Here is a 57671-nt window from a genome sequence, read left to right as displayed (position 1 = left end):
GGGCCGGGCCGACAAGGCCCAGGTCACCGGTATGGTGACGCGGCTGCTGAAGCTCGAGTCGCAGCCGAAACCCGCCGACGCCGCGGATGCGCTGGCGCTGGCCATCTGCCACCTGTGGCGCGAGCCGATGCGCAAGCGGCTGGCCGAGGCGGAGGCGCGGGCGGCGGAGCTGGCGCGCACCCACAAGGCGAAACTCGCTGCCGCGGCGAAGGACAAGACCCGCAGAGCGGCCGGCGACACTAACAGCGGAAGGGACACGCGCCGGTGATTTCCTCGGTGAAAGGTGAGGTTCTGTCGATCGGTCTCGACCACGTCGTGGTCGAGGTCGGGGGAGTGGGCCTCGCGGTACAGGCCACACCGTCGACACTGGCCACCCTCCGCCGCGGTGACGAGGCCCGGCTGGCGACCTCGCTCGTGGTGCGGGAGGACTCGCTGACCCTGTTCGGGTTCGCCGACACCGAGGCGCGTGACCTGTTCGGCCTGTTGCAGACCGTGTCGGGCATCGGCCCGCGCCTGGCGCTCGCCGCGCTGGCCGTGCTCGATCCGGATCAGCTTCGCACCGCGCTGGCCGACGGCAACATCACGACGCTCACCCAGGTGCCCGGCATCGGCCGCAAGGGAGCCGAGCGCCTCACGCTCGAATTGCGGGACAAGGTGCTCGCCGCGGATCCGGCCGACGGCGGAGCCGGCGCCGCGCCCGCCGCCGGGGCTGCGCGCGCCGAGGTCGTCGAGGCGCTCATCGGGCTCGGGTTCGCGCAGAAGCAGGCCGAGCAGGCGGTGGAGAAGGTCGCAGCCGACCACGCCGGCGCGGACACCTCCGCCCTGCTGCGCGCCGCGCTCACCACCCTCGGCACGAAACGCTGACCGGCCGCCATGCACGATGAGGACATGACCGACTTCGGCGACGCGGGCTCCGACGGCCGTGCAGGGCTCGACGGCGGCACCGGGCTCGACGGCGCTGCGGCTGGCGGCTTCGCCGATGCCGCGGCCGAGGCGGCGCTCTCGGCGTTCCCGCAGGCGGGCGACCGCGAGGTGGAAACTGCGCTGCGGCCGAAGAAGCTCGGCGACTTCGTCGGTCAGCCGCGCGTGCGTGAACAGCTCGAGCTCGTTCTCGAGAGTGCCCGCAAGCGCGGGGTGCCACCGGATCACGTGCTGTTGTCCGGCCCGCCCGGCCTGGGTAAGACGAGCCTGGCGATGATCGTCGCAGCCGAGCTGGGCGCGGCGATCCGCATCACCTCGGGTCCTGCGCTGGAGCGGGCGGGCGATCTCGCCGCGATGCTGTCGAACCTCGCCGAGGGCGATGTGCTGTTCATCGACGAGATCCACCGCATCGCCCGGCCCGCGGAGGAGATGCTGTATCTGGCGATGGAGGATTTCCGCGTCGACGTGGTCGTCGGCAAGGGGCCGGGCGCGACGAGCATTCCGCTCGAGGTCGCACCGTTCACCCTGGTCGGCGCGACCACCCGCTCGGGCGCGCTCACCGGCCCGCTGCGGGACCGGTTCGGCTTCACCGGGCAGATGGAGTTCTACACGCCCGACGAACTCGGTCACGTGATCGAACGGTCGGCTGCGCTGCTGGACATCACGATCGACGACGCGGGCCGCGCCGAGATCGCCCACCGGTCCCGTGGCACGCCGCGGATCGCGAACCGGTTGCTGCGGAGGGTGCGCGACTACGCCGAGGTGCGTGCGGACGGTCAGGCGACGCTGTCGGTGGTACGGGCGGCGCTCGAGGTGTACGACGTCGACCAGCTCGGCCTCGACCGGCTCGACCGGGAGGTGCTCGGCGCGCTCGTCCGCTCGTTCGGAGGCGGTCCGGTCGGGGTCTCGACCCTCGCGGTGGCGGTCGGCGAGGAGCCGACGACCGTGGAAGAGGTCTGTGAGCCGTATCTCGTCCGTGCCGGTATGCTCGCGCGTACCCCGCGCGGCCGGATCGCTACGGCGGCCGCCTGGGAGCACCTTGGCCTGGCGCCGCCGTCGGATGCGGCCGGGGTTGACGCCGGTGCGCCGACCCTGTTCGACTGAAACGTTGCCGGGGTGCGGTGGCAGGGGGTCGCTCGTCCGGGCGGCGTTACCTGGCACACTCGCAAGAGCACATCCAGACAAACGTGGACGTACCGCAAGGCGGAGAGACGTCCGGCGAATGGAGAACCATGGAAGGCCTTTTGCTGCCGCTCCTGCTCATGCTCGTGCTCGCGGTCCCGCTGATCATGGGTACGCGCAAGCAGAAGAAGGCGATGGCGCAGCAGCAGGAGCTGCAGAGCAGCCTTGGTCCCGGCGACCGTGTGATGACCACGTCGGGTATGTACGCGACGGTTGCGGACGCGACCGACGAGAGCACGATCGACCTCGAGATCGCCGACGGTGTCGTGACGACCTGGCTGCGTCAGGCCATCCGCGAGCGCATCGACCCGGTGGCGGCGGACGACGTCGAGGATGAGGACTCGGCCGACGAGGACGCCGCCGACGAGTCGGCGACCGTTACGTCGGACTCGGAGTCCGAGTCGGTGACGACGGCCCAGGTCGCGGAGCCGCTCGAGCACAAGAAGTAAGGCAAGGAACCTGCGACGTCCGTCGTTTCTTCACCGGATCGGCGGCATGAATTCGCGGCTTTGCACGCAGCGTTCACGCAGCGCCGAGTAGTGTCTCGGTGCTGCGTGCGTTCGCGTTGAACGGCCTTTCATCGCTGATCGATGCTCACGCTGCGCACTTTCCGGACTCATCGCAAGCCGCTGAACATCTTCGAGGAGAACCACCGACGTGGCACCACCGGCCGGGACGATCCGCCCGGGACGCTATCTGAGCATTTTCGTCCTCATCGTCGTCGCGCTCTATTCACTGGTGTTCCTCACCGGTGACCGCGAGCCGACGCCGAAACTGGGGATCGATCTTCAGGGCGGTACCCGGGTCACCTTGACCGCACGCACTCCCGACGGTCAGGAGCCGTCGCAGGACCAGCTCGACCAGGCGCGTCAGATCATCGAGACCCGTGTCAACGGGATCGGTGTCAGTGGCGCCGAGGTGGTGCTCGACGGCAGCAATGTTGTCATCACGGTTCCCGGCGAGGAGGGCGAGCAGGCCAAGAACCTCGGCCGTACCGCCAAGCTCGGCTTCCGCACGGTGATCAACGCCCAGCCGGTCCAGCAACAGGGCCAGCAGGGGCAGAACGGTCAGCAAGGCCAGAACGGCCAGCAGGACGGCCAACAAGGTCAGAACGGCCAGAACCAGCAGAACGGCCAGGGCCAGCAGGACGGCCAGTCCGGGCAGGGCGACTCCCCGGATGCAGCCGGGAGCCCACAGGGCGGTGGCGGCAGCCAGCCCCAGTCCGACGAGGACGTCGCCCGCGAGATCCGCGAGGCCAAGCAGGTCCGCCAGAACCCCGCCCTGGACCCGGGCCGCAATCCTCAGCAGGGTGCGTCCCAGCAGGCCATGCAGTTGCAGCAGCAGGCGATGGCGAGCCTGACGTGTTCGGGCAACGATCCCCTGGTCGGCAACGACGACCCGAACCAGCCACTGGTCACCTGCAACGAGGCGGGCACGGAGAAGTACGTACTGAGCCCGGTTTTCCTCGAGGGCACACAGGTCGACGACGCCTCGGCCCAGTTCGACCCACAGCAGGGAGGCTGGCTGGTCAACCTGCAGTTCAAGGGTGAGGGCCGGGAGACCTGGGCGGACTACACCGCGCAGAACACCGGCGCCAACGCCGCCTTCGTGCTCGACAGCCGAGTGGTGTCGGCCCCGACGATCAACGAGCCGATTCCCAATGGGCAGACGCAGATCAGCGGTGAGTTCACCGAGGACGAGGCGCGGAACCTCGCCGACATCCTCAAGTACGGTTCGCTGCCGCTGTCGTTCGAGTCATCGGACGCCACGACCGTGTCGCCGACACTCGGCCTGGCCTCGCTGGAAGCGGGCCTGATCGCCGGGGCGATCGGCATCGCGCTCGTGTTCGTCTACTGCCTGTTGTACTACCGCATGCTCGGTGTGCTCACGGTGCTGTCGCTGGCGCTGTCGGCGACGATCGTCTACGCCGTACTGGTGCTGCTCGGCCGCTGGATCGGGTTCACGCTCGACCTCGCAGGTGTCGCCGGGTTCATCATCGCCATCGGTGTCACCGCGGACTCGTTCGTCGTCTACTTCGAACGCATCAAGGACGAGATGCGTGATGCCAAGACGTTCAGATCGGCGGTGCCGCGAGCCTGGGTCCGTGCCCGCCGGACGATCCTCGCCTCCGACGCGATCATGTTCCTGTGTGCGGGTGTGCTGTACGCCCTGGCTGTCGGCGAGGTCCGCGGGTTCGCGTTCACGCTCGGTATGTCCACCGTGCTCGACCTGATCGTGGTGTTCCTCGTGACGCACCCGCTGGTGGCGATGGTGTCGCGGTCGAAGAAGCTGTCCAGTCCGAAGCTGTCGGGCCTCGGCACCGTGCAGCGCCTCGGCAGTCAGCGGCGCGGCGGCGTCCACATCAGCCAGGCGAAGGCCGCGACGAACACGAAGGGGGCCTGACGTGTCCGAGGGCAACAGCGCCAACACCGCGCCGGCCGCCGAGCCGGGCGGCTCCGGCGACGCGAAGACGTCGCTGTTCCAGCGGCTCTACACCGGCACCGGCGCCTTCGACATCGTCGGTCACCGCAAGCGGTGGTTCGCGGCGTTCGCGCTGCTGATCCTCGTGTGCGCCGGTTCGCTCGGGGTGAAGGGCTTCAACCTGGGCATCGAGTTCGAAGGCGGCACCCAGATCCAGCTGCCCGCCCAGGGCGCGGCCGGTCCGATCGACGAGGACGAGGCCAAGGCCGTCGTCAGCGAGGCGACCGGTGTGTCCGCATCGGAAGCGCAGGTCGTCGGTGTCGGCGACTCCGCGGCCGTTCAGGTACGGCTGAGCTCGCTGGATCCGGGCCAGGTCGCCGATGCCAAGCAGGCGTTGTTCGACGAGTTCCGGCCGCTGGCGGCGAACGGTCAGCCCAGCGGTGCGGTGATCAGCGACAGCGGGGTGAGTGCGTCGTGGGGCGGTGAGATCTCCAAGCAGGCCCTCATCGCGCTGGCCGTGTTCCTGGTGCTGGTGACGGTCTTCCTGGTCATCTACTTCGAGAAGTGGATGGCTGTATCGGCGATCATCACGTTGCTCCACGACATCGTCGTGACGGCCGGTGTGTACTCGCTGGTCGGGTTCGAGGTGACGCCCGCGACCGTGATCGGTCTGCTGACGATCCTCGGGTTCTCGCTGTACGACACCGTCGTGGTGTTCGACAAGGTCAAGGAGAACACCCGCGGGCTGCTCAACCTGACCCGGCGGACCTACGCCGAGGCCGCCAACCTGGCGCTCAACCAGACACTGATGCGGTCGATCAACACGTCGATCATCGCGCTGCTCCCCGTGCTGGGGCTCATGGTGATCGGTTACCTCCTGCTCGGCACAGGCACGCTGCAGGACCTGGCGCTGGTGCAGCTGACCGGCATGCTCGCCGGTGTCGTCTCGTCGGTGCTGCTGGCGACGCCGTTGCTCGTGACCTTCAAGATGCGTGAGCCCAAGTACCGCGAACAGGCCGAGCGCGTCGCCGAGCGCCGCGCCGAGCGGGCAGGCGCCGCCCAGGCAGGGGCGGCCGCCGAGGGCGTCGACCCGGACGACTACTTCGACCCGGGTGACGACGCCCAGCTCGAGACCGAGCTGCGGAAGGAGAAGGCGGTCGCCGCCGCGGCGTCCGTCCCCGCCCGCAACCAGAAGGCGCGCGACCGTAACCGCGGTCGCGACCAGCGGCCGCGACGGTCGGGGACCCCGACGGGGAAGAGTACGGCAGGCAAGGGCACCCCGACCGGGAAGAGGAAGCGGTCATGAACCTCGACGAGGCGCTCGAGCTGATCGCCGAGTTGCCGGACTTCCCCGAACCGGGCGTGGTGTTCCGCGATCTGACACCGCTGTTCGGAGACCCGAAGGCGTTCGCCACCGTGGTCGACGCGCTGGCCGAGGCGGTCGGCGACGTCGATCAGCTGGCGGCGGTGGAAGCGCGTGGGTTCGTGCTGGCCGCTGCCGTGGCGTATGCGAAGGGCGTCGGCGTGACGCTCGTGCGCAAGGCGGGCAAGCTGCCCTCGGTCGGGGGCAGCATCGACTACGCACTCGAGTACGGCACCGCGACACTCGAGCTGCCTGCCGACGCGGTCCGGCCCGGGGCGCGGGTCGCGATCATCGACGACATCCTCGCCACCGGCGGCACGGTTGCGGCGACACAGTCGCTGCTCGCCGGCGCAGGCGCCGAGGTGCGTTCGGTGGCTGTGGTGCTCGAACTCGCCTCGCTGGGCGGCCGCGAGCGGCTCGGTGACGTGCCGTTGCACGTGCTGAAGTCCGTGTGACCGGTCCGCGCGCGGGACGCCTCGCCCGTGCACGGTGAGCGCCGGAGATCCGGCCCGCGGCCGGCGTGTGAACCCGTCGTGAACGGCGGTGCGCCGAGCCGCTCGCACCGGGGTCTACCCTGAAGGGACAGGCACCCGCGCGCGATGAGCTGGAGGTACGGGTGAGCCAAGAGCTCGATTCCGTGGCAGCCCGGTCGAACGACGGCGACGGCCCCGCGCGTGCGCAGGGCGGGAACCCGGAGTCCACAGGGAACTCGACGTCCAGCGGGGACACGGCACCGGCCGGGAACGCAACCTCGACAGGCAACACGACCTCGACGGGCAGCACGGCGGCTACCGGCGGCAACACGTCCGGTACGAACGCGCAGCGGAGCGGTACCGAGAACTCGTCGGGGACGAACGGCAGCGAGCGGTCGGGATCCGGTGCCGCGGCGTCGCGGGGCGCGGCACAGCCGGGAGCCACGCGGGCGCCCTCGCCGACACGGCGCGTCCGGGCGCGGCTCGCGCGGCGGATCACCGCGCAGCGCGCCGCGCCGGTCAAGCAGGTTCTCGAACCGCTGGCGGCGATCCACCGCGAGCTCCACCCGAGTGCCGACCTCGGCCTGCTCCAGCGCGCCTACGACGTGGCCGAACACCTGCACCGCGACCAGCGCCGCAAGTCAGGTGACCCGTACATCACGCACCCGCTGGCCGTGGCGACCATCCTCGCCGAGCTCGGCATGGACACCACGACGCTCGTGGCGGCGCTGCTGCACGACACGGTCGAGGACACCGGCTATTCGCTCGAGCAGCTCGGCACCGACTTCGGCGACAAGGTCGCCCAGCTCGTCGACGGGGTCACCAAGCTCGACAAGGTGAAGCTCGGCACGGCGGCGGAGGCCGAGACGATCCGCAAGATGGTCATCGCGATGGCCCGCGATCCGCGGGTGCTGGTGATCAAGCTGGCCGACCGGCTGCACAACATGCGCACGATGCGGTTCCTGCCGCCGGAGAAGCAGTCCCGGAAGGCGAAGGAGACCCTCGAGGTGCTCGCGCCGCTCGCGCACCGGCTGGGCATGTCGACGGTCAAGTGGGAACTCGAGGACCTGGCGTTCGCGATCCTGCAGCCGAAGAAGTACGACGAGATCGTGCGGCTGGTCGCCGACCGCGCCCCGTCCCGTGACACGTATCTGCGCGGGGTCATCGGCGAGCTGAACTCGCACCTCGAAGCGTCCCGGGTGGCCGCGAAGGTCGAGGGCAGGCCGAAGCACTACTACTCGATCCACCAGAAGATGATCGTCCGCGGCCGCGAGCTCGACGACATCCACGACCTGGTGGGCGTGCGGATCATGGTCGACGACGTCCGGGACTGCTACGCGGCCATGGGTGTGGTGCACGCGCTGTGGCAGCCCATGCCGGGCAGGTTCAAGGACTACATCGCCCAGCCGCGGTTCGGCGTGTACCAGTCGCTGCACACCACGGTGATCGGACCGGACGGAAAGCCGCTCGAGGTGCAGATCCGCACCCACGAGATGCACCGCACCGCCGAGTACGGCATCGCGGCGCACTGGCGGTACAAGGAGACGCGCGGGACGCACGGTGGCAACACCGTCGACGTCGACGAGATGGCCTGGATGCGTCAGCTGCTCGACTGGCAGCGTGAGGCCGCCGACCCGGGCGAGTTCCTCGAATCGCTGCGCTACGACCTCGCCACCCGCGAGATCTTCGTGTTCACGCCGAAGGGCGACGTGGTCACACTGCCGGTCGGATCGACACCCGTCGACTTCGCCTACGCCGTCCACACCGAGGTCGGCCACCGCTGCATCGGCGCGCGCGTCAACGGCAGGCTCGTGGCGCTGGAGCGCAAGCTCGAGAACGGCGAGGTCGTCGAGATCTTCACGTCGAAGGCGGAAGGTGCGGGGCCGAGCCGTGACTGGCTGCAGTTCGCCGGGTCGCCGAAGGCCCGCGCGAAGATCCGGCAGTGGTTCGCGAAGGAGCGGCGCGACGAGGCCGTCGAATCGGGCAAGGAGGCCATCACCAAGGAGGTGCGCAAGGTCGGATTGCCGATCCAGCGCCTCGTGTCGGCCGACTCGATGAGCGCGGTCGCGAAGGAACTGCGCTACAACGACATCAGCGCGCTGTACGCCGCCGTGGGGGAGAAACACACGAGTGCTCAGCACGTCGTGCAGCGGCTCACGGCTCTCATCGGCGGTGTCGAGGAGGCCGAGGAGGAACTCGCCGAGCGGGCGACCCCGTCGACGGTCACGCGGCGCCGCGGTTCCGGCGATGTCGGCGTGGTCGTTCCCGGCGCCAGCGACGTGTGGACCAAGCTCGCCCGCTGCTGCACCCCGGTACCCGGCGACGAGATCCTCGGATTCGTGACTCGCGGCGGCGGGGTGAGCGTGCATCGCACCGACTGCACCAACGCCGACGACCTGCGGAGCCAGCCCGAGCGGCTCGTCGACGTCGAATGGGCGCCGTCGGAGTCGTCGGTGTTCCTCGTGGCCATCCAGGTCGAGGCGCTCGACCGGCACCGCCTGCTTTCCGACGTGACGAAGGTGCTCGCCGACGAGAAGGTCAACATCCTGTCCGCATCGGTCACCACGTCGAACGATCGCGTGGCGGTCAGCAAGTTCACGTTCGAGATGGGCGACCCGAAACATCTCGGGCACGTGCTGAAGGTCGTGCGCAACGTCGAGGGTGTCTACGACGTGTACCGGGTCACGTCGGCCGCCTGAGCCGGCCGCGGGCTTCTAGCCTTACCGTCCATGACGGACGGAATCGACCTCACCCGCGACGGCGACGTGGCCCGCCTGACCCTGTCCCGGCCGGCCAAGATGAACGCGATCACCTACGAGATGTGGTCGGCGATCCCGGACGTCGTCGCCGCCGTCGAATCCGACCCCGCGGTGAAGGTGCTCGTGCTGGCAGGGGAGGGCGAGCATTTCTCGGCCGGGGCGGACATCGGGGAGTTCCGCGATCTGCGGTCGACCCCGGAGGGCGTCGCCACCTACGACAAGGCCGTCGACGCCGCCGTCGACGCGCTGGCCGGGGCGAGCAAGCCGAGCATCGCGATGATCCAGGGCAACTGTATCGGCGGCGGCTGCCAGCTGTCCGTCGCGTGCGATCTGCGGTTCGCGGCGCCGGGCGCCCGATTCGGCATCACTCCGGCCAAGCTGGGCATCGTCTACCACTTCGAATCCACGCGGCTGCTCACCGAACTCGTGGGACCCGCGCAGGCCCGCTACCTGCTGCTGTCGGGCAACCTCGTCGACGCCTCCCGTGCCCGCGAGATCGGCCTCATCACCGACGTGTTCGACGACCTCGAGACACAGACCGGTGAGTTCGCGGCGACGCTGTGCGCGCGGTCGCAGGCGTCCGTGCGCGGGATGAACCGCATCATCGGCAAGATCGCCGCGGGCATGACCGAGCCGGACGCCGAGGTGCACGCGCTGCGTGAGGAGGCCGCTCGCGGCGCGGACTACGCGGAGGGCGTCGCGGCGTTCCTCGAACGCAGGGCGCCGAACTTCACCCACCGTTGAGTGCGTTGTCCGCCTGCGGCGCGCCCAGGGGCCCGATGCCCCCAAGGGCACCTTGGTTGCGTTCAATGCAACGAATCCTCCCCACGCGCCGACGTGCCACTGAGAGCCGGTGGCCGGGCTCGGGAGGGTTCGACGGATTGACCCTGCCTGGCGAGGCCCGTGGTGGCGTTGGCGAGCGAGGGGAAGGTTCGTCGCGCCCAATGCAACCAAAGTGCCCTTGGGGGTTTCTTCGGTCCGGCGTGGCCCGTCCCGGTCCCGCCGCGCAAGGTGTCGGGGACCGGGAAGGGCCATCAGCCGTTGATGCTCACGTCGGTGAAGCGGACCTCGGTGTTCGGCTTGCCGCCGCCGGGGGAGGGGTCGAGCGATCCGTCGTGGCCGGCGCGGGCGACCTCGTCGAGCACCTTCAGGCCCTCGTCGGAGATCGAGCCGAACACCGTGTAGTCCGGCGGCAACTCCGCCTCGCCGTAGACCATGAAGAACTGGCTGCCGTTGGTGTCGGGCCCGGCGTTGGCCATGGCGAGGATGCCGCGGCCGTACTTCAGGCCCTGGTGCGTCTCGTCGGCGAAGGTGTACCCGGGACCGCCCGAGCCCTGTCCCGTCGGATCACCGCACTGCAGCATCTGCAGCCCCTCGGTGCCGAGCCGGTGACACGCGGTGTCGGTGTAGTAGTCCTGCTCGACGAGGCTTTCGAAGCTGTTGACCGCGCACGGCGCCAGCGAGCGGTCGAGCGTGACCGGGATGTCGCCGACCGTGGACGACAGCGTGATGTCGACCGTGCCCTTCGATGACACGTTCTGCCCGTTCGGCGCGTCGACCTGCTTGGCGGCCTGGCCGCTGTCGGGGTATTCGCAGGTCGTCGGGTTCGGCAACGGTTCGCTGCGCTCGACCGGCTCGACGCGCTGGGTGGGGATGGACACGTCCTCCGACGGGGCCGCGCTCGAACTCGCCTCGCCCTGCGCGTTCGCGGCGCCCTCGTCCTCGTCCTGGCCGGTGAACACCACGATGAGGCCCGCGGCGAGGACGACGACGCCGACGGCCGCCCCGATGCCGATGATCTTGCGTCGCTTCGCGCGTTCGGCCCTGCGAGCGAGCTGCCGGTCCAGCTTGCGCTTCGCTGCCTCCCGGCGCTGCTGGTTGGTCCCCACCTGGCCTCCTCGTTCACCCACGTGTTGGCTGGCGGCAGTCTATGGGCACGGTCTGTAAGACCCGGGTACAGGGGCCGCTAGGCTGGGGGAGTCGCGGACGCGGAGGTGAGAACGTGCTGGTCGCAGGATTCCCGGCCGGGACGTTCCAGGCGAACTGCTACCTGCTCGCTCCGGGTCCTGGCGGCCCGTGCGTGGTCGTCGACCCTGGAGAGGGCGCGAGCGCACCACTCGACCGGGCGGTCGCCGAGTACGGACTGACACCCGCCGCGATTCTGGCCACCCACGGTCATCCGGACCACGTGCACACGGCCGCCGAAGCCGCCCGCACCTACGACGTCCCGGTCTGGATCCGGCCGGAGGACAGGCCGCTGTTGCGCAGGCCGTGGCTCGCCCTGAACGACGAGCTCGCGGCCGGGCTCGGCGACCGGCCGTGGTCCGAACCGGACACGGTGCGGGAACTCGGCGCGTCCGCCTGCGGGACGGAGACGGTGCTGGACGTGGCCGGGCTGCGGATCGAGGCGCTGCACACGCCCGGCCACACCGAGGGTTCCGTCGTGTTCCGGCTCGTCACCGAGGAGGGCGGACAGGTCGCGCTCACGGGCGACACGCTGCTGCCGGGCTCGGCGGGCCGCACCGACCTGCCAGGCGGGGACCCGGCGGCACTGCGCCGGTCGCTGGCGATGCTGGCGGAGGTACTCGACGACGCCGCGGTACTGCTGCCGGGGCACGGCCGGAGTACGACCATGGGACAGGAGAAGGCGTCGAATCCCTGGCTGGCCGCATCCGACGGCGGTCCCGTCGGGGTGGGCGGCGCCGCGGGCGGAGCGGACGCGCTCGGCCGGACCGGTGCGGCCCCTGCCGCCCCGCGCGGAACGGCACCGGCCCGAGAAACCGGAGAGAGGCGATCATGAGCGAACCGGAGCCGACCGACCCGGACCTGCCGGACGTGAGCGGTGGCCGGCACGACCGGGGCACCGACGACGGCGAGGCCACCCGCGCCGACGGCACGGCCGGCAGGGGCGCCGCCGACGATGTCACAGCCGACGACAATGCGGCTGACGACAATGTGACCGACGACGGCGCGGACGGCGGTGCACGCGAGCCGGAGCGGATCGTCCTCTACGGCCAGGACGCCAAGCTCCGGCGCAAGCGGGCCGCCGCCGGCCTGGTGGGTGTGGTCCTGTTCGCCGCGGCGTTCGGCGGTGTGGCGGGACTGATCGGCGGTCTCGGCCCCGGTCTCGTCGTCGCCGGGATCGTCGCCGCCGCGTTGGGATTCGTGGTGATGTCCAACGCCCGGCGGCAGGTCTGGCTCGAAGACCGGACCGTGGTCATGCGCAGCTGGGGCAGCCGCCGCGTCGACCTGGTCACCGCGCCGCGGATCGAGCTGCTGCTCAGCGATGTGCGCGGATCGCGCACCGTCAGCCTGCTGGTGACGTCGGAGTCGAACAAGGCCGTGAAGGTCGACCTCGCGATCTACGCCGGAACGGGTGGCCGGGAGCTCGGCATCCTCGCGCTGCGACGGCTCGCGGATGCGCTGGCCGACAACATCGAGGCCAACGGTCTCGTCTTCTCCGAGCTGCTCGTGGCGCAGCTGCGGTCCGAGGCGCGCGGCGACGCGGCGGCGGACCGGCCGCTGTATCGCATCGCCTCGTTGGCGCCGCAGGGCAAGCTCGCACAGCGATTCACGATGGAGGCGGTGAGCCGGTTCGTGGCCTCGTTGGGGTGAACCGCCGCGGCGCCGTGAACTGCCGCAGCGCCGTGCCGCCGGTGTCGTCCGCGTCGCCGCGGTCCTAGCCGTCGGAGCTGGCGGAATTTCCGGAGCTGGTGGAGCCGTCGGAGCTGCCGCGGTCTCCGGAGCTGGCGGAGTCATCGGAGGACGTCGCCGGGCGCAGCGTCACCGGGTGCAGCGCGGCGAGGTGCAGTTCGATGGCCGTGAGCTGCTGTCGCAATCCGTCGAGCTGGTGGCGGATCGATTCGAGCTGATACACCGCCTCGGGAAGTTCACCCGCCGCGAACGTGGCGAGCCGCTCGAGGTGGGAGGCCGTCTCCCGGAGTTCGCGGAGCGCGCGGGCGAGTTCCGGGACGGCGGCGCCGCCCGTCACCAGTGCGGTGGCCGCCCTGGCGATGCCGGTCACGCGGCGGAGGACCTCGCCGGGCACGACGGCGGCGCCGGCGGCGCCGACGAGCTGCCGCACCACGGCCAGCGACCGGTGCACGACGACGGATACGGACGGTCCTCCCGGCTCGGCCTCGGGAGTCCCGTTCCGCGCCGATCCGGCATTCGGGGAACTGCGGTGTGGTGACTCGTCGTGTGGGGGCCGCGGACCCGGCATGGCGTCTCCGCTCGGAACTCGGACGGTGGGGAGGTCGTCGCCGTTCGTACCCCACGGCGCGTGCCGGGGACGCGGCACCCCGCGGTTCCGTGACTGCTGTATTCAGGAGTGACGCGTGTGACTGTTGTGACGATCGCGACCGCCGGAACCATCGCGCCCGCCGGAACCATCGCGCCCGCCGGAACCATCGCGCCCGCCGGGATCAGCGTGCGGCTCGTCGGGTCCGTCCCCGCGTCCGTCCCCGCGTGCGTCCCCCGGGAGCACACCGGCCGCATCGTCTCCGTCGGGATCGTCTCCGCCGGGATCGGGGCGGCCCGCGGCGGCCGGCGGGGCGTGGTTCGTCTCCCGCACGACGATCAACGCCGCGAGCAGGGTGGTCACGGGCACGGCGGCGATGATGCCGATGCTGCCCGCGAGCGTGCGCACGATCTCGGCGGCCAGCTCCTGCGACGTGAGAATCGACCCGAGCCCGACGTCCGACAGCGACGCCAGCAGCAACGTGGGCAGGGCCGCACCGGCGTAGGCCATCACCAGCGTGTTGACGGCGGATCCGACGTGGGCGCGCCCGATCCGCAGCGCGGCGCCGTACAGCTCCCGCCACGACTGACGCGGGTTCGCACGGTGCAGCTCCCACACCGCGCTGGCCTGGGTGACCGTGACGTCGTCGAGCACGCCGAGCGCGCCGATGACGATCCCTGCCAGCAGCAGCCCTCGGGCATCGATGCTGTGCCCGAGGGAACCGATCAGCGTCGAGGTGTTCTCGTCCAGGCCGGTCAGCCGCGCGCCGCCCGCGAACACCGCAGCGAGCAAGCCGATCAGCGTCAGGCTCACCATCGTCCCGAGCACCGCGGCCGACGTGCGCGCCGACAGACCGTGCGTCGTGTACAGCGCGACGAACATGATCAGTCCGGCACCCGCGATCGCGACGAGCAGCGGGTCGGCGCCGTGCAGGATCGACGGCAGCACGAACAGGCCGATGATCGCGGCCGTCACGGCGAGCGCGCCGAGCGCCGCGACACCCCGCCACCGGCCCAGCACCACGACCGCGAGAGCGAACAGACCGGCCAGCAGCGCGAGCGGCAGTCCGCGCTGGAAGTCCTGCACCTGGTACGAGGAGCCGGCCTGGGGGTCGGCGCCGCTGTAGGCCAGCACCACGGCGTCACCCGCCGCGAACCGCGGGTTGCCGTCGCCGGCGGGCAGATTCTGCGTGATCGTGAGGCCGTCGGCCGGTCCGTCGGTGAGCGTGATCTGCACCGCCTGGCACCGGCCGCCGTCCGCGGGGTCGCCGACCTGCACCTGCCCCGGCGACAGGCACGGCCCGAGTTCCGCCGAGACGACCTCGCCCTGGACGGGCTCACCGACCGCGTGCCCGGTGACGTCCGGTTCGCCCCACGGGTACAGCAGCATCACGGCGGCCAGTGCGGCGAGCGCGAAGGGCGCGAGCAGTGACGCCAGCAGGATCCGCACCGGGCGCGACGCCGGTGCCGCAGGGTCATCTCCGTGTCCGTGTCCGTGTCCGTGTCCGTGTCCGTGTCCGTGTCCGTGTCCGGCGTCGGGCGACGTTGCGCGCTCGGTCCTGCCCGGCCGGGAGGTCTCACCGGCCCCGGCCGTCCTGGACTGCCGCGCGGGATCGCGACGCCGGGCGGCCTCGCGCGGCCGCGTGGGGGCGGACTCGGCGCCGGAGCGGCGCGCATCCGGCGCAGGCCTCCGTACGCGGGCAGCGCGCGGCGCCGGTTCACGGGGCTCCCGGCGAGCCGTGGTGTCCGAGGCGGGCGCGCCGCGGTCGTCGTCACCGGGTGTGCCGGACCGGCCTGGCTCCCCGCCCGTGGTTCCGGGCCTGCGCCGGCGGGCGGGGAGCCGCGGCGCCTCGCCGTCGCCCGCATCCTCGTCCCGGGGCAGTGATCTCCCGCCAGGCGATCTCCCGCCAGGCCTGCCGGGAGGCCCGCCGTGGGGCGGGATCGGTTCGGGCAGTACCGGACCGGTGTCGTCGTCCGAGAAGTCGCGGGGCACGGGGGACATCTTCGCGCTCGGGTGCGGTCACCGGGTGCCAGGGTTGCCTCGCGGGTGCCTGCAGCCCGAGGTCGGCGGGAAACCTGGTGGCGATTGGGTACGGGCGGTTCGTTAACCTGAGCCGTCGGCGGCATCGCCGATCGATCCGACCCGTATCCTTCGCGTTCCGAGAGGACCCTGCGCAGTGCTTCGCACTCACGACGCCGGCACGCTGCGTGCCGAGCACGTTGGCCAGACCGTCACCCTGACCGGCTGGGTGGCCAGGCGGCGCGATCACGGCGGGGTGATCTTCGTCGACCTGCGGGACGCGAGCGGCGTCACCCAGGTCGTGTTCCGCGAGGGCGAGATGGCCTCGCGTGCCCACAACCTGCGGGCCGAGTACTGCATCAAGGTCGTCGGTGAGGTGTCGAAGCGCCCGGAGGGCAACGAGAACCCGGAGATCCCGACCGGCGACCTCGAGGTCTACGTCAACGAACTCGAGGTGCTGTCGGAAGCGTCGCCGCTGCCGTTCCCGGTGGACGAGCGGCTCGACGTCGGCGAGGAGGTGCGGCTCAAGCACCGGTACCTCGACCTGCGCCGCGACGGCCAGGCCCGCAACATGCGCCTGCGCAGTGACGTCAACCGCGTGGCGCGCGGCGTGCTGCACGACGAGGACTTCGTCGAGGTCGAGACGCCCACGATGACGCGGTCCACGCCCGAGGGCGCGCGCGACTTCCTCGTGCCCGCCCGGCTGCGGCCCGGCTCCTGGTACGCCCTGCCGCAGTCGCCCCAGCTGTTCAAGCAGCTGCTGATGGTCGGCGGGCTCGAGCGCTACTACCAGATCGCGCGGTGCTACCGCGACGAGGACTTCCGAGCCGACCGGCAGCCCGAGTTCACCCAGCTCGACATCGAGATGAGCTTCGTCGAGCAGGACGACGTGATCGCGCTCGGCGAGAAGATCGTCCGGCAGCTGTGGACGCTGATCGACGTCGAGCTGCCCGAGACGTTCCGCCGGATGAGCTACGCCGAGGCGATGGCCAAGTACGGCTCGGACAAGCCCGACCTGCGATTCGGGCTGGAACTGACGGAACTGACCGAGTTCTTCGCGAACACCCCGTTCCGGGTGTTCCAGGCGCCCTACGTGGGTGCCGTCGTCATGCCCGGCGGGGCCGACCAGCCGCGGCGCACGCTCGACGCCTGGCAGGAGTGGGCCAAGCAGCGCGGCCACAAGGGGCTGGCGTACGTGCTGGTCGGTGAGGACGGCACGCTGTCGGGCCCGGTGGCCAAGAACATCTCCGACGAGGAGAAGGCAGATCTGGCCGACGCCGTCGGCGCGAACCCCGGTGACTGCATCTTCTTCGCAGCGGGCCCGCCGAACAGCGCCCGCGCCCTGCTCGGTGCTGCGCGCGGGGAGATCGCCGACCGGCTCGGCCTGATCGACGAGAACGCCTGGTCGTTCGTGTGGATCGTCGACGCCCCGATGTTCGAGGCCGCCGACGAGACCGAGGACGTCACCGTCGGCACGGGGCAGTGGACGGCCCTGCACCACGCGTTCACCTCGCCGAAGCCCGAGTGGCTCGACACGTTCGACAGCGACCCGGGCCAAGCGCTCGCCTACGCCTACGACCTGGTCTGCAACGGCAATGAGATCGGTGGCGGCTCCATCCGTATTCACCGGGCGGACGTGCAGCGGCGCGTGTTCGAGGTTATGGGCATCTCGCAGGAGGACGCGCAGGAGAAGTTCGGCTTCCTGCTCGACGCGTTCCAGTACGGCCCCCCGCCGCACGGCGGTATCGCGTTCGGCTGGGACCGCATCGTGATGCTGCTGGCCGGAGCCGACTCGCTGCGTGACGTCATCGCGTTCCCCAAGACCGGTGGCGGGTTCGACCCGCTGACGAGCGCGCCCGCGCCGATCACGGCCCAGCAGCGGAAGGAGGCGGGTGTGGACGCCAAGCCCGCGAAGCCCGCCAAGCCCGCGCAGGGCGACGAGCAGGGTTCCGCCCAGTAGCGGAGTCCCGGGGTCGCGGACGGCTGCGGGACCCGCGTTCCGGCAGCCGGGGGACGCGGCCGGACCCACGACCGTTCGCCGGCGTGACGTCGTGTCGGCCACACGGTCGAATGTCGCCGTGTGGCACCGATTGCGGTCACCGGATTGTGGTCACTGTTCCCGTCGCACTAGTAGGGTCGGAGCCAATGACTGTGGACACCCCTCCCGCCGACGATTCGACCGTCGGCGCGGGAGCGGAATCTTCCTCCAGTGATACCGCTGTGGCCGCTGTGGCGGCTGCGGAGGCGGTTCTCGCGCAGCGGTTCGGCAGCACGATCTCGCTGGTGGAGGCCGAGGATCTCGCCGGAAGCGGTCCGGCCACGGTGGTGCGCGCCCGGGTGGCGTCGTCGCCGTTCTCGCTGCCCCGCACGCTCGTCATCAAGCACTATCCCGATGAGCCCGCCGACGGCGAGGACGACGCGTTCGCCCGGGAGGCAGCCAGCTATCAGCTGTTCACGGCGCTGTCGGCCGACGACCGCACCTGTCCGGAGATCCTCGCGCACAGTGCCGACCACCGACTGCTCGTGATCGATGACCTGGGGAGGGCGCCGACGCTGCAGGACAAGCTGAGCGGCTCGGACGCCCGTGCGGCCGAGACCGCGCTGCTGTCGTGGGCGCGGTCGCTTGGCCGGATGCACTTCAGCACGGCCAACCGTGAGGCGGACTTCAACGCCCTGCTGCGCAGGCTCGGCAAGGCCGGGCACAGTGGCGGCCAGTCCGAGCAGTCCGCGCCGCCGGCGTGCGACCCGGCGTGGGCGGCGACCGACGCACCCTCGTTGCTGGCGGAGGAGCTCGGCATCGACACGCCCGCCGAGGTCGCCAGTGCGGCGGAGCGCGCCGCGGAACAGGCTCGATCGGCCGCCTTCCGCGCGTTCAGCCCGGTGGACCTGTGGCCGGACAACAACCTCGTGACCAGTGACGGGGTGCGGTTCCTCGACTTCGAGCGGGGACGGGTGCGCAGTGCCCTGGTCGACGCCGCGCACATGCTGGTGCCGTTCGTGTCCGGCCCCGAGCCGCTGGCCCTGCCGCGCGGTGTCAGCGAGGCGATGATCACCTCGTGGCGCGCCGAGGTGGCCGACCTGTGGCCGTCGCTGGCAGAGGAGGAGACGCTCGACCGGTATCTCGCCGATGCCGCGCAGCTGCTCGTCTGGGAGGCGACCTGCCGGTGGCTGCCCGCGCTCACCGGCGCGGAGGGTGCGTCCGGCGACGGCCGTGACAACGGCGACCGGGTACGTGCCCAGGAGCGGGGAACCGCCTCGGCACGGGCGGCCGCGCTGGTCACGTGGTGGCGCGACCTGGCCGACCGCGCCGGTCGTGCCGGTGACGCGGCCGACGGCACCGCCGTCGCCGCCCACGCCGCTTCCGTGGCACGTGCGCTCGACGGGCGTTTCGGACCGGACCTCGAACTGCCGCTGTACCCGGCGTTCCGCTGACCCGCACCCCCGCGCACCCGCCCGGGCGCAGGGGGTGCCGTCAGGGTTCGCCCACCCGTATCCACGCCGTTACCCGCGTCTCACCGCGGGTGCGCACGGGCGCGCGACCGTGCCGGTGTGACGCTCGACAGCCGCGTACAGCCGGATCCCCTCCCGCACCCCGCCGACCCGCCCGAGTGCTCCCACCGACCCACTGGCCGACCCACCGTCCGCCCTGCCGACCCGCCCGCCGCTCCCTCGGTGGTGCCGCCCGGCGCCGAGCCGCTTCGCGGCGCACCGCGGCGGGTGGAGCGGCTGGCCGTGCTGGGCGACTCCACCGCCGTCGGTCTCGGCGATCCGCTGCCGGGCGGTGCCTGGCGTGGCGTCGGGCCGTTGCTCGCCGCGGCGCTCGGGGTGCCGCCCGAGCACTACGTCAACGTGTCGGTCACGGGTGCACGCGTCGGATGTGTACGTACCGACCAGCTGCCGCGCGTGCTCGAGCAGGCCCCGGACGTCGCCGTGGTGATCGCCGGCATGAACGACACGCTGCGCTCGGATTTCGACACCGCAGCACTGGCCGAGGACCTCGACGCCACCGTCACGGCCCTGCAGACCGCCGGTACGACGGTCGTCACGGTCCGCTTCCACGACCACGGGCGCGTCTTCCGGTTGCCGGGCCCGCTGCGCCGGGCGCACGCGGTGCGCGTGGCGGCCCTCAACAGCGCCGTCGACACCGTGGTGATGCGCAGGGAAGCGCTGTGTGTGGACCTCGACCTGCTGCCCGGGGCCTACGACCTGCGGTCCTGGAGCGTCGATCGGCTCCATCCGTCCGAACGCGGCCACCGACTGCTGGCCAGCGGCATCACCGAGGCCTTGTCCCGCGCCGACGTCGCCGTTGCCGAACCGGTGTCGCTCGTCTGCTCAGGGGGCGCCACCGCAGGGACGGCCGACCACGTTGCGTGGCTGTTGGCCAAGGGCGTGCCGTGGCTCTGGCGCCGCGGCCGGGACCTGGTGCCGTACGCGGCGGGGATCGTGGCTCGCGACCTCGTCCGGACCGGGCTGCGGGCCGCGGGCACGGGCCGGGTGCCGGTCGTGTCATTGCTGCGGGCGCTGCCGATTACGGTCGAGGGGTGCAGCAAGACGAACTGTTCACGGTGAACGAGGACGTGGCGCCCCCGCCGGTGTCGGACCAGCCCCAGGCGCCGCCGCAGCCACCACCCGGTGCGCCGCTTGCCGTCCGGATGCGGCCCGCCTCGCTGGACGAGGTCGTCGGCCAGCAGCACCTGCTGGGCGAGGGTGCTCCACTGCGCAGGCTCGTGGAAGGAGCGGCCCCGGCGTCGGTGCTGCTCTACGGCCCGCCGGGTACCGGCAAGACGACGCTCGCCAACCTCGTGTCCACGGCGACGGGCAGGCGGTTCGTGGCCCTGTCGGCCCTGTCGGCGGGCGTGAAGGAGGTCCGCGGCGTCATCGAGGAGGCCCGCAGGCGCCGCAAGTACAACGCCGAGGACACGGTGCTGTTCATCGACGAGGTCCACCGGTTCTCCAAGACGCAGCAGGACGCGCTTCTGGGCGCGGTCGAGGACCGCACGGTGCTGCTCGTGGCCGCCACGACCGAGAACCCGTCCTTCTCGGTCGTCTCGCCGTTGCTGTCGCGATCGCTGGTGCTCCAGCTGCGGCCGCTCACCGACGACGACGTCGCCGAGCTGCTCGGCCGCGCGCTCACCGACGACCGCGGTCTGGCAGGCCGGTTCGAACTCACCGACGACGCTCACGGTCACCTCGTGCGGTTGGCCTCCGGCGACGCAAGGCGCGCCCTGACGGCCCTCGAAGCCGCGGCCGACGCGGTGAGCGTGTCCGCGTCCGCCGACGAACCGGCCGCCATCGAACTCGCGACCGTCGAGGCCACCGTCGACAAGGCCGCGGTGCGCTACGACCGCGACGGCGACCAGCACTACGACGTGATCAGCGCGTTCATCAAGTCGATCCGCGGCTCGGACGTGGATGCCGCCGTGCATTACCTGGCGCGCATGATCGAGGCGGGGGAGGACCCGCGGTTCATCGCCCGCCGTCTCGTCGTGCACGCCAGCGAGGACATCGGCATGGCCGATCCGACGGCGCTGCAGTCCGCGATCGCCGCCTCCCACGCGGTGCAGTTCATCGGTATGCCCGAGGGCAGGCTGGCGTTGGCACAGGCGACCGTGCACCTGGCGACGGCGCCGAAATCGAACGCCGTCATCGCCGCCATCGACGGCGCACTCTCCGACGTGCGGGCCGGCGGTGCGGGCACGGTGCCGCCGCACCTGCGGGACGGGCACTACACCGGCGCCGCCGCGCTCGGTCATGCGCAGGGCTACCGCTATCCGCACGACGTGCCCGAGGGCGTGCTCGCTCAGCAGTACCCGCCGGACGAGCTGGTCGGCCGCGACTACTACGCACCCACCCAGCGTGGTGCCGAGCGCACGCTGGCCGAGCGCGTGCCCCGGCTGCGACGCACCGTCCGCGGCGAACGCGGGAACCCCGGCGAAGGCCGGTGACGGCCGCGCCCGCTTCCCGCGTGAGACCGCACAGCACACGGCTGCGACACGCTGGGTCACCGACAGGCAGGGCTGCCGGTCCGGACGGGGTGGCGCACGGTAGCCTCACAGTCCCATCGACTCAAGGGACCGTCTCACCGATCCATGAATAGGGAGGGCACGTGTCGGCAGGGCAGATCGCCGCACTGGTCGCCGCGGGCGCCTTCGTGCTGCTGGTGCTGTTCTTGGTGATCGCGCTGGTCAAGCTCGGCCGTACGCTCGACGAGGCCACGATCGCGATCCGCAAGGCGCACGAGAACACCGACCCGCTGTTGCACGGGGCCAGCGACACGATCACGCACGTCAACACCCAGCTGGAACGGGTCGACGGCATCACATCCAATGTGCAGACCGTGTCGGGTAACGCATCCGCGCTGTCGTCGGTGTTCACCGCGACGCTCGGCGGCCCGCTGGTGAAGACCGCGGCGTTGTCGTACGGCATGAGCAAGGCGATCAAGGCGCGCCGCGCGGCGAAGGCCGAGGACGGCAAGCACACGCTCCGGCGTGGGAGGAAGAGCAAGCGATGAAACGCCTGTTCTGGCTCGGAGTCGGCGTGGCCGCGGGCGTCACGCTGTCCCGCAAGGCCAGCGAAACCGCTCGTCAAGCCACTCCGGTGGGGGTAGCCTCGAATGTGGGTGACGCCGTGCGGGAACTCGCCGGCGCCATCGGCGCGTTCGGGGCCGACGTCCGCGCCGGTATGAGTGAGCGGGAGCAGGAGCTGAATCGGATCGTGGACCGCCCGGTGACGCGGGTCCGGCCGCCGGAGTCCGGCAGGCCGGAGCAGCAGGCGCGGGTTTCGTATCCCGAGTCGGCGTCCCCGCAGACGAGCGCGTCCGGACAGGCCGCCCGGCGGCCGCCGCGTCCTGCTCGCCCAGCCGGCGAGGCCGGCCAGCAGGGCAGGCCCCAACGCAGGGCGCGAGCTCCGCGGGCGGAAGGCTGAGGCCACCGGGCATCCCGCCCGCCTGCGCGCACGCCTTCCGCCGCCCCGGTCCGACGCCGTAGGCGGTCTGCCGAACCAGACCGCCGCTCCACCGGCGGCGCGGCTCCGGACGTCGTACCGCTCGCGGCGGTGCCACGGCCGGAACCCCGGGACCGGCGAGCACCCCGGTGCACCCGCCCGGCCCCGGAACCGCCGCCACATTCTGCGAGGAAGCTCCAGTGGAAACACACGAAATCAGCAAACGGTTCCTCGACCATTTCGAGAACCACGGCCACACGCGCGTACCCAGTGCGTCCCTGATCCTGGACGACCCGACGCTGCTGTTCGTCAACGCCGGCATGGTCCAGTTCAAGCCGTACTTCCTCGGCGAGGTGCCGCCGCCGTACCCCCGTGCGACGAGCGTGCAGAAGTGCGTGCGCACCGGCGACATCGACGAGGTCGGCAAGACCACGCGCCACAACACGTTCTTCCAGATGGCGGGTAACTTCTCGTTCGGCGACTACTTCAAGGAAGGCGCCATCGAGCGGGCCTGGGAACTGCTGACCTCCTCCCAGGACGACGGCGGGCTCGGGTTCGACCCGGCCCGGCTCTGGGTGACCGTCTACGAGCACGACGCCGAGGCCGCGGGCCTGTGGCGGGAAATCACCGGTATCCCGTCCGAGCGGATCCAGGTGCGCGACGGCAAGGACAACTACTGGGACATGGGCGTACCCGGCCCCGGTGGCCCGTGCTCGGAGATCTACTACGACCGCGGCCCCGAGTACGGCCGCGACGGCGGTCCGGTGGTCGACGAGGACCGGTACCTCGAGATCTGGAACCTCGTGTTCATGCAGGACGTCCGCGGCGACCAGAGCCCGAAGCTCGGGTATCCGCCGGTCGGTGAGCTGCCGCAGAAGAACATCGACACCGGCATGGGCATCGAGCGGGTCGCGTTCCTGCTGCAGGGCGTGGACAACGTCTACGAGACCGACCTGGTGCGCCCGGTGATCGCGCGGGCCGAGGAGTTCTCCGGCAGGCGGTACGGCGCCGACCACGCCGACGACGTGCGATTCCGCGTCATCGCCGATCACGCCCGTTCCGGCGCGATGCTCATCGGTGACGGTGTCACCCCCGGCAACGAGGCCCGCGGCTACGTGCTGCGCCGGCTGCTGCGGCGGATCGTCCGCGCCGTCCGGCTGCTCGGGGTCCACGAGCCGGTGCTGCCCGAGTTCGCACAGGTGGTGCGCGATGCGATGGCGCCGTCGTACCCGGAGATCGCCCGCGACTTCGACCGCATCAGCGACGTCATGCGCCAGGAGGAGGAATCGTTCCTGGCGACGCTGACCAGTGGCTCGCGTATCTTCGACCTGGCGGCCGAGGAGACGAAGCGCTCCGGCGGGTCGATCCTGGCCGGCGACAAGGCGTTCCAGCTGCACGACACCTACGGCTTCCCGATCGACCTGACCCTCGAGATGGCGGCCGAACAGGGCCTGTCGGTCGACGAGAACGGCTTCCGCACGCTCATGGAGGAGCAGCGGCAGCGGGCGAAGGCCGACGCGGCCTCGCGCAAGACCGGCCACGGCGACCTGTCGGTCTACCGGAGGCTGCTCGAACAGCACGGCGAGACGCAGTTCCTAGGGTACACGGACCTGCAGGCCACGGCCAAGGTCCTCGGACTGCTGTCGGACGGGCAGCCGGTGTCGGTCGTCGGCGAGGGCAGCAAGGCGGAGATCATCCTCGACCGCACTCCCTTCTACGGCGAGAGCGGTGGGCAGATCGCCGACACCGGCGTGCTCGTGGGCCACGGCGTCGAGGTCACGATCACCGACGTGCAGAAGCTCGTGCCCGGCCTGTTCGTCCACCGCGGCGAGGTCACGGGCGGGGAGCTGGCGCTGGACACGGAGCTGACGGCGTCGGTCGACGAGACGCGGCGGCAGTCGGTCGCGCGCTCCCACTCGGCGACGCATCTCGTGCACGCCGCGGTGCGGGGCGCGTACGGGAACCGCGCAGCGCAGGCCGGTTCGCTGAACTCGCCCGGCCGGATGCGGTTCGACTTCACCACGCCGGGTGCGGTGTCGTCGGACGTGCTGACCGAGGTCGAGGAAGAGGTCAACGACTACCTGCAGACCAACGTCGAGGTGTCGGCCTACACGACGACGAAGGACAAGGCCCTCGAGCTCGGCGCGATCGCGCTGTTCGGCGAGAAGTACGGCAACGACGTCCGCGTGGTCGACATGGGCGACTATTCGCGGGAACTGTGCGGTGGGACCCACGTCGACCGGATCGGTGAGCTCGGCCTGGTCAAGCTCGTGTCCGACGCGTCGATCGGCTCGGGCGTGCACCGGGTGGAAGCCCTCGTCGGCACCGACGCGCTCCGGCAGGTCCGGAAGGAGCAGCTGCTCGTGTCCCAGCTGGCCGGCACGCTGAAGGTGCCCGCCGAGCAGGTGCCCGAACGCATCGAGGACGTCCTGTCGCGGCTGCGCAGTGCGGAGAAGGAGATCGAGCAGCTCAAGACGCAGCAGGTGCTCGGTTCCGCGGGCTCGCTGGCCGACGGCGCGGAGGACGTCGCGGGCGTGGCGCTCGTCGCGCGGAAGGTCGAGGGTGGCATCGACGCGGCGGGTGTGCGTGCGCTCGCGGGCGAGGTGCGCAACCGGCTCGGCTCCCGTCCTGGCGTCGTCGCCCTGTTCGCACCGTCCGAGGACGGCAAGGTCAGCTTCGTCGTGGCCACGACCGCTGCTGCCCGCGACAAGGGTCTCGCCGCCGGCAAGCTCGTCCCGTCGTTCGCCGAGGCCGTCGGCGGTCGTGGCGGTGGTAAGCCGGACATGGCCCAGGGTGGCGGCAGCAACCCGGCCGGCATCGACCAGGCGATCGCGGCGTTGCGGAACGCCCTCGCGAACGGGTGAGTGCGGTGGAACCGGACCGGCCCGGGGTCGACGATCCCGGGCCGGGACGTCGGCTTGCCGTGGATGTCGGTTCCGTCCGGGTCGGCGTGGCACTGAGTGATCCCGCGCCGATGTTGGCGACCCCGCTCGTTACGCTGGCCCGGGACTCGGAGGGGAATACCGACATCGGCGAGCTCGCCGGGCTCGCCGCCGAACACGATGTGGTCGAGGTGATCGTGGGACTCCCCAGGACGTTGGCCGACCGGCACGGTTCCGCCGCCGAGATCGCGGCGGAGTACGCGGGGCGGCTCGGCGAACGGATCACGGTTCCGGTGCGACTGGCCGATGAGCGGTTGACGACCGTGACGGCAAGCCGGATGTTGTCGCAGCGCGGTGTGAAGGGCAAGAAACAGCGTGCGGTGGTCGACCAGGCCGCTGCCGTGGAGATCCTGCAGGCGTGGCTCGACGCGCGCAGCGCGGCGATCGCGAGGGGGGCCGGACCGGCATGACGAGCCCGCACGACGGACCCCCGCCGCGTGATCCACGTGATCGCCGTCCGCCGCGGCGGCGCGGCCCGGTAGCCCGGAGCGACGGTGAACCACCGCGTCCCGAGAACCCACCGCGCCCCGAGAACCCGCAGCGTCCCGAGAACCCGCAGCGCCCCGAGAACCCACCGCGTCCGCCCGCGGCCCGCCGTCCGGCCGGGCAGCCGCCTCGCCGAGAGTCGATGGGTGAACCGGGGCCGCCGCCGGGACCGCCGCCGAAGCAGCCGCGTAGGCAGCCACCGCCCGAGGGTGCGCCCCGTGGTGCGGCGCAGGAGCCGCCACGGCCGGAACCCGAGCGCAGGCCCGAACCGCCGCGTGCGCCCCGGGGTGAGGCCCGGCCGCCGGGTGGGCGCGCCGGCCGGTCCCGCCCGGCGATGCCGCCGGTTCCGCCGGAAACACCTGCCGGTGCGGAGGATCAGCCACCGGCGCGGCCCGAACGGCGTGCGCCCGACGGCGAATCGCCCGAGGCCCCTCGCGCGCCGCGACCACGGCAGGCCCCGGGCGGCGAGTCCGCCCCTGGCCGGCGTCACGGGCGCCCTGGCCCGAACGACGGCGTGCACGCGGACGAACGCCCGACACAGATCTTCGACCTCGGCTTCGCCGACGAGGCGGCCCACGTTCCCCACCACGGCGTTCCCCATCACGGCGATGACGCTCACGACGGCTATTACGACGACGTCGGCGGATACGACGAGGGCGCCCGCGGCGGGGCCGGTCACGACGACCGGGACCCGACCCGCAGTGACGACGACTACTTCGACGACAGCGACTACGACGACTACGACGACTATTACTACGATGACGGCGAAGAGGACGATCGCGACGGGGACCGCGCGGAACCGGCGTACATCCTCGGCGACGACGGCGACGATCCACCTCCCACCGAGCGGCGGCGCGGTCGGCGCGCGTTCCGGTGGCTGGCCGCACTCGTCGTGCTCGCACTCCTCGCGGGCGGTGCGTACTTCGGGGCCAGGGAGCTGCTGGGATTCGGCTACGAGGACTACGAGGGCTCCGGCGACACGGACGTGCTGCTGCACGTCGAACAGGGCGACTCGACGCGGACCATCGCGTCCAAACTGGACAAGATCGACGTGGTGGCCAGTGCCGACGCGTTCCTGGACGCCGCGGAGGACGACCAGCGCGTGCTGGCCGTCCAGCCCGGCTACTACGTGGTCAAGACCAAGGCGTCCGGTGCCAGCGCGGTCGAAACGCTCGTCGGCCCTGAAGCCCAGGTCGGGCAGGCCGAGATCCGCGCGGGCACTCGCCTCGCGGACCGGGGTGGCGACAGCCCGCAGCCGGGTGTGCTGAGTCAACTGTCCGAGGCGTCGTGCGCGGACCTGAACGGCGAGAGCACCTGCGTGAGCGTCGAGGACATGCGCAGCGAGATGCAGTCGACGGACCTGACCGAGCTCGGGGTGCCCGAGTGGGCGGCGGAGCCCGCCCAACAGCGGGCTCCCGAGCACCGCCTCGAAGGTCTGATCACGCCCGGCATCTACGACATCCGGCCCGGCTGGGACGCGCGCAAACTCCTCACCGAGGTCCTGACGACGTCGGCCACGCGACTGGAGGCCGCAGGTCTGCCGGACGCCGCGGAGGGGTCCGGGCACACGCCGTACGAGGTTCTGATCATCGCGTCGATCGTGCAGGTCGAAGGCGTGCAACAGGATTTCGGCAAGATCGCCAGGGTGATCGAGAACCGGTTGCGCGAGGGCATGCCCCTCGAGATGGACTCGTCGATCAACTTCGCGCTGGAGAGCCCGACCATTCGCACGAAACGCGAAGCACGGGACAAGGACGGACCGCACAACACGTACACCCGGCGGGGCCTGCCCGCCACCCCGCTCGGCGCGCCGAGTACGGAAGCCATCTCCGCTGCCGAGTCCCCGCAGGAAGGTCCCTGGAAGTACTTCGTGCTGTGCGAGGAGAACGGTCTCTCGTGCTTCAGCCAGTCCTATCCCGAGCACAAGCGGGCCGTCGGGGAAGCGCAGCGCAAGGGGGTGTACTGACCCGATGCCCGCCGCACGCCGGGCCGCCGTGCTCGGCAGGCCCGTCGACCATTCGCTCTCACCCGTCCTGCACGGCGCGGCCTATCGCGCACTGCACCTGCCCGACTGGACGTACGAGCGGATCGACATGGACGAGGCGGGGCTGCCCGCGTTCGTCGACGGTCTCGGCCCGGAGTGGGCGGGCCTGTCGGTGACCATGCCGGGTAAACGCGCCGCGCTGGTCCACGCCACCGAGGTCACCCCGCGGGCACGCGCCGTCGGCGCCGCCAACACGCTCGTGCCGGTCGCGGGCGGCTGGCGGGCCGACTGCACCGACGTCGACGGCGTCATCGGCGCCCTGCGGTGCGCCGGCGGGTTCACCGGCGGCGGCCGCGCCGTCGTGATCGGCGCCGGTGGCACGGCCGCCGCGGTGGTGGTGGCCGCCGCCGAGCTGGGGGTGTCGGCCGTGGCGCTGGTCGTGCGCGAACCGGCGCGGGCGGTCGAGACCACCGAGGCCGCGCGACGGGTGGGTCTCGACGTGGAGGTGCTGCGGTGGTCGGACACCGACCTGGCCGCGCTCGCCGCCGGAGCGGACCTGCTGGTGAGCACCGTGCCGTCCGAAGCGCTGACCGCCGACCTCGACGCGCTGTCCGACGTACCGTGCGTGCTCGACGTGATCTACCACCCGTGGCCGACGCCGCTGGCCGGGGCCGTGACGGCGCGGGGCGGGCGCATCGCCACCGGTCTGGACATGCTGCTGCACCAGGCGTTCGGGCAGGTCGAGCAGTTCACCGGCCACCCGGCACCGCGTGTGGCCATGCGCGACGCGTTGCGTGAGGCCACCGGCGGCGAAGTCCCCCTGCCGCTCGACTGAGACGACGGTCCCCGCGGCTGCCTGCCGGCGGCCGGTCGGGGCAGCCCGGCGCGATCGGGCGGACGCTCGTTTCCCGAAGGACGCCCGACGTTCACCCATCACTCGTAAGGTGGGGCGCGACTTCTGGGAGGTAACTGTGCGTCGATCGCGTTGGCTGTCAGGGTTCGTCGGTGTGGCCGCGTCGGCGGGGCTGGCCGTGTCGTCCGTACCGGCAGTGGCGGATCCGGGTTCCGGCCGAGGCGGTCCGGCCGACGTGCGGTTCGCGACGTTCAACGCGTCCCTGAACCGCGCTGCCGAGGGCGAGCTGCTGCGCGACCTGTCCACCGGCGACGACGAGCAGGCCCGCAAGGTCGCCGAGGTCATCCAGCGCGACCGCCCCGACGTGCTGCTGCTGAACGAGTTCGACTACGTCGCAGGCGGCGCGGCGGCCGACGCGTTCCGCGACAACTACCTCGAAGTGGGCCAGCACGGCGCCGCGCCGATCGACTACCCGCACGCCTACACCGCCCCCGTCAACACCGGCGTGCCCACCGGTTTCGACCTCGACCGGGACGGCGAGACCGGCGGGCCCGGCGACGCGCACGGCTTCGGGGACTTCGAGGGCCAGTACGGCATGCTCGTGCTGTCGAAACACCCGATCGATACCGGGGCCGTGCGCACGTTCCAAAACTTCCGCTGGCAGGACATGCCCGGCGCCACGCTGCCCGACGACCCGGCCACGCCCGAGCCGGATGACTGGTACTCCGACGAGGTTCTGGACGTGTTGCGACTGTCGTCGAAGTCGCACTGGGACCTGCCGATCGACGTCGACGGCCGCACGGTGCACCTGCTTGCCGCCCACCCGACGCCGCCGAGCTTCGACGGCGAGGAGGACCGTAACGGCACCCGCAATCACGACGAGATCCGCTTCTGGGCGGACTACGTGACACCGGGCAAGGGCGGCTACATCTACGACGACGCCGGCGGCCGCGGCGGCCTGAGGCCGGGGGAGCGGTTCGTCATCGCGGGCGACTACAACGCCGACCCGCACGACGGGGACAGCGTCGACGCCGCCGCCACGCAACTGCTCGACGCGCCCCTCGTGCGCGACACCCGGCCCGCCAGCGAGGGCGCCGTCGTCGCTGCCGAACAGCAGGGCGGCGCCAACGACGAGCACGTCGGCCCCGCGCGGCTCGACACCGCCGACTTCGACGATGAGAGTCCCGGAAACCTGCGCGTCGACTACGTGCTGCCGTCCCGCGGCCTGCTGCCCTACGACGACGGCGTGTTCTGGCCCGAACCGGGCACCGACCTGGCACGGCTGGGGGACGCGTCCGATCACCACCTGGTGCGCGTCGACCTGTTCGTGCCCTGATCGTCGACAAGGCCCGTTCCGCGGGACCGACGGGTGCTCGCCGGAACGGGCGCGCGTGACTCGGCCCCGAGCGCCACAGGGGTTAGCGTGTGGCCATGAAGATCGCGATCCTCGACGACTATCAGAACATCGCACTCGAGCTGGCCGACTGGGACTCCCTCGGCGCCGAGGTGGACGTGCTCACCGAACACATCGCCGACCCGGATGCCCTGGTGGAGCGGCTGGCCGGATGCGAGGCCGTGGTCGCCATGCGCGAGCGCACCCGGCTGCCGGGTGACGTGCTGCGACGACTGCCGGAGCTGCGGCTGATCGTCAGTCTGGGAGGTGCGCGGAATCCGGCGATCGATCTCAAGGCCACCGCCGAACTCGGCATCGTCGTGTCGCACACCGGATATCTGCCGCATCCGACGGCCGAGCACACGTGGGCACTGATCCTCGCGGCGATGCGCGGGATCCCGGACGAGACGCGGTCGGTGCGCGAGGGCGGCTGGCAGACGTCGGTGGGCCGCAGCCTGCAGGGCGCCACCTTGGGCGTGATCGGCCTCGGCAGGCTCGGGGCGCGGGTCGCGCGGATCGGCCAGGCGTTCGGGATGCGCACCATTGCCTGGAGCGCCAACCTCACGCAGGAGAAGGCCGACGAGCACGACGTCCTCGCCGTCCCGAAGGAGCAACTGCTGGCCGAATCCGACGTCGTGACGATCCACCAGGTTCTCAGCTCCCGCACCCGCGGGCTCATCGGCGCGCCCGAACTGGCCAGGATGAAGTCGGCCGCGTGGCTGGTCAACACCTCGCGCGGGCCGATCATCGACGAGGCCGCGCTGTTCGACGCGCTGCGGGACCGCCGCATCGGCGGTGCCGCACTCGACGTGTACGACACCGAGCCGCTGCCCGCCGACCACCCACTGCGAACCGTGCCGAACGCCGTGCTGACCCCGCACATCGGCTACGTCGTGCGCGATCTGTACGAGGTGTTCTACCGCGACGCGGTCGCCGACATCGCCGCGTACCAGGCCGGTGAGCCGATCCGGGTGATGTCGCTGTAGTGCGGCCGCCGCGCTCGCCCGCCCGGCCGGTTCAGAGGTCGGCGAGCACCGCGTCGGTGAAGACGGGCCAGGCCTCGACGGCCCACGGCCCGAAGTCCCGGTCGGTCAGCGCGATGCAGGCCACGCCGGCGTCCGGGTCGACCCACAGGAACGTGCCGGACTGTCCGAAGTGGCCGAACGTGCGCGGCGAACTGGTCGTGCCGGTCCAGTGCGGGCTCTTGCCGTCCCGGATCTCGAAGCCCAGGCCCCAGTCGTTCGGCTTCTGGTGTCCCAGGCCGGGCAGAACCCCGTTGAGACCGGGGAACTGCACCTGGGTTGCCTCGTCCAGGGTGGACCGGGCGATGAGTTTCGGCGCGAACAGCTCCGCGGCGAACCGGACCAGGTCATCCACTGTGGACTCCGCGCCGGCGCCGGGGGAGCCGGTGAGCGTCGTCGAGGTCATGCCGAGCGGTGTGAGCACGCCCTCGGTCAGGTACTCGCCGAACGCGATTCCGGAATGCTCGGCCAGAGCGTCGGCGAGCTGCTCGTAGCCGGAGCTGGAGTAGAGCCTGCGCTGCCCCGGCGGTGCCTGCACCTTGTGCTGGTCGAACGCCAGACCCGCCGTGTGGGCCAGCAGGTGCCGGATCGTCGCACCCTCCGGGCCGGCGGGCGTGTCGAGCTCGACGGCCCCCTCCTCGACGGCCACCAGCGCGGCATAGGCGGTGAGCAACTTCGTCACCGACGCGAGCGGGAACACGCGCGCCGTGTCGCCATGAGAGCCGCGCACCGTTCCGTCGGTACCGACGACCGCCGCCGCCGCATGGGGAACCGGCCACTGTTCGATCAACCGCAGGCTGTCCATGCGCACCACCCTAGGCAGCCGAGACAGGCCGGACGGGGGAGGGTCCAGGGCCCGGACGGGGCGTCCCGACCGGGGGAACCCGGTGCCGGAGCGCGGCGGCACCGGGTTCCCCGCGAAGGTGCGTGCGAGGCGGACGTCAGGTGCCGGTGCCGCCCCTGGAGCCGCCCGCACCGCCCGCGGACTCCGGACCGGCTTGCGCCGCGCTGTCGGCGGCGGTTCCGGCGTCGGCAGCGGCCGGGTCCTTCTCGTCCTCGGCGCCATCGGCGTCGTCCTCGCGTCCCGGGGTGCGCAGATTCCACTTGGTGATCACCCAGCGGAACACGACGTAGTAGATCGCCGCGTAGACCAGGCCGATCGGAATCAGCAGCCACGCCTTGTTCGCCGCGGGGGCGGTCATGTTGAGCAGGAAGTCGATCCCGCCCGCGGAGAACGAGAAGCCCAGATGGATGTCGAGGGCGTTGACGAGCATCATCGACGTGCCGGTCAGCACCGCGTGGATCAGGTACAGCGGCCACGCCACGAACATGAACGCGAACTCGATCGGCTCGGTGATGCCGGTGAGGAAGGCGGTCAGGGCCGAGGAGAGCATCACGCCGCCGACGAGCTTCTTCTGGCTCGGCTTGGCCGACTGCCAGATCGCCAGCGCCGCCGCGGGCAGCGCGAACATGAAGATCGGGAAGAAGCCCGTCATGAACGCGCCCGCATTCGGATCGCCCGCGAAGAAGTTGTTGATGTCGCCGCCGTCGAAGACGAACCACAGCGGCACGTTGAGCAGCTGGTGCAGGCCGACCGGGATCAGCAGCCGGTTCAGCATGCCGTAGAGGCCACCGCCGACGACGGCGTCGCTGGTGGCGGCCTCACCGGCGGCCTGGATCCCGGCGTCGATGACCGGGAACGCCAGGCCGAACACCACGCCGAGCAGCAGCAGCGCGAACGAGTTGACGATCGGCACGAACCGGCGACCGCCGAAGAACGCCAGGTACTGCGGCAGTTTCACCCGGTGGAACCGCTGCCACAGCACCGCCGTCACCAGGCCCACGACGATGCCGGAGAGCACGCTGTAGGGCCACTTGATCGGCTGGAGGAGCCAGGCCTCCTCGTAGCCCTCGAGGTCCTCGATCGGCGCGAAGACCTGCACGACCTTGTTGAACACCACGAAGCCGACGGCCGCGGCCACACCGGTGGAACCGTCGCCCTTGCGCGCGAAACCGACGGCGATGCCGACCGCGAACAGCAGCGGCAGCCAGTCGAACAGTCCGCCACCCGCGGCGACGAAGACGTCGGCGACGCCGGACGTGGCGTCCCAGCGGCCGAGCATGTCGGCTTGGCCGAGACGGTTCAGCAGGCCGGCCGCGGGCAGCGTGGCGATGGGCAGCATGAGGCTGCGCCCGAACCGCTGCAGACCGGCCAGGCCTCTGCGGTTGCCCTGCGCTCGATCGCTCATGAGCGTCCTTCCGGTGGGTACGTGGTCGACGGGATCGGGTTGTCGGATTCGTGGTCCGCGGGGTGCAACCGGACAGAGTAGCGGGAATCGGGCCGTCGCCGTGGGCGATTCGCCGATGCCGCGCCGCGGGCCGGGCGCGGTGATAGATTCCGGTCTAGACCACTCGGTCGAAGAGGGAGAATGCTCCGTCGCTCGACCGGGTGTCAACCCGCTACTGTTCGTGTGGAGCGGTGCCGGGACCGGCGGGAACGGCGCCGTCGCCGACGCGGCGGCACGGCACACCGGCCGACCGGAACCCGCCGGTGCGCCCCGGTCGCGGCGACAACTGAACGCGGCGACAACTGAACGCGGCGACAACTGAACACAGCACCACGACGCCGTGCCGCCGGGACGCCGTGCTGTCGGGGCACCGTGCCGCCGGGCGTGGCAGGACTGCCGTGGCAGCCGGGTGCCGTGGCAGCCGGGTGCTGTGGCGCTGAGGTGCTGTGGCATGGGTGCCGGGACGGCAACCACAACCCAGCGGGCCGGGACGATCCGGTAGAACCGACACTCCGGGCAAACACGAGGCTGCACCACGACGGGTGCAGCAGGAACGAATCGGGAGGCCGTGATGGCGGACGAGAGGGCGGGGCGGATCCTTGCGGCTCTGGGCGGCGCGGGCAACGTCGTCGAGATCGAAGGCTGCATCACCCGGCTGCGGTGCGAGCTCGAGGACGGGTCCGTCGTCGACGAGGCGGCGCTGAAACAGGCGGGCGCGCACGGCGTGATGAAGGCCGGTTCGGTGGTGCAGGTCGTGGTCGGCCCAGAGGCCGACGCGATCGCCGAGGACATTCAGGACCTGCTGTGACGGGTGTGGAGCGGGTCGTGTGGAGCCCGGTCGGCGGCACCGTGACAGCGCTCGCCGATGTGCCCGATCCGGTGTTCTCGCAGGCCATGGTCGGTCCCGGGATCGCGGTGGAACCGCGCGGCGGCCGTGCCGATGCGGTGGCGCCGATCGACGGCACGTTGACGACCGTGCACGCGCACGCGTTCGTCATCGCGGGTGACGACGGCGCGGCCGTGTTGGTGCACCTCGGCATCGACACCGTCAAACAGCAGGGCGAGGGCTTCACGCTGCACGTGGTGAAGGGTGAGCGCGTGCGGGCAGGGCAGCCGGTCGTCGGCTGGGACCCGGACGCGGTGCGGGCCGCCGGCTACGCGCCGATCGTGCCCGTGATCGCCCTCGACGCTCAGCAGGAGGCCCTGCGGCCCGTCGATGCCGGCAGGACGGTCGAGGTGGGCGACGAGCTGTTCACCTGGAGCGGCTGAACCAGCGGCGGGATCACGCCGCTGCGACGGGCCGTCCGGCTGGGGGTGCGTTCGGACGTCGGCCTCGGCACGGCGGGTGCGGCACGTGGTGTCCGGCCGGGGTCGTGTGGCTCGGGTTGTGCGGATGTGGGTGCGATGCGAACGGTCCTTTCGTGACGGTGGCTGTCGTCCGGCCGGGTGGGATCCGGCCCGGGTGTGACAGCCGCGGTACCCCTCGTGTCACCACGGCTTGGTGCCGGGCCGGATCCGGCGCAGGCTGGCGTGCGTGTTCCGGGAATGGATGATCACCATCGCGGCCGGCGCCGCGGGTGCGGCGGTCGCGTGGGCAGCGTGCCGGGTCACGGCTCGTGCGCCGCGGCCCGCCGCCGTGCCTGTCCGGTGCTGCGTGGTGGTGACCGCGCTCGCGTGGGTCTGGCTCGGCCGGCGCTGGTCGGTGGGCGGCCTGCCCGGCTGGTGGCTGCCCGTGCCGCTGGCCGTGTTCGCCGTGGCGGCACCGCTCGTGGCGGCCGACCTGAGGTACCGCAGGCTGCCGGACGTCCTCACCGCGACGCTCGCCGCGCTCGTCGGCGTCGCCCTCGCGGCGAGCGCCTTCGCCGTGGACGCTGTTGCGGCGGATTCGGGGGAGGCGGGCACCGGGCTCGTGGTGCGGAGCGTCGCCGGAGCCGTGGGCTTCACCGTCGTGCATGCGCTGGTGCGGGCGGTGTCACCCCGTTCGATGGGTGCGGGTGACGTCAAGCTGGCCGCCGGCCTCGGTGGCGGGGCCGGCGCGGTCGGCTGGCCCGCACTCGTGGTCACGTCGGCTGTCGCATCGCTCGTCACGCTGGCGGCGGCATGGATGACGCGGGTGATGTGCCGCGGGCCGACCGGCCGGGGCGTGCCGCACGGACCCGGCATGGTGCTCGGAGCCTGCCTGGTCGTGGCCTTTCCCGGGGCCGGGTTGGACGGCGGTGTGGGGCCGGCGACGTGGGCGGTCACCGGCTCGGGCATGGGCGTGATCACGCCTGGTCCCGGGTAGCTGCGGTCACGCAGCCGCGACGTGACAGGATCGGCGGTGTGTTGCGCTGGATAACCGCAGGTGAGTCCCACGGCCCGGCCCTGGCCGCGATTCTCGAGGGCATGGTGGCCGGCGTCGAGGTGACGACGTCCGACATCGGTGAACAGCTCGCCCGCAGGAGGCTCGGTTTCGGCCGCAGCCCGCGGATGGGTTTCGAGACGGACCAGGTCGACTTCGTCGGCGGCGTCCGTCACGGCACGACCCAGGGTGGTCCGATCGCCGTGCAGATCGACAACTCGGAGTGGCCGAAGTGGGAGAAGGTCATGGCGCCCGATCCCGTCGACCCGGCCTCGATCGAGGGGCTCGCGCGGAACGAGGCACTGACCCGGCCGCGGCCCGGTCACGCCGATCTGCCGGGGATGCAGAAATACGGCTTCCCCGAGGCGCGGCCCGTGCTCGAACGCGCGAGCGCACGGGAGACGGCATCGAGGACGGCCCTGGGCACTGTCGCGCGTGCGTTCCTGCGCCAGTTGCTCGGTGCCGAGGTCATCAGCCACGTCGTGTCCATCGGCGGCGCGGAGGCACCCGAAGGGCCGTTGCCGCAGCCGGGGGATCTCGCCGCGATCGACGAGAGCCCGGTGCGGGCGTTCGGCGAGGAGGCGACCGAGGCGATGGTCGCCGAGGTCGACGCGGTGCGGAAGGCGGGTGACACCGTCGGCGGCGTCATCGAGGTGATCGTCCACGGCCTGCCGCCGGGCCTCGGCTCACACGTGCACTGGGACCGCAGGCTCGACGCCAAGCTCTCCGGCGCGCTCATGGGTGTGCAGGCGATGAAGGGCGTCGAGATCGGCGACGGTTTCACCACCGCTCACCGGTGGGGCAGCCAGGCGCACGACGAGATCGATCCCGGCGACGGGCCGACGGGCGTGACCCGGCGCTCCAACCGCGCGGGAGGCCTCGAAGGCGGCATCACCAACGGTGAGCCGCTGCGGGTGCGTGTCGCCATGAAGCCGATCTCGACCGTGCCCAAGGCCCTGTCCACAGTGGACGTGGAGACCGGGGAGCCCGCCGTCGCCATCCACCAACGCTCGGACGTGTGCGCCGTGCCGCGCGCCGGAGTGGTGCTGGAGTCGGTGGTAGCGCTCGTGGTGGCCGACGCGGCGCTGGAGAAGTTCGGCGGCGACTCGCTCGCCGAGTCCCGGCGCAACCTCGACGGGTATCTCGCCTCGCTCGACGAGTGGTGGCGACGCGGCGGCGCGGAATGAGCCCGATGCCGGGGCCTGTCGTCGTGGTGGGCCCGCCGGGATCTGGCAAGAGCACCGTCGGACGGCTGCTCGCCGACCGCCTCGGCGTCCCTTTCCGGGACGCCGACGCCGACATCGAAGCCGCCGAAGGACGTGCGATCAGCGACATCTTCGCCGAGGACGGCGAGCCGGTGTTCCGCGACATCGAGGAACGCACCATCGCGCGGACGCTCCCCGAGCACGAGGGCGTGTACGCGCTCGGCGGCGGTGCCGTGCTCGCGGCCGGGACGCGGCGCAGGCTCGCCGGGCACACCGTGGTGTTCCTCGCCGTCGGCATGGCGGAAGGTGTGCGGCGCACGGGCCTGTCGACCGCCCGACCGCTGCTGACCGGCGTCAACCCGCGGGCCACCTACAAGGCGTTGCTCGATGAGCGGCTGCCGGTCTACCGGGAGGTCGCTACCTGCGAGGTCAACACCGACGACCGGACCCCGGATGACATCGTCGCCGAGGTGATCGATCGCCTCGGCGACCCGACGAACACGACGACCCGAACATGACGACCCCACGAACATGACGAGGAGCAGGGGATGACCAGCGAGCCGGTCCGCATCGAGGTCCGCACCGCGCGGCCGTACGAGGTCATGGTGGGCCGTGGGCTGCTCGGCGAGCTCACGCAGGCCGTCGGTGACGCCTCGACGGTCGCGTTGATCCACCCGCCGTCGCTGACCACGACCGCTGAGGCGGTGCGCGCCGAGCTCGCCGAGGCGGGGCTGGACGCCCACCGGGTCGAGATCCCCGATGCCGAGGACGGCAAGGCGCTCAAGGTGGCCGACTTCCTGTGGGACGTGTTCGGGCAGATGGGCCTGGACCGCCGCGGTGTGGTCGTCGGCCTGGGCGGCGGGGCTGTCACCGACGTGGCGGGTTTCGTGGCCGGGACGTGGATGCGCGGCGTGAAGCTGGTGAACGTGCCGACGACGCTGCTGGGCATGGTCGACGCCGCGATCGGCGGCAAGACCGGCATCAACACCGAGGCCGGCAAGAACCTCGTCGGGGTGTTCCACGAGCCGTCGACGGTGCTCGTTGATCTCGCCACGCTGGACACGCTGCCGCCGAACGAGCTCGTCGCGGGCATGGCCGAGATCGTCAAAGCCGGCTTCATCGCCGATCCGGTGATCCTCGATCTGATCGAGGCAGACCCGGCCGCCGCTGTCGACACCCAGGGCGAGGTGCTGGGCGAGCTGGTGCGCAGGGCCATCCAGGTCAAGGCGGACGTCGTCGCGGCCGACCTGCGGGAATCGGACCTGCGGGAAATCCTGAACTACGGGCACACACTCGGTCACGCTGTCGAGCGCAGGGAGCGCTACCGCTGGCGGCACGGTGCGGCGGTCAGCGTGGGCCTCGTGTTCGCCGCGGAACTCGCCCGCCTGGCGGGCAGGCTGGACGACGCGACGGCGGACCGGCACACCACGGTGCTGCAGTCGCTGGGCCTGCCGACCCGGTACGACGCCGACGCGCTGCCGCAGCTGCTGGAGAACATGCGCTCGGACAAGAAGACCCGCTCGGGCACACTCCGGTTCGTCGTACTGGACGGGCTCGCCAAGCCGAGCAGGCTCGAAGGTCCGGACCCGGCGCTGCTGGCCGGGGCGTACTCGGTCGTGGCGTCCGACGAGGCGACCGGCTCGACGGGGAGCGGAGGGCTGCTGCTGTGACGGTGTTCGTGCTGAACGGGCCGAACCTCGGCAGGCTCGGCACGCGTGAGCCCGGCGTGTACGGCGCGACGACCTATGCCGGGCTCGTCACGCTGTGCACGGAGACCGGTGCGGCGCAGGGTCTCGACGTCGACGTGCGGCAGACCGACCACGAGGGCGAGATGGTCGGCTGGCTGCACGAGGCTGCGGATCTGGGCGCTCCCGTGGTACTGAACGCGGGCGCGTGGACGCACTACTCGATAGCCGTCCGCGACGCCGCGGCGCAGCTGTCGGCTCCGCTGCTGGAGGTGCACATCTCGAACGTGCACCGGCGGGAGGAGTTCCGGCACCACAGCGTCCTGTCCGACATCGCGACCGGGGTACTGGCCGGATTCGGCGTCGACGGGTACCGACTCGCGCTCGAGTGGCTGGCGCGTCACCCCGCCTGATCCTCGTAGGATGACCGCTACGGCCCTGCCACTACCGGGTGACGGCGGTCGTACACTGAGCGTCCGCCCACGCGACGTTCGGCGGGATTGCGGCGCCACGCCGGGTGGTGTGTGACGTTGGGGGGAGAACGTACGGGGAGGGACGGAGTTGGTCGGCGCGATGAATCGGCCTCGGAGCAGGCGGAGCCGGGACGGGCGCGCGGGGGGATCGCGGGCCCGGCGCGCGCGGCCGGCCGCGGCCGTCGTCGTCGGCATGGCGCTGGTCGCCGCCTGTACCCCGAGCGACGCGCAGACCCGCGGCGGCGATCGTGACAGTGGCGCCTCGCGCACCCCTCGTACGCCGTCGATGCAGCAGGAACAGCTCGCGCTCGAGGTCGACCGGCGGCGGCAGAGCGGCGGCGTGGTCGCCCACGGCGGCGCCGACGCGCCGTACAACTACGGCCCGACAGTCATGCGCGACGGCGACACGACCCGCATGTGGTGGTGCAGCCAGTACGGCAGGGCCCGGCCGCCGGGGGACGACCTCCTGCACGCACGGTCCGGCGGGCTCGACGGGCCGTTCCGCGCACCCGGTGGTGGCATTCCCGAGGTGGTCCTGTCGGGTGCGCCGGGGTCGTTCGACGGCAAGCACACGTGCGATCCGTCGGTGATCCGTGTCAACGGGATGTACTACCTGTACTACACGGGAGCGGCGGGCAGTCACGATCACGGCAACGCCATCGGCCTGGCCACCAGCACCGACGGCCGCAGCTGGAAACGCACCGGCTCGCCGATCGTGCGGGCGGCTCACGACACGAACCGGGACAACACCTACGGCGCAGGGCAACCGGCGGTGGTGCACGTCGACGGCTGGTTCTACCTCATGTTCACCGACACCACCGGCGACGCAGCCGGCTGGAACGGTGCCGGCCAGTTCGTGCTCCGCGCCAAGGAGCCGACGTTCTCCGGCAATGTCGAGGCGCTCGGTCCCGACGGTTTCACCGGAGTCGACGGCACCGCGGCCCCGCGGCAGCGGTCGGTCGTGGACGCGTTCAGCGCCGACCTGACGTGGATCGATGCGATGGACGCCTTCGGCATCGCGCACCAGACCGACCGCGGAACGACGGTCACCTTCTGGAACCGGGACTTCTCGGCGCAGCCGTATGCACCCGTGGTGCTGCCGGTGCCCTGGAAGGAAGGCCCCGGCCTGGTCCGTTCCCCGCAGGGGCACGCGCCGGTCTCCACGGAGAGTCCGTGCGGGCGGGTCCCGATCGACGTCGTGCAGGCCACGCGTACCGGCAGGGCCGGGGCGCCGACGGGGCTGCGGCACTTCGGCGCCGACGCCTACGGATTCGAGGGCTGCCGCACCGTCAACGGCGCGCTGGCGGCGCTGGACGGGTTCGCGGTGCCCTCCCCGGAACGCACGATGGACGTGATCGCCGATGGGCGGGTGCTCCGAGTGGAGCGGCGTTCGGTGGCAGAGGCGCTGTCGTTGCGCGTGCTGGACGACCGACTGCCCGTACTCGACGAGGCCGACGTCGCCGCGCGGCTGCCCGCGGAGGCGCGCGTGGTCGAATCCCCCGAGGGGCGCGGTTTCCTGCTCGGCGACACGATCTGGCCGGTGACCGGCGCGTCCGCGGAGAATGCGTTCGCCGCGAACGGCTCCGAACCGGAGCGGATCAGCACCGAACAGTGGCGGACACACGCCCTCGGGCCGACGCTCGGGTCCTGATCCCGCACGGACGCCGTCCCGGGCGATCCCGTGTGGACGGCGTCGGCACCGGCGGGGCACGTCCTGTCCGGCGGCGTCGCGACCGGACGAGCACGTCGAGCCGGACAGTCGGACGGCCCGCGTCGACCGGCGAGGTCGTGAACGGCCGCGACGTGTGGTCCGGCCGGGCTCGGGGTCAGTCGCCGGAGGAGCGGTCGCCGCCGGGGGAGTCCGATCCGGATCGTCTCGTCCGCAGGCGGGGTGTGGGACGCGGGCGGCGGTCCGGCCGCGGCTTCGCCAGCAGCACGGTCTCGTTGCGTTCGTCGCGGCCCGCGGGTGTCCGTGCCACGGCCGTGGCGGAGCGGGGCCGTGCACCCGCGTCCGGGCCGTCGGCGGTATCGGCGTCGTCCGGGTCGAGGTCGGGCGGGTCGAGGTCGCCGCGATCCGTGTCGGGCTCGTCGCCGGGATCGGTGTCCAGGTCGGACCCGGGACGGGAAATACGGGAGCCGACGACCAGCCCGAGCGCTGCGGGAATCAGCACCAGCAGAGCGGTGAACGCGGCGCCGCTCGTCAGCGCCGCTCCGAGCTCGCTGACGCCTGTGCGGTCGACCAGCACCGCCTTGCCGATGACGCCGAGAACCCCTGCGGCCGGGCCGGTGACCAGTCCGGCGATGAACCAGGTGCGGCCGCCGTCGGGGCGGCGGGACCAGCCGTCGAGCGCACCCCACAGCGCGGCCGCACCGACGAGCAGAGCGATCGCGGCCGCGCGGGCGAGCGTGGTCTCGCCCGGTTGGAACACGGCGATCTTGGCGAGCGCGACCGTGGCGGCGGCATGCAGCACCGACATGCCGAGCGCGCGGAGGACCCAGTGCGGCATCGGCCCACTGTAACCGCCACCGCCACGTCGTCACCCGATCCGGGCTTAAGCTGTCCGCCGTGTCTGACTCGTCCTCGTACACCCACGCCGACGCGCACCGGCGCCGCCGCGGCGCACTCGCCGAGCGGCTGCAGGCCGCCGAGCTCGATGCGCTGTTGGTGACCGATCTGCGCAACATCCGTTACCTGACCGGGTTCACCGGCTCGAACGCGGCATTGCTGCTGCACGCAGCAGGCGACACGGACACGGTGTTCTGCACCGACGGGCGGTACACCACCCAGGCCGCCTCCGAGGTGCCGGACCTGACGACGGTCGTCGACAGGGCGAGCGCGCTCGCCCTGGCCCGGCGCGCGGCCGGCGAACCCGCCCGATACCGGCGCACCGGGTTCGAGAGCCAGTACGTGAGCGTGGAGCAGCACGCGGGCCTGGCCGAGGCTGCGGGTGACGTCGAGCTGCGCCGCAGCCCGGGTCTGGTGGAGCGGCTGCGCCTGGTCAAGGACGAGCTCGAGATCGACGCGCTGCGCCGGGCGTGCGCAGCGGCGGACCAGGCGCTCGCCGGCTTGCTGTCCGACGGCGGTCTGCGGCCGGGCCGCAGCGAACGCGAGGTCGCCCGCGACCTGGAGAATCGGATGCTGGACCACGGCTCGGAGGGGGCGGCGTTCCCGTCCATCGTGGCTGCGGGGGCGCACTCGGCGATCCCACACCACCGCCCCACCGATGCGGTCCTCGCCACCGGTGACCTGGTGAAGATGGACTTCGGCGCCACCGTGGACGGCTACCACTCGGACATGACGCGCACCGTCGTGCTGGGCACGCCCGCGGCGTGGCAGCAGGAGATCTACGACCTGGTGCAGGCCGCGCAGCTGTCGGGCGTCGCGGCAGCCGTTCCGGGAGCGGGGACCGCGGCGGTGGACGCGGCGTCGCGGGACGTCATCGCCGGGGCGGGGCGCGCCGAGGAGTTCCTGCACGGCCTCGGGCACGGCGTCGGCCTGGAGGTTCATGAGGCTCCGAGTCTGGCCAAGACCGGCGACGGTACACTGGCGGCCGGTATGGCGGTCACCGTCGAGCCCGGCGTGTATGTCGCCGGCCGTGGTGGAGTCCGCATCGAGGACACGCTCGTCGTGCGGGAGTCAGCTCCCGAGCTCCTCACCCTCAGCACGAAGGAACTCGTGGTCGTCTAAGTACGCGGCCCGACCCCGATATCAGGAGAACTCACAGCAGTGGCCACCACCAACGACCTGAAGAACGGCGTCGTCCTCAACTTGGACGGCCAGCTCTGGTCCGTCGTGAACTTCCAGCACGTCAAGCCGGGTAAGGGCGGTGCGTTCGTGCGCACCACTCTCAAGAACGTGCTCTCCGGCAAGGTCGTGGACAAGACGTTCAACGCGGGCACGAAGGTCGAGACGGCGAACGTCGACCGCCGGACGATGACGTACCTGTACAACGACGGAACCGACTACGTGTTCATGGACGGCGAGACCTTCGACCAGGTCTCGGTGCCGCCGCAGACCGTGGGCGACGCCGCGAAGTTCCTGCTGGAGAACAGCGAGGTGCAGGTCGCCCAGCACGAGGGTGAGACGTTGTACGTCGAACTGCCCGCCTCGGTCGAGCTCACCATCGAGCAGACCGACCCGGGCGTGCAGGGCGACCGCTCGACGGGCGGCACCAAGCCGGCGCAGCTGGAGACCGGAGCCGAGGTCCAGGTTCCGCTGTTCGTCAACCAGGGCGAGAAGATCAAGGTCGACACCCGTGACGGCCGCTATCTCGGCCGCGTGTGAGCACCGCGGTGAGTTCGGAATCGGAGTCCCGGCGCGGCGGCAAGATCGGCCGCCGCGCCGCCCGACGGCGTGCCGTCGAGCTGCTCTACGAGGCGGCGCAGCGTGAACTCGACCCTGCGGCCGTGCTGAAGGAGCATGCAGGCAGCCCCGACGTCGACATCGTCGGCGACTACACGTTCACCGTGATCGAAGGCATGTCCGAGAATCAGGGTCGGGTCGACGAGCTGCTGGCCGAGCATGCGCAGGGCTGGACGCTCGAGCGGATGCCGCCGGTCGACCTGGCGATCCTGCGCGTGGGCGTCTACGAGATGCTGTGGTCCGCCGACGTGCCCGACGCCGTGGCGATCGACGAGGCGGTCGGCCTGGCCAAGGACCTGTCGACCGATGACTCGCCGCGGTTCGTCAACGGAGTACTCGGCCGGATCGGCAACATCGCCGACCGCCTGCGCGCGATTCTCTGAGCCCGAGCGGCCCGCTGCCTGGGCGTCTGTGGAGCACAGCGTCTCTGGAGCACAGCGTCTGTGGAGCACAGTGCCGCCCGGACCGCTGTGCGCGCCGTGGTCACAGCCGTTGGGCCGCAGTGTCACTGGGCCACGGTGTCGTTGGGGCACGGTGTAGTTGAGCCACGGTGTCGCCGGATCAAGGCGCCGTTGGATCACAGTGCCGCTGGAGCACGGCGTCGTTGGCTCCCGGCGCTGCCTTCCGAAACGCAGTCCTCCGGGTTCGTTGTCGGGTCCCCGACGTCACCCCGCGGTGCAGCCACCGGCAGGCCGAGCTGCGCCGTTCACCGGGTCGGCGCCGTTCGGGAAAACCGCCTGGGCCGACCCCGGCCGCAGGCGGTTTTCCCCGGTCAGTCCTCCTTGGAAGGACGGGCCTCCGGCGGGAGCACACCCCAGTCGATGAGCTGCTCGGTCAGCTCGCCGGGCGTCATGTCGTAGATGATCGCCAGCGACCGGAGGTCCTCCGTCCGGATGGACAGGACCTTGCCGTTGTAGTCACCGCGCTGGCTCTGGATCGTCGCGGCGTACCGCGCGAGCGGGCCGACCTTCTCCGCGGGCAGCTGCTGCAGCCGCTCGAGGTTGATGACGATCTTCGTCGCGGGTTCGGCTCCGGACGGCACGCGTCCCTCGGGCAGGAGCTCGACCACAGGCACGCCGTAGAAGTCGGCCAGTTCGGCCAGCTTCTGGACGGTCACGGCACGGTCGCCCCGTTCGTAGGAGCCCACCACGACCGCCTTCCAGCGGCCGCCGGACTTCTGCTCGACTCCATGCAGGGACAGGCCCTGTTGCTGGCGGATACCGCGGAGCTTCGCCCCGAGCGCCTTGGCGTAATCGCCCATGTGGTGGTTCTCCGTTTCCTTGCCCCGGATCGGCCCGGCTGACCGACAGGGAACTCGTGAGTCGAATACTCAGAGTAATGGTTACGCGTTGTCGTCACCAGGTCAAGCAGCTCATCGCACCCGGTGAGTTGTTTGCCACAGATGGACCACTCGTTCGGGGAGCCGGTAACAGCTGCTACCGTCTGTGCCGGACCTCCGAAAGTAGGGGTCGTCAGTCCTTTAAAGACCCGTCCGGTGAGGCGGGAAAGGAGCTCACACCGTGGCACCACCTCGTGGTGCGGCGGCACCGGCCGAGCGAGAACTGCTCTCGGCCGGCGACGTCGCGCGCACTATCGCCCGGATGGCGCATCAGGTCATCGAGAAGACAGCCCTCGACGGTGCCGGCGGGACGGACGGTCCTGCCGAACCACCGCCGCCGCCCGTGCTGCTGGGCATTCCGACCCGTGGCACGCCGCTGGCGCACCGGCTCGCGGCGCGAATCGAGGAGTTCTCCGGCGTCGCCGTCCCCGCGGGCGCGCTCGACGTCACGCTCTACCGCGACGACCTGCGGCGCAAACCGACCCGCCCGCTGGAAGAGACCGACGTGCCCGGCGGTGGCATCGACGACCGGGTCGTGATCCTCGTCGACGACGTGCTGTTCTCCGGCCGCACCATCCGATCGGCCCTCGACGCGCTCAGCGACCACGGCCGGCCCCGCGCGGTGCAGCTGGCGGTGCTGGTCGACCGCGGCCACCGGGAACTGCCGATCCGGGCCGACTACGTGGGCAAGAACGTGCCGACCTCGCGCACGGAGGAGGTCTCCGTCCTGCTGGCCGAGACCGACGGCCGTGACGCCGTTCTGATCAGGGGGCAGTAGATGCGGCACCTGCTCACCACCGACGGGCTCGGCCGCGACGAGGCCACCGCGGTACTCGACACGGCCGACGAGCTCAAGCGCACCCTGCTCGGGCGCGAGGTCCGCAAACTGCCGACGCTGCGCGGGCGCACGGTCATCACGATGTTCTACGAGAACTCCACGCGCACCCGCGTGTCGTTCGAGATCGCGGGCAAGTGGATGAGCGCGGACGTGATCAACGTGTCGGCGGGTGGATCGTCGGTCGGCAAGGGTGAGTCCCTGCGCGACACGGCGCTGACACTGTCGGCGGCGGGTGCGGACTGCGTGATCGTGCGGCACCCGGCCTCCGGCGCGCCGCACCGGCTGTCCGGCTGGCTCGCCGACACGCGCACGTCCGTGGTCAACGCCGGCGACGGCATGCACGAACACCCCACCCAGGCGCTGCTCGACGCGGCGACGCTGCGGGAGCGGCTCGGCGGCATCGAGGGACGGCGCATCGGGATCGTCGGCGACGTGCTCCACAGCCGGGTCGCCCGCTCGAACGTGCACCTGCTGACGACGCTCGGGGCGGAGGTCGTGCTCGTGGCACCGCCCACGTTGCTGCCCCACGGCGTCGATCAGTGGCCCGTGACGACCGCGTTCGATGTGGACTCCCAGCTTCCCGGCCTCGACGCGGTGATGATGCTGCGTGTGCAGGCCGAACGGATGCGGGGAGCCTTCTTTCCGTCGGCGCGGGAGTACTCGATCGCGTACGGCCTCAGCGAGAAGCGGCTGGCGATGCTGCCGGAGCATGCCGTCGTGCTGCATCCGGGGCCGATGCTACGGGGGATGGAGATCGCCTCGCCGGTGGCCGACAGTCCGCGGGCGGCGATCACCGATCAGGTCGCCAACGGCGTCCACGTGCGCATGGCCGTGCTGTACCACCTGCTGGCAGGGGACGGAGACCACCATGGCTAAGCATCGACGCGTTCCCGGTCGCGGTGGTCGACCGGGTCGGACCGCTGCTGTGCCGCACTTTTCCGCCGCACCAGGGGACGGTGTCCCGCAAGGAGCTGCATCATGACGGACATTCTGATCACGGGTGCTCGGCCGTACGGCGAAGGCGATCCGGTGGACGTGCTGGTGGCCGACGGGGTCATCGCCGAGATCGGGGAGCGGGGAGCGGTGCGGGCGCCGGAGTCGGCCGAGGTGCTCGACGCGGCGGGACAGGTGCTGCTCCCGGGGCTGGTCGATCTGCACACGCATCTGCGTGAGCCCGGCCGGGAGGACACGGAGACGATCGAGACCGGGTCCCGTGCTGCGGCGCTGGGCGGGTACACGTCGGTGTTCGCGATGGCCAACACCGATCCGGTGGCCGACAATGCGCTCGTCACGGGTCATGTGCTGCGCCGCGGCCGGGAGGTCGGCCTGGTCGACGTGCACCCGGTCGGCGCGGTCACCGTCGGGCTGGCAGGGGAGCGGCTCGCGGAGATGGGCACGATGGCGACCGATGAGGCCGGGGTGCGGATGTTCTCCGACGACGGCCGGTGCGTGTTCGACCCGCTGCTGATGCGGCGTGCGCTGGAGTACTCGACGGCGCTCGGCGTCGTGATCGCGCAGCACGCGGAGGAGCCGCGCCTGACCGACGGGGCGCAGGCACACGAGGGGGAGCGGGCCTCGCGCCTCGGGTACGCGGGCTGGCCCGCGTCGGCCGAGGAATCGATCGTGGCCCGGGACTGCGTGCTGGCGCGTCACGCCGGCGCACGGCTGCACGTCTGCCACGTGTCGACCACGGGTACTGTGGACGTACTGAGCTGGGCGAAGGGGCTCGGCGTGGACGTCTCGGCCGAGGTGACGCCGCATCATCTGCTGCTCACCGACGAGCGCCTGGAGACCTACGACCCGGTGAACAAGGTGAACCCGCCGCTGCGGGCGGAGCGGGACACCGAGCGGCTGCGGCAGGCACTGGCGGACGGCGTCCTGGACTGTGTCGCCACGGACCACGCGCCGCATGCCGAGCAGGACAAGAGCTGCGAGTGGGACGCCGCGCGGCCCGGGATGCTGGGACTGCAGACGGCGCTGTCGATCGTCGCTCACACGATGGAGCGCAGCGGCCTGCTCGACTGGCGCGGAGTGGCCCGGGTGATGAGCGAACGGCCTGCGGAGATCGCGGGACTGCCGGACCAGGGCAGGCCCCTGGCCGTGGGGGAGCCGGCGAACCTGGCGCTCGTCGATCCGGACGCCGAATGGACCGTGCGGGGTGCGGAGCTGGCGAGTGTCGCGGGCAACACGCCGTACGAAGGGATGCGACTGCCCGCCGTGGTGACGGCCACGCTGCTGCGTGGGCGGCTCACGGCTCGTGAAGGGAAGATTGACTGATGGACAGGCTGTTGCTGACGCTGTTGTTCGTCGCGCTGCTGCTGTTGTGCGTGTATGGCATGTGGAAGGGCTGGCGACGACAGGCGCGGGCGCAGAGCGTGCGCATCCCTCCGTTCCCCACGCGCCCGGCGGAGCCGGGGACGGCGCTGCTGGAGGCGCCGGGTCTGTACGTGGCGACGACGTATGCGGGTCACTGGCAGGAGCGCATCGTCACCCGCGGCGCTGGGCTGCGCGGACCGGCGACGCTCCGCCTTCACGACGACGGCATCGACGTCGATCGTGAGGGCATGCCGGGCTTCTGGATTCCCCGCGAGGCCGTCACCGGCATCGCCACGGGCAAGGGCATGGCGGGCAAGGTCATGGGTACCGACAGCCTGCTGATCGTGACCTGGCGTGCGGGCGAGTCCGGTGAGGCGGGTGAGTCCGACGGCGCCGTCGAGCTCGACACGGGATTCCGTGCCGACGATCGCGGCGTCTATCCAGAGTGGATCAAACAGGTCGAACGCGCCTCGGCGGACGAGGCCGCGACCGAGAGCGACGAGGAGCGCATCGTGGGAGGTGCACAGGCATGAGCGCGACACGCACTCCGGCGGCACTCGTGCTCGAGGACGGCCGGATCTTCCGGGGCAGCGCCTACGGGGCGCAGGGCCGGACCCTCGGCGAGGTGGTCTTCTGCACGGGCATGACCGGGTACCAGGAGACGTTGACCGACCCGTCGTACCGCAGGCAGATCGTCGTGCAGACGGCGCCGCAGATCGGCAACACCGGGTGGAACGACGAGGACGACGAGTCCGCGCGCATCTGGGTGGCGGGCTACGTGGTGCGCGACCCGGCGCGTACGCCGTCGAGCTGGCGGTCGAAGCGCGGGCTGGACGAGGAGCTGGCGGCGCAGGAGATCGTCGGGATCTCCGATGTGGACACCCGCACCCTCACCCGGCACATCCGCGAGCACGGTGCGATGCGCGCCGGGGTGTTCTCCGGTGACGGACTGGTGGCCGACGACGAGATGGTCGCGGCCGTCGCCGCGAGCCCCGCCATGGCGGGTGCCGACCTGGCGGGCGAGGTGACGACGGCGCAGCCGTACGTCGTGCCTGCGGTCGGCGAGACCCGCTTCCGCGTCGCGGCGCTGGACCTCGGGATCAAGGCGAACACGCCGCGGCAGCTGGCACGCCGGGGGATCGAGGTGCACGTGCTGCCCGCGACCTCCACTGTGGAGGACCTGCTCGCCGTGGGTGCGGACGGTGTGTTCCTGTCCAACGGGCCGGGGGACCCGGAGACGCAGCGCCACGCGATCGAGCTGACGAAGGCGACGCTGCAGCGGGAGATCCCGCTGTTCGGCATCTGCTTCGGCAACCAGATCCTGGGCCGCGCGCTGGGACTGGGCACGTACAAGATGCGCTACGGCCACCGCGGCATCAACATCCCGGTGATCGACGCGGCGACCGGCCGCGTCGCGATCACCGCGCAGAACCACGGGTTCGCCCTCGAGGGTGAGCCGGGGCAGCGGTTCGACTCGCCGTTCGGCACCGCGGAGGTGAGCCACCACTGCGCCAACGACGACACGGTCGAGGGCCTGCGGTGCGTGGACGTCCCGGCGTTCTCGGTGCAGTACCACCCCGAGGCCGCCGCGGGCCCGCACGACGCGAACCCGCTGTTCGACGACTTCGTCTCGCTCATGCACAGCCGCCGTACGAACACGGCACAGGAGGCGCACCGGTAATGCCCAAGCGTAGGGACATCGAGCACGTGCTCGTGATCGGCTCGGGGCCGATCGTCATCGGCCAGGCGGCCGAGTTCGACTATTCCGGCACGCAGGCGTGCCGCGTGCTGCGCCAGGAGGGCCTGCGGGTCAGCCTGGTCAACTCCAACCCGGCGACCATCATGACCGACCCGGAGTTCGCCGACGCGACCTACATCGAGCCGGTGACCCCGGAGTTCGTGGAGAAGGTCATCGCCGCCGAACGCCCCGACGCCCTGCTGGCGACCCTCGGCGGGCAGACGGCGCTCAACTGCGCCGTCGCGCTGCACGAGGGCGGCGTGCTGGAGAAGTACGGCGTCGAACTCATCGGCGCCGACATCGACGCGATCCAGCGCGGTGAGGACCGGCAGAAGTTCAAGGACATCGTCCGGGAGGTCGGCGGCGACGTACCCCGCAGCGCCGTTTGCCATTCGATGGAGGAGGTCCGCGCGACCGTCGCCGAGGTCGGGCTGCCCGTCGTCATCCGGCCGTCGTTCACGATGGGCGGCCTCGGTTCGGGCATGGTGCACACCGAGGACGAGATGGAGCGGCTCGCGTCGCTGGGTCTCGAGGAGAGCCCGGTGACCGAGGTGCTCATCGAGGAGAGCGTGCTCGGGTGGAAGGAGTACGAGCTCGAGCTGATGCGCGACGGCCACGACAACGTCGTGGTGGTCTGCTCCATCGAGAACTTCGACGCGATGGGCGTGCACACCGGCGACTCGATCACCGTCGCGCCGTCGATGACGCTGACCGACCGCGAATACCAGCACATGCGCGACGTCGGCATCGACGTGCTGCGTGCGGTGGGCGTGGAGACCGGCGGGTGCAACATCCAGTTCGCGATCAACCCCGCCGACGGCCGCATGGTCGTGATCGAGATGAACCCGCGGGTGTCGCGGTCCTCGGCGCTGGCGTCGAAGGCCACGGGCTTCCCGATCGCGAAGATCGCGGCGAGGTTGGCGATCGGCTACACGCTCGACGAGATCAGCAACGACATCACCGGTGAGACCCCGGCGAGTTTCGAGCCGACGCTCGACTACGTCGTGGTGAAGGTGCCGCGGTTCGCGTTCGAGAAGTTCCCCGGCGCCGACCCCGAGCTGACGACGACGATGAAGAGCGTCGGCGAGGCGATGGCGATCGGGCGCAGTTTCCCGGAGGCGCTCGGCAAGGCGATGCGGTCCATGGAGACCAAGCGCGTCGGGTTCTGGACCCGGCCGGACCCGGAGGGCGCCACGGTCGAGTCCACCCTGGACGAACTGCGCACGCCGCACGACGGCCGGATCTACGCCGTGGAGCGGGCGCTGCGGCTGGGGGCGAGTCCGGAGCAGGTGCATCACGCCTGCGGCATCGACCCGTGGTTCATCGACCAGATCGCGCTCATCGGCGAGGTCGGGGCCGAGGTTCGCGACGCCCCGGTGCTGTCCGGTGATCTGCTGCGGCGCGCCAAGCGGACGGGACTGTCGGACCGGCAGATCGCGGCGCTGCGGCCGGAACTGGCCGGCGAGGACGGGGTCCGGTCCCTGCGGCAGCGGCTCGGGGTGCACCCGGTGTTCAAGACGGTCGATACGTGCGCGGCGGAGTTCGCCGCCCGCACGCCGTACCACTACTCGGCCTACGAGGCCGATCCGGCGGCCGAGACGGAGGTCGTCGCGCAGCCGGACAAGCCGAAGGTGCTGATCCTCGGCTCCGGCCCCAACCGGATCGGCCAGGGCATCGAGTTCGACTACTCGTGCGTGCACGCCGCGCTCGCGCTGCGGGAGGCCGGGTTCGAGGCCGTGATGGTCAACTGCAACCCGGAGACCGTCTCGACGGACTACGACACCTCGGACCGGTTGTACTTCGAGCCGCTGACCTTCGAGGACGTCCTCGAGGTGGTGCGGGCCGAGCAGGAGTCCGGCACGGTGGCGGGCGTCATCGTTCAGCTGGGCGGGCAGACGCCGCTCGGGCTGGCACAGCGGCTCGCCGACGCCGGCGTGCCGGTGGTCGGCACCCCGCCGGAGGCGATCAACCACGCCGAGGACCGCGGGGCGTTCGGCGACGTGCTGACGGCGGCGGGACTGCCCGCGCCGAAGTACGGCACGGCCACCTCGTTCGACGGCGCGAAGCAGATCGCCGACGAGATCGGGTACCCGGTGCTGGTGCGGCCGTCGTACGTGCTCGGCGGCCGGGGCATGGAGATCGTCTACGACGAGGCCTCGCTCGAGAACTACATCGCCCGTGCCACCGAGGTCACGCCCGAACACCCGGTGCTGGTGGACCGGTTCCTCGACGACGCGATCGAGATCGACGTCGACGCGCTCTACGACGGCGAGGAGCTGTTCCTCGGTGGCGTGATGGAGCACATCGAGGAGGCGGGCGTGCACTCGGGCGACTCGGCGTGCGCGCTGCCGCCCATCACACTCGGCAGGACGGACCTGGACCAGGTGCGCCGGTCCACCGAGGCGATCGCCCGCGGGGTCGGCGTGCGCGGATTGCTCAACGTGCAGTACGCCCTCAAGGACGACGTGCTGTACGTGCTCGAGGCGAACCCGCGCGCGTCGCGGACGGTGCCGTTCGTGTCGAAGGCGACGGCCGTACCGCTGGCCAAGGCGGCCTCGCTGATCATGACCGGCTCGTCGATCAAGGACCTCCGCGGCCGGGGTGTGCTGCCCGCGGAGGGCGACGGCGGCGAGCTGCCCGTGGACGCGCCGGTGGCGGTCAAGGAGGCGGTGCTGCCGTTCCACCGCTTCCGCACGCCCGAGGGACACGGTGTGGACTCGCTGCTCGGCCCGGAGATGAAGTCGACGGGCGAGGTGATGGGCGTCGACACGGCGTTCGGCACGGCGTTCGCCAAGTCGCAGTCGGGCTCGTACGGCTCGCTCCCCACGAGCGGGACCGTGTTCGTGTCGGTGGCCAATCGCGACAAGCGGTCGCTGGTGTTCCCCGTCAAGCGGCTCGCCGACCTGGGCTTCCAGGTGGTCGCGACCGCCGGGACGGCCGAGGTGCTGCGCCGCAACGGGGTGCCGTGCGGCGTGGTCCGCAAGCAGCACGAGGGCGCGGACACGGCCGTCGTGACGGATCCGAACGAGCCGAACATCGTCGAGCTGATCCTCGACGGCGGCGTCGACATGGTCATCAACACCCCGTACGGCAACAGTGGCCCCCGGATCGACGGCTACGAGATCCGCACCGCGGCCGTCGCGCGCGGCATCCCGTGCGTGACGACCGTGCAGGGCGCGTCGGCGGCGGTGCACGGCATCGAGGCGATGATCCGTGGCGACGTCGGGGTGCGCTCGCTGCAGCGGCTCCAGGCGTCGCTGCGGGACGGCTCGTGACCGAGCGATTCGGGGCCCGGCTGGCCCGCGCGGTCGCCGCGCGCGGGCCGCTGTGCGCCGGTATCGACCCGCATCCGGGGCTGCTGGCCGAGTGGGGCCTGCCGGTGGACGTGCGTGGGCTCGAGCGGTTCGCGCTGACGGCGACCGAGGCGCTCGCGGGCGAGGTGGCGGTCGTCAAGCCCCAGTCGGCGTTCTTCGAGGCCCACGGCTCGGCCGGGGTGGCCGTGCTGGAGCGTGTCGTCGCGGCCTGCCGTGATGCGGGCGCACTCGTGTTGCTCGACGTCAAGCGGGGCGACATCGGGTCGACGATGGCGGCCTACGCCGCCGCGTACCTGTCCGACGGGTCGCCGCTGGCCGCCGACGCCGTCACGGTGTCGCCGTACCTGGGATTCGGGGCCCTCGAACCGGCGTTCGAGGCCGCGGCCGCCTCGGGTAGGGGCGTGTTCGTGCTCGCTCGCACGTCCAACCCCGATGGCGAGGCACTGCAGCGGGCGGACGAGGGCGGCCGGACCGTGGCCCAGTCCATTGTGGATGACGCAGCGGCCCGGAACGCGGGCGCCGAACCCCAGGGCGACGTCGGCGTCGTCGTGGGTGCGACGAACGTCCCTGGTGAGCTTCGCCTCGCCGGGCTGAACGGGCCGGTGCTGGCGCCCGGTTTCGGCGCGCAGGGCGCGACGGCGGCCGATCTCGCGGGCGTGTTCGGGCCCGCGTTGCCCGCCGTGCTGCCGGCCTCGTCGCGGGCGCTGCTGCGGTGTGGGCCGGAGGTCGCGGCGATACGTGACGAGCTGCGCCGGGTGCAGGCCGAACTGGCGGACGGCGGACCGGCCGGAGGTCGTTCCGCGGCAGGGTGACCGGTTCGCGTAAGCGAATGTAAGCCCTGGTCCGCGCCGATGTTGATCTTGCACTAGGCTGTCGGTGCAAGTGGCGCAGCGGGGGTACGCGGTGCCACTGTCACCGGCGTTCGGTGGTGGGGAATTCCGGCCTTGTGCCGCCCTCCGCCGACAGCTGTGGGTAGGGTCTTCCCGGGTTGGCGTGCCGCGGCCTCCAGTCGCGGCACCCGGGCGCGGATCGGCCGCGTGTGCGGGCATTTTCGGGCACGCACAGGCCGGGTTCGGCGCTCACCCCCGCATTGTGAGTCCAGGTCAGGGGTGGGTACGGTCGCCACACCCACCCAGAATTTTGAGTAATACCGGAGGAAAACGTGGCACTTCCCCAGCTCACCGAGGAACAGCGTGCTGCGGCGCTGGAGAAGGCCGCCGCCGCCCGTCGCGCCCGCGCGGAGCTCAAGGAGCGGCTCAAGCGCGGCGGTACGACCCTCGAGGATGTGCTGAAGCAGGCCGACGAGGACGAGGTGCTCGGCAAGATGAAGGTCTCCGCGCTGCTGGAGGCCCTGCCGGGCGTGGGCAAGGTACGTGCACAGCAGACGATGGAGCGCCTCGAGATCGCGGCCAGCCGTCGTCTGCGCGGCCTCGGTGAACGGCAGCGCAAGGCGCTGCTCACCGAGTTCAGCGGCGAGTGAGCGAGCAGCGACAGCGCGGCTCGAACCAGGCCGGCGTGCGCGGCGGCCGGAGGGCATCCGGTGAGCCGGTGTCGGGCACGACCGCCCGGCGCCGGCTCACCGTCGTATCGGGCCCGTCCGGGGTCGGCAAATCGAGCGTCGTCGGCGAGCTGCGCGCCCTCGATCCGGACATCTACTTCAGCATCTCGATGACCACGCGCGCGCCGCGCGAGGGCGAGGTCGACGGGGCGCACTACCACTTCGTCGATCGTGAGACGTTCGACGCCATGGTCGCCGACGGCCAGTTCCTCGAGTACGCGGAGTTCGCCGGTAACTGCTACGGCACCCCCCGTGGTCCCGTCGAACAGGCCCTCGACGAGGGCAGGCCCGCGGTGCTGGAGATCGAACTCCAGGGCGCACGCCAGGTGCGGCAGGCCATGCCCGACGCACAGCTGGTGATGCTGCTGCCGCCGTCGTGGGGCGAACTGGTCGACCGGCTCACCGGCAGGGGCACCGAGGCGATGGAGGCCGTGCAGGCGCGGCTCGGCGAGGCCGAACGCGAACTCGCGGCCGCCAGCGAGTTCGATGCCCAGGTCGTCAATGCCGATGTGAAGACCGCCGCGCAGGAGTTGTTAGACTTGGTCAGCGGCCCGGCCGGGGCTCCGGACTGACTCCGGGACGGCTCCGGGCACCGACCGATCCGGCACCGGCCGACAGAGAACTTCCGACACCGACCCTTCCGCAGATTCGGAGCAGTAGTGACCGCGTTCACGTTGGGCCCGCAGAGCGAGCAGCTCGAGGGCATCACGAATCCGCCCATCGACGACCTGCTCGACAAGGTCAGCTCCAAGTACGCGCTCGTGGTCTACTCGGCCAAGCGCGCCCGTCAGATCAACGACTACTACGCGCAGCTCGGCGAGGGCCTGCTCGAGTACGTCGGTCCGCTCGTCGAGCCGGGACCGCGGGAGAAGCCGCTGTCGATCGCTCTCCGTGAGATCCACGCGGGTCTGCTGGAGCACACGGAAGGCGAGTGAGTCGACGGCTCATCCGACGTGACAAAACCGGCGATGCCGGCCACCGCCAGACGGTGCCGGTCGCCGGTTTTCGTCGTCTCGGACCGGTTCGCGTGACGCCTCGCACGTTGCGGCGCGGCCACCGGGGCCGTAGGACCTACTGACATGAAGCGGATCGTTCTCGGGGTCGGCGGTGGCATCGCGGCCTACAAGGCGTGCGAGGTGCTGCGCGGGCTCACCGAATCCGGCCACGACGTCCGTGTCGTGCCCACGGAGGCGGCCCTCAACTTCGTCGGTGCGGCGACGTTCGAAGCGCTGTCTGGGCATCCGGTGCACACCGGTGTGTTCACTGCCGTGCCCGAGGTGCAGCACGTGCGCATCGGCCAGGAGGCGGATCTGGTCATGGTGGTGCCCGCCACCGCCGACCTGCTCGCACGTGCAGCCCACGGCCTCGCCGACGACCTGTTGACCGGCACGCTGCTCACGGCGCGGTGTCCGGTGGTGTTCTTCCCCGCGATGCACACCGAGATGTGGGAGCACCCGGCGACCCGCGACAACGTCGCCACGCTCCGTTCCCACGGTGCGGTCGTCGCCGAGCCGGCCGCGGGCAGGCTCACCGGCGCGGACAGCGGCAAGGGCCGCCTCGCCGATCCGCGCGAGATCGTCGACGTCGCGCGGCTGCTGCTCGCCCGCGGCGATGCGTTGCCGCGCGACCTGGAGGGGCGTCACGTGGTCGTCTCCGCGGGCGGCACGCGGGAACCCCTCGACCCGGTGCGTCATCTCGGCAACCGGTCCTCGGGCAAGCAGGGTTACGCGCTCGCCCGGGTCGCGGCCCAGCGGGGTGCCAGGGTGACGCTCGTGTCGGCCCACACCGACGCGCTCCCGGAACCGGCGGGCGCGGACCTGGTCGACGTCTCGACGGCCGCGGAACTGGGGGAGGCCGTCGACGCGGCCGCCGCCGATGCCGACGTCGTCGTGATGGCCGCAGCCGTGGCCGACTTCCGCCCAGCGGGCACCGCCGGGCACAAGATCAAGAAGAGCGACGAGAACCCCGATCCGGTCATCGAGCTGGACCGCAACCGGGATGTGCTCGCCGGGCTCGTGGCACGGCGCAGGCCGGGGCAGATCGTCGTCGGGTTCGCCGCGGAGACCGGCGACGCCGCGGGCAGCGTGCTCGACCACGCCCGTGCCAAGCTCGCCCGCAAGGGCTGCGACCTGCTCGTCGTCAACGCAGTCGGTGACGGCGGTGCGTTCGACGCCGACGACAACACCGGCTGGCTGCTCGCCTCGGACGGCGCCGAGGACCGCATTCCGCTCGGCGCCAAATCCGAGCTCGCCGCCACCGTGTGGGACGCGGCGGTGCGACTGCTGGGTGACGACCCCGGCAGGTGACCGGCGCCGCCTGCGACTTCCCAGATACCGGGAAACGCGCGGATGCCGCCGATAGGGTGAGGCTGTTCCCGTCGTCGAGAGGTGAGGTGCAGTCGGTGGCCGCCGTGCAGGGCAGGTTGTTCACGAGTGAGTCGGTGACCGAGGGTCATCCTGACAAGATTTGTGACGCGATCAGCGACACGATTTTGGATGCGATGTTGGCGCAGGACCCGCGGTCGCGGGTTGCGGTGGAGTCGATGGTGACGACTGGTCAGGTGCATGTGGCTGGTGAGGTGACCACGGCGGCGAACATCGATACGACGGCGTTGATTCGTCAGGCTGTGTTGGATATCGGGTATGACTCCTCGGAGAAGGGCTTTGATGGCGCTTCGTGTGGGGTGAGTGTGTCGATTGGTGCGCAGTCGCCGGATATTGCGCAGGGTGTGGACACGGCGTATGAGTCGCGTCTGGAGAACGCTCTGGATGATCTGGATAAGCAGGGTGCTGGTGATCAGGGGTTGATGTTCGGGTATGCCTGCTCGGACACGCCGGAGTTGATGCCGTTGCCGATTGCGTTGGCGCATCGGTTGTCGTTGCGGTTGTCGCAGGTGCGGAAGAACGGCACGGTGCCGTATTTGCGTGCGGATGGTAAGACGCAGGTGACGATCGAGTACGACAAGGACAAGCCGGTCCGGTTGGACACGGTGGTGCTTTCGTCGCAGCATGCTGAGGGTGTCGATCTGGACAAGCAGCTTGCGGCGGATGTGCAGAAGTATGTGATTGATCCGGAGATCGAGGATCTGGGTCTGCAGGCTGAGAATCCGACTATTCTGATCAATCCGACGGGCCGGTTCGTGGTTGGTGGTCCGATGGGTGATGCGGGTCTGACGGGTCGGAAGATCATTGTTGACACCTATGGCGGGATGGC

General features: G+C 71.3%; 52 protein-coding genes and 1 pseudogene (1 of these 53 running past the window's edge). 46 read left to right on the top strand and 7 right to left on the bottom strand.

The window, feature by feature from the left end; all coding sequences use genetic code 11:
* The 9 genes from ruvC to LY40_RS00845 all read left to right on the top strand — a co-directional run.
* A protein-coding gene (gene ruvC, locus LY40_RS00885) for a crossover junction endodeoxyribonuclease RuvC (RefSeq protein ID WP_183787012.1) crosses the window boundary here: on the top strand, positions 1–268 show its 3' end. The gene continues 344 nt to the left of window position 1, outside the view; only the last 268 of its 612 coding nucleotides appear in the window; its start codon lies off the left edge, out of view; it ends in the stop codon at positions 266–268.
* Positions 265–864: a Holliday junction branch migration protein RuvA gene (gene ruvA / locus LY40_RS00880; RefSeq protein ID WP_183786937.1), complete on the top strand. Its 600-nt coding sequence runs from the start codon at positions 265–267 to the stop codon at positions 862–864. The genes ruvC and ruvA overlap by 4 nt, the downstream gene beginning before the upstream one ends.
* Positions 865–888: 24 nt before the next feature.
* The gene (gene ruvB, locus LY40_RS00875) at positions 889–2025 is read left to right on the top strand and encodes a Holliday junction branch migration DNA helicase RuvB (RefSeq protein ID WP_183786938.1); all 1137 of its coding nucleotides are present in this window, start codon (positions 889–891) and stop codon (positions 2023–2025) included.
* A 128-nt stretch (positions 2026–2153) separates the two neighbouring features.
* The gene (gene yajC / locus LY40_RS00870) at positions 2154–2552 is read left to right on the top strand and encodes a preprotein translocase subunit YajC (protein WP_183786939.1); all 399 of its coding nucleotides are present in this window, start codon (positions 2154–2156) and stop codon (positions 2550–2552) included.
* Between the two features lie 208 nt (positions 2553–2760).
* Positions 2761–4506, top strand: a complete 1746-nt coding sequence (secD, locus tag LY40_RS00865; RefSeq protein ID WP_183786940.1) for a protein translocase subunit SecD — start codon at positions 2761–2763, stop codon at positions 4504–4506.
* 1 nt (position 4507) lies between these two features.
* Positions 4508–5830 (top strand): protein translocase subunit SecF, encoded by a 1323-nt coding sequence (secF, locus tag LY40_RS00860; protein WP_372497793.1) that lies wholly within the window; start codon positions 4508–4510, stop codon positions 5828–5830.
* Positions 5827–6342, top strand: coding sequence for an adenine phosphoribosyltransferase (locus LY40_RS00855; RefSeq protein ID WP_183786942.1), 516 nt, complete (start codon positions 5827–5829; stop codon positions 6340–6342). The genes secF and LY40_RS00855 overlap by 4 nt, the downstream gene beginning before the upstream one ends.
* Positions 6343–6503: 161 nt before the next feature.
* Positions 6504–9059, top strand: coding sequence for a RelA/SpoT family protein (locus tag LY40_RS00850; RefSeq protein ID WP_308216713.1), 2556 nt, complete (start codon positions 6504–6506; stop codon positions 9057–9059).
* 30 nt (positions 9060–9089) lie between these two features.
* The gene (locus tag LY40_RS00845; RefSeq protein ID WP_258935619.1) at positions 9090–9863 is read left to right on the top strand and encodes an enoyl-CoA hydratase-related protein; all 774 of its coding nucleotides are present in this window, start codon (positions 9090–9092) and stop codon (positions 9861–9863) included.
* Between the two features lie 290 nt (positions 9864–10153).
* Here the strand turns inward: LY40_RS00845 and LY40_RS00840 are convergent, their stop codons facing one another.
* The gene (locus LY40_RS00840) at positions 10154–11008 is read right to left on the bottom strand and encodes a peptidylprolyl isomerase (protein WP_183786944.1); all 855 of its coding nucleotides are present in this window, start codon (positions 11006–11008) and stop codon (positions 10154–10156) included.
* 113 nt (positions 11009–11121) lie between these two features.
* Here LY40_RS00840 and LY40_RS00835 point away from each other — a divergent pair, with 113 nt between their 5' ends.
* Both LY40_RS00835 and LY40_RS00830 read left to right on the top strand, forming a co-directional pair.
* On the top strand, positions 11122–11919 hold the full coding sequence (locus LY40_RS00835; protein ID WP_183786945.1) for an MBL fold metallo-hydrolase: 798 nt from the start codon (positions 11122–11124) through the stop codon (positions 11917–11919).
* Positions 11916–12734, top strand: a complete 819-nt coding sequence (locus LY40_RS00830) for a hypothetical protein (RefSeq protein WP_258935618.1) — start codon at positions 11916–11918, stop codon at positions 12732–12734. Before LY40_RS00835 ends, LY40_RS00830 begins: the two co-directional genes overlap by 4 nt.
* Before the next feature lie 64 nt (positions 12735–12798).
* On the opposite strand, the gene LY40_RS26020 is transcribed toward LY40_RS00830, so the two are convergent.
* Both LY40_RS26020 and LY40_RS00820 read right to left on the bottom strand, forming a co-directional pair.
* On the bottom strand, positions 12799–13341 hold the full coding sequence (locus tag LY40_RS26020) for a hypothetical protein (protein WP_307876508.1): 543 nt from the start codon (positions 13339–13341) through the stop codon (positions 12799–12801).
* Positions 13342–13443: 102 nt separating this feature from the next.
* Positions 13444–14808 (bottom strand): YibE/F family protein, encoded by a 1365-nt coding sequence (locus LY40_RS00820; protein ID WP_258935617.1) that lies wholly within the window; start codon positions 14806–14808, stop codon positions 13444–13446.
* Between the two features lie 727 nt (positions 14809–15535).
* On the opposite strand from LY40_RS00820, the gene aspS reads away from it, so the two are divergent.
* The 12 genes from aspS (at position 15536) to LY40_RS00760 (ending at position 30964) form a co-directional block, all read left to right on the top strand.
* Positions 15536–17338, top strand: coding sequence for an aspartate--tRNA ligase (gene aspS, locus LY40_RS00815; protein ID WP_183786948.1), 1803 nt, complete (start codon positions 15536–15538; stop codon positions 17336–17338).
* A gap of 185 nt (positions 17339–17523) precedes the next feature.
* A complete protein-coding gene (locus tag LY40_RS00810; RefSeq protein WP_258935616.1) occupies positions 17524–18810 on the top strand; it encodes a phosphotransferase in 1287 nt (428 codons plus the stop codon).
* A 300-nt stretch (positions 18811–19110) separates the two neighbouring features.
* Positions 19111–19947, top strand: a complete 837-nt coding sequence (locus tag LY40_RS00805; RefSeq protein WP_372497795.1) for an SGNH/GDSL hydrolase family protein — start codon at positions 19111–19113, stop codon at positions 19945–19947.
* Positions 19920–21323 (top strand): replication-associated recombination protein A, encoded by a 1404-nt coding sequence (locus tag LY40_RS00800; RefSeq protein ID WP_183786950.1) that lies wholly within the window; start codon positions 19920–19922, stop codon positions 21321–21323. The genes LY40_RS00805 and LY40_RS00800 overlap by 28 nt, the downstream gene beginning before the upstream one ends.
* 161 nt (positions 21324–21484) lie before the next feature.
* On the top strand, positions 21485–21889 hold the full coding sequence (locus tag LY40_RS00795) for a DUF948 domain-containing protein (RefSeq protein ID WP_183786951.1): 405 nt from the start codon (positions 21485–21487) through the stop codon (positions 21887–21889).
* The gene (locus tag LY40_RS26625; RefSeq protein WP_443687879.1) at positions 21886–22302 is read left to right on the top strand and encodes a hypothetical protein; all 417 of its coding nucleotides are present in this window, start codon (positions 21886–21888) and stop codon (positions 22300–22302) included. Before LY40_RS00795 ends, LY40_RS26625 begins: the two co-directional genes overlap by 4 nt.
* A gap of 218 nt (positions 22303–22520) precedes the next feature.
* Positions 22521–25184: an alanine--tRNA ligase gene (alaS, locus tag LY40_RS00785; RefSeq protein WP_183786952.1), complete on the top strand. Its 2664-nt coding sequence runs from the start codon at positions 22521–22523 to the stop codon at positions 25182–25184.
* Positions 25181–25672 carry a Holliday junction resolvase RuvX gene (ruvX, locus tag LY40_RS00780; RefSeq protein WP_258935615.1) on the top strand — a complete coding sequence of 164 codons (492 nt, stop codon included), beginning with the start codon at positions 25181–25183 and terminating at the stop codon, positions 25670–25672. Before alaS ends, ruvX begins: the two co-directional genes overlap by 4 nt.
* A 590-nt stretch (positions 25673–26262) precedes the next feature.
* Positions 26263–27714: an endolytic transglycosylase MltG gene (locus LY40_RS00775; RefSeq protein WP_258935614.1), complete on the top strand. Its 1452-nt coding sequence runs from the start codon at positions 26263–26265 to the stop codon at positions 27712–27714.
* A gap of 4 nt (positions 27715–27718) precedes the next feature.
* Positions 27719–28567: a shikimate dehydrogenase gene (locus LY40_RS00770; protein ID WP_258935613.1), complete on the top strand. Its 849-nt coding sequence runs from the start codon at positions 27719–27721 to the stop codon at positions 28565–28567.
* 154 nt (positions 28568–28721) lie between these two features.
* On the top strand, positions 28722–29921 hold the full coding sequence (locus LY40_RS00765; protein ID WP_372497796.1) for an endonuclease/exonuclease/phosphatase family protein: 1200 nt from the start codon (positions 28722–28724) through the stop codon (positions 29919–29921).
* 95 nt (positions 29922–30016) lie between these two features.
* Positions 30017–30964, top strand: a complete 948-nt coding sequence (locus tag LY40_RS00760; protein ID WP_258935612.1) for a D-2-hydroxyacid dehydrogenase family protein — start codon at positions 30017–30019, stop codon at positions 30962–30964.
* A 31-nt stretch (positions 30965–30995) separates the two neighbouring features.
* Here LY40_RS00760 and LY40_RS00755 read toward each other — a convergent pair whose 3' ends face one another.
* Positions 30996–31805: a serine hydrolase domain-containing protein gene (locus LY40_RS00755; RefSeq protein ID WP_258935611.1), complete on the bottom strand. Its 810-nt coding sequence runs from the start codon at positions 31803–31805 to the stop codon at positions 30996–30998.
* A 136-nt stretch (positions 31806–31941) separates the two neighbouring features.
* The gene (locus LY40_RS00750) at positions 31942–33249 is read right to left on the bottom strand and encodes a PTS transporter subunit EIIC (RefSeq protein ID WP_258935610.1); all 1308 of its coding nucleotides are present in this window, start codon (positions 33247–33249) and stop codon (positions 31942–31944) included.
* 598 nt (positions 33250–33847) lie between these two features.
* On the opposite strand from LY40_RS00750, the pseudogene LY40_RS00745 reads away from it, so the two are divergent.
* From LY40_RS00745 to LY40_RS00710, 8 genes and pseudogenes are all read left to right on the top strand, one after another.
* A pseudogene (locus LY40_RS00745) lies at positions 33848–34096 on the top strand (PTS sugar transporter subunit IIB); the annotation flags it as partial.
* Positions 34097–34101: 5 nt separating this feature from the next.
* A complete protein-coding gene (locus LY40_RS00740; RefSeq protein WP_258935665.1) occupies positions 34102–34557 on the top strand; it encodes a PTS sugar transporter subunit IIA in 456 nt (151 codons plus the stop codon).
* A gap of 265 nt (positions 34558–34822) precedes the next feature.
* Positions 34823–35572, top strand: a complete 750-nt coding sequence (locus tag LY40_RS00735; protein ID WP_258935609.1) for a prepilin peptidase — start codon at positions 34823–34825, stop codon at positions 35570–35572.
* A 38-nt stretch (positions 35573–35610) separates the two neighbouring features.
* The gene (gene aroC, locus LY40_RS00730) at positions 35611–36816 is read left to right on the top strand and encodes a chorismate synthase (protein WP_258935608.1); all 1206 of its coding nucleotides are present in this window, start codon (positions 35611–35613) and stop codon (positions 36814–36816) included.
* 5 nt (positions 36817–36821) lie between these two features.
* Positions 36822–37352, top strand: a complete 531-nt coding sequence (locus tag LY40_RS00725) for a shikimate kinase (protein ID WP_372497794.1) — start codon at positions 36822–36824, stop codon at positions 37350–37352.
* Between the two features lie 30 nt (positions 37353–37382).
* Positions 37383–38504 carry a 3-dehydroquinate synthase gene (aroB, locus tag LY40_RS00720; RefSeq protein WP_183786961.1) on the top strand — a complete coding sequence of 374 codons (1122 nt, stop codon included), beginning with the start codon at positions 37383–37385 and terminating at the stop codon, positions 38502–38504.
* Positions 38501–38932 (top strand): type II 3-dehydroquinate dehydratase, encoded by a 432-nt coding sequence (gene aroQ / locus LY40_RS00715; protein WP_183786962.1) that lies wholly within the window; start codon positions 38501–38503, stop codon positions 38930–38932. The genes aroB and aroQ overlap by 4 nt, the downstream gene beginning before the upstream one ends.
* Before the next feature lie 253 nt (positions 38933–39185).
* A complete protein-coding gene (locus tag LY40_RS00710) occupies positions 39186–40643 on the top strand; it encodes a family 43 glycosylhydrolase (protein ID WP_258935606.1) in 1458 nt (485 codons plus the stop codon).
* Positions 40644–40818: 175 nt separating this feature from the next.
* Here the strand turns inward: LY40_RS00710 and LY40_RS00705 are convergent, their stop codons facing one another.
* Positions 40819–41499 (bottom strand): B-4DMT family transporter, encoded by a 681-nt coding sequence (locus LY40_RS00705; RefSeq protein WP_258935605.1) that lies wholly within the window; start codon positions 41497–41499, stop codon positions 40819–40821.
* Between the two features lie 59 nt (positions 41500–41558).
* Here LY40_RS00705 and LY40_RS00700 point away from each other — a divergent pair, with 59 nt between their 5' ends.
* From LY40_RS00700 to nusB, 3 genes are read left to right on the top strand one after another with little or no spacing between them, the layout of a single operon-like run.
* Positions 41559–42680, top strand: coding sequence for a M24 family metallopeptidase (locus tag LY40_RS00700; protein WP_183786965.1), 1122 nt, complete (start codon positions 41559–41561; stop codon positions 42678–42680).
* A 39-nt stretch (positions 42681–42719) separates the two neighbouring features.
* A complete protein-coding gene (gene efp, locus LY40_RS00695) occupies positions 42720–43277 on the top strand; it encodes an elongation factor P (protein WP_183786966.1) in 558 nt (185 codons plus the stop codon).
* Between the two features lie 8 nt (positions 43278–43285).
* Positions 43286–43738 (top strand): transcription antitermination factor NusB, encoded by a 453-nt coding sequence (nusB, locus tag LY40_RS00690; protein ID WP_183786967.1) that lies wholly within the window; start codon positions 43286–43288, stop codon positions 43736–43738.
* A 389-nt stretch (positions 43739–44127) separates the two neighbouring features.
* On the opposite strand, the gene bldD is transcribed toward nusB, so the two are convergent.
* A complete protein-coding gene (bldD, locus tag LY40_RS00685) occupies positions 44128–44616 on the bottom strand; it encodes a transcriptional regulator BldD (protein ID WP_003096372.1) in 489 nt (162 codons plus the stop codon).
* Between the two features lie 259 nt (positions 44617–44875).
* On the opposite strand from bldD, the gene pyrR reads away from it, so the two are divergent.
* The 12 genes from pyrR to metK all read left to right on the top strand — a co-directional run.
* Entirely contained in the window at positions 44876–45472 is a 597-nt protein-coding gene (gene pyrR, locus LY40_RS00680) for a bifunctional pyr operon transcriptional regulator/uracil phosphoribosyltransferase PyrR (protein ID WP_183786968.1), read from the top strand.
* The gene (locus tag LY40_RS00675) at positions 45473–46408 is read left to right on the top strand and encodes an aspartate carbamoyltransferase catalytic subunit (protein WP_183786969.1); all 936 of its coding nucleotides are present in this window, start codon (positions 45473–45475) and stop codon (positions 46406–46408) included.
* A gap of 102 nt (positions 46409–46510) precedes the next feature.
* The gene (locus LY40_RS00670; protein ID WP_258935604.1) at positions 46511–47809 is read left to right on the top strand and encodes a dihydroorotase; all 1299 of its coding nucleotides are present in this window, start codon (positions 46511–46513) and stop codon (positions 47807–47809) included.
* Entirely contained in the window at positions 47809–48381 is a 573-nt protein-coding gene (locus LY40_RS00665) for a PH-like domain-containing protein (protein WP_258935603.1), read from the top strand. The genes LY40_RS00670 and LY40_RS00665 overlap by 1 nt, the downstream gene beginning before the upstream one ends.
* Complete coding sequence (gene carA / locus LY40_RS00660; RefSeq protein WP_258935602.1) at positions 48378–49529, top strand: glutamine-hydrolyzing carbamoyl-phosphate synthase small subunit; 1152 nt, start codon at positions 48378–48380, stop codon at positions 49527–49529. The genes LY40_RS00665 and carA overlap by 4 nt, the downstream gene beginning before the upstream one ends.
* Positions 49529–52861 (top strand): carbamoyl-phosphate synthase large subunit, encoded by a 3333-nt coding sequence (gene carB / locus LY40_RS00655; protein WP_258935601.1) that lies wholly within the window; start codon positions 49529–49531, stop codon positions 52859–52861. Before carA ends, carB begins: the two co-directional genes overlap by 1 nt.
* Positions 52858–53712: an orotidine-5'-phosphate decarboxylase gene (gene pyrF, locus LY40_RS00650; protein WP_258935600.1), complete on the top strand. Its 855-nt coding sequence runs from the start codon at positions 52858–52860 to the stop codon at positions 53710–53712. Before carB ends, pyrF begins: the two co-directional genes overlap by 4 nt.
* A 350-nt stretch (positions 53713–54062) precedes the next feature.
* Positions 54063–54380 (top strand): integration host factor, actinobacterial type, encoded by a 318-nt coding sequence (gene mihF / locus LY40_RS00645; protein WP_183658795.1) that lies wholly within the window; start codon positions 54063–54065, stop codon positions 54378–54380.
* Entirely contained in the window at positions 54377–55030 is a 654-nt protein-coding gene (gmk, locus tag LY40_RS00640; protein WP_183786974.1) for a guanylate kinase, read from the top strand. Before mihF ends, gmk begins: the two co-directional genes overlap by 4 nt.
* An 87-nt stretch (positions 55031–55117) precedes the next feature.
* A complete protein-coding gene (rpoZ, locus tag LY40_RS00635) occupies positions 55118–55393 on the top strand; it encodes a DNA-directed RNA polymerase subunit omega (RefSeq protein WP_030531793.1) in 276 nt (91 codons plus the stop codon).
* Positions 55394–55537: 144 nt separating this feature from the next.
* Positions 55538–56764, top strand: coding sequence for a bifunctional phosphopantothenoylcysteine decarboxylase/phosphopantothenate--cysteine ligase CoaBC (gene coaBC / locus LY40_RS00630; protein ID WP_258935599.1), 1227 nt, complete (start codon positions 55538–55540; stop codon positions 56762–56764).
* A gap of 95 nt (positions 56765–56859) precedes the next feature.
* Positions 56860–57671: methionine adenosyltransferase (metK, locus tag LY40_RS00625; protein WP_258935598.1), on the top strand; the 812-nt coding region annotated here is incomplete at its 3' end.

It is taken from the genome of Prauserella salsuginis (assembly GCF_024648885.1).
GTDB classification, from domain to species: Bacteria; Actinomycetota; Actinomycetes; order Mycobacteriales; family Pseudonocardiaceae; genus Prauserella; species Prauserella salsuginis.
Note: the sequence above shows the minus strand (reverse complement) of the source record. Positions and strands in the feature narration are given on the sequence as shown.

What these genes read in the sequence shown, in the direction of transcription:
- LY40_RS00770 (WP_258935613.1), top strand. Translation starts at nt 27,719, where the DNA reads ATGCCCGCCGCACGCCGGGCCGCCGTGCTCGGCAGGCCCGTCGACCAT.
- LY40_RS00830 (WP_258935618.1), top strand. Translation starts at nt 11,916, where the DNA reads ATGAGCGAACCGGAGCCGACCGACCCGGACCTGCCGGACGTGAGCGGT.
- LY40_RS00760 (WP_258935612.1), top strand. Translation starts at nt 30,017, where the DNA reads ATGAAGATCGCGATCCTCGACGACTATCAGAACATCGCACTCGAGCTG.
- ruvB (WP_183786938.1), top strand. Translation starts at nt 889, where the DNA reads ATGACCGACTTCGGCGACGCGGGCTCCGACGGCCGTGCAGGGCTCGAC.
- carA (WP_258935602.1), top strand. Translation starts at nt 48,378, where the DNA reads ATGAGCGCGACACGCACTCCGGCGGCACTCGTGCTCGAGGACGGCCGG.
- LY40_RS26625 (WP_443687879.1), top strand. Translation starts at nt 21,886, where the DNA reads ATGAAACGCCTGTTCTGGCTCGGAGTCGGCGTGGCCGCGGGCGTCACG.
- LY40_RS00670 (WP_258935604.1), top strand. Translation starts at nt 46,511, where the DNA reads ATGACGGACATTCTGATCACGGGTGCTCGGCCGTACGGCGAAGGCGAT.
- bldD (WP_003096372.1), bottom strand. Translation starts at nt 44,616, where the DNA reads ATGGGCGATTACGCCAAGGCGCTCGGGGCGAAGCTCCGCGGTATCCGC.
- LY40_RS00705 (WP_258935605.1), bottom strand. Translation starts at nt 41,499, where the DNA reads ATGCCGCACTGGGTCCTCCGCGCGCTCGGCATGTCGGTGCTGCATGCC.
- LY40_RS00855 (WP_183786942.1), top strand. Translation starts at nt 5,827, where the DNA reads ATGAACCTCGACGAGGCGCTCGAGCTGATCGCCGAGTTGCCGGACTTC.
- LY40_RS00750 (WP_258935610.1), bottom strand. Translation starts at nt 33,249, where the DNA reads ATGAGCGATCGAGCGCAGGGCAACCGCAGAGGCCTGGCCGGTCTGCAG.
- LY40_RS00810 (WP_258935616.1), top strand. Translation starts at nt 17,524, where the DNA reads ATGACTGTGGACACCCCTCCCGCCGACGATTCGACCGTCGGCGCGGGA.
- carB (WP_258935601.1), top strand. Translation starts at nt 49,529, where the DNA reads ATGCCCAAGCGTAGGGACATCGAGCACGTGCTCGTGATCGGCTCGGGG.
- LY40_RS26020 (WP_307876508.1), bottom strand. Translation starts at nt 13,341, where the DNA reads ATGCCGGGTCCGCGGCCCCCACACGACGAGTCACCACACCGCAGTTCC.
- coaBC (WP_258935599.1), top strand. Translation starts at nt 55,538, where the DNA reads ATGAAGCGGATCGTTCTCGGGGTCGGCGGTGGCATCGCGGCCTACAAG.
- LY40_RS00725 (WP_372497794.1), top strand. Translation starts at nt 36,822, where the DNA reads ATGCCGGGGCCTGTCGTCGTGGTGGGCCCGCCGGGATCTGGCAAGAGC.
- LY40_RS00710 (WP_258935606.1), top strand. Translation starts at nt 39,186, where the DNA reads ATGGCGCTGGTCGCCGCCTGTACCCCGAGCGACGCGCAGACCCGCGGC.
- LY40_RS00755 (WP_258935611.1), bottom strand. Translation starts at nt 31,805, where the DNA reads ATGGACAGCCTGCGGTTGATCGAACAGTGGCCGGTTCCCCATGCGGCG.
- LY40_RS00665 (WP_258935603.1), top strand. Translation starts at nt 47,809, where the DNA reads ATGGACAGGCTGTTGCTGACGCTGTTGTTCGTCGCGCTGCTGCTGTTG.
- LY40_RS00675 (WP_183786969.1), top strand. Translation starts at nt 45,473, where the DNA reads ATGCGGCACCTGCTCACCACCGACGGGCTCGGCCGCGACGAGGCCACC.
- aroB (WP_183786961.1), top strand. Translation starts at nt 37,383, where the DNA reads ATGACCAGCGAGCCGGTCCGCATCGAGGTCCGCACCGCGCGGCCGTAC.
- LY40_RS00845 (WP_258935619.1), top strand. Translation starts at nt 9,090, where the DNA reads ATGACGGACGGAATCGACCTCACCCGCGACGGCGACGTGGCCCGCCTG.
- yajC (WP_183786939.1), top strand. Translation starts at nt 2,154, where the DNA reads ATGGAAGGCCTTTTGCTGCCGCTCCTGCTCATGCTCGTGCTCGCGGTC.